56 protein-coding genes, 2 tRNA genes and 1 riboswitch (2 of these 59 cut by a window edge) are annotated in these 55,620 nt (G+C 69.9%); of the genes, 20 read left to right on the top strand and 38 right to left on the bottom strand.

Annotated elements, in window-relative coordinates:
• From ACWCPY_RS10115 to ACWCPY_RS10125, 3 genes are all read right to left on the bottom strand, one after another.
• On the bottom strand, positions 1–128 hold the beginning of the coding sequence (locus ACWCPY_RS10115) for a DMT family transporter (RefSeq protein WP_124723313.1). Its footprint begins 193 nt before the window's first position; only the first 128 of its 321 coding nucleotides appear in the window; it begins with the start codon at positions 126–128; its stop codon lies beyond the left edge, outside the window.
• A 38-nt stretch (positions 129–166) separates the two neighbouring features.
• Positions 167–230, bottom strand: a riboswitch (guanidine-III (ykkC-III) riboswitch).
• A gap of 142 nt (positions 231–372) precedes the next feature.
• A complete protein-coding gene (locus ACWCPY_RS10120) occupies positions 373–711 on the bottom strand; it encodes a GroES family chaperonin (protein WP_030923137.1) in 339 nt (112 codons plus the stop codon).
• A gap of 61 nt (positions 712–772) precedes the next feature.
• Positions 773–1,093, bottom strand: a complete 321-nt coding sequence (locus tag ACWCPY_RS10125) for a DUF3618 domain-containing protein (protein WP_451263865.1) — start codon at positions 1,091–1,093, stop codon at positions 773–775.
• A 128-nt stretch (positions 1,094–1,221) separates the two neighbouring features.
• Here ACWCPY_RS10125 and bcp point away from each other — a divergent pair, with 128 nt between their 5' ends.
• Positions 1,222–1,689, top strand: a complete 468-nt coding sequence (gene bcp, locus ACWCPY_RS10130; protein WP_376270455.1) for a thioredoxin-dependent thiol peroxidase — start codon at positions 1,222–1,224, stop codon at positions 1,687–1,689.
• Between the two features lie 805 nt (positions 1,690–2,494).
• Positions 2,495–2,578: transfer RNA gene (locus tag ACWCPY_RS10135), tRNA-Leu, on the top strand.
• A gap of 64 nt (positions 2,579–2,642) precedes the next feature.
• Here ACWCPY_RS10135 and rdgB read toward each other — a convergent pair.
• The 4 genes from rdgB to ACWCPY_RS10155 form a co-directional block, all read right to left on the bottom strand.
• The gene (gene rdgB, locus ACWCPY_RS10140; protein ID WP_451263866.1) at positions 2,643–3,245 is read right to left on the bottom strand and encodes an RdgB/HAM1 family non-canonical purine NTP pyrophosphatase; all 603 of its coding nucleotides are present in this window, start codon (positions 3,243–3,245) and stop codon (positions 2,643–2,645) included.
• A 21-nt stretch (positions 3,246–3,266) separates the two neighbouring features.
• Positions 3,267–3,659, bottom strand: a complete 393-nt coding sequence (locus tag ACWCPY_RS10145) for a hypothetical protein (protein WP_451263867.1) — start codon at positions 3,657–3,659, stop codon at positions 3,267–3,269.
• Between the two features lie 102 nt (positions 3,660–3,761).
• Positions 3,762–4,499, bottom strand: a complete 738-nt coding sequence (gene rph / locus ACWCPY_RS10150) for a ribonuclease PH (protein ID WP_072484102.1) — start codon at positions 4,497–4,499, stop codon at positions 3,762–3,764.
• 119 nt (positions 4,500–4,618) lie between these two features.
• Positions 4,619–4,852, bottom strand: a complete 234-nt coding sequence (locus ACWCPY_RS10155; RefSeq protein ID WP_014156020.1) for a glucose PTS transporter subunit EIIB — start codon at positions 4,850–4,852, stop codon at positions 4,619–4,621.
• Between the two features lie 223 nt (positions 4,853–5,075).
• Between ACWCPY_RS10155 and ACWCPY_RS10160 the strand changes: the two genes are divergently transcribed.
• Entirely contained in the window at positions 5,076–6,386 is a 1,311-nt protein-coding gene (locus ACWCPY_RS10160) for a PTS transporter subunit EIIC (protein ID WP_451263868.1), read from the top strand.
• Between the two features lie 271 nt (positions 6,387–6,657).
• Positions 6,658–7,923 (top strand): PTS transporter subunit EIIC, encoded by a 1,266-nt coding sequence (locus tag ACWCPY_RS10165; protein WP_451263869.1) that lies wholly within the window; start codon positions 6,658–6,660, stop codon positions 7,921–7,923.
• A gap of 251 nt (positions 7,924–8,174) precedes the next feature.
• On the opposite strand, the gene ACWCPY_RS10170 is transcribed toward ACWCPY_RS10165, so the two are convergent.
• On the bottom strand, positions 8,175–8,927 hold the full coding sequence (locus ACWCPY_RS10170; protein ID WP_451263870.1) for an MBL fold metallo-hydrolase: 753 nt from the start codon (positions 8,925–8,927) through the stop codon (positions 8,175–8,177).
• Between the two features lie 177 nt (positions 8,928–9,104).
• On the opposite strand from ACWCPY_RS10170, the gene ACWCPY_RS10175 reads away from it, so the two are divergent.
• Positions 9,105–9,611: a type II toxin-antitoxin system PemK/MazF family toxin gene (locus ACWCPY_RS10175; RefSeq protein ID WP_451263871.1), complete on the top strand. Its 507-nt coding sequence runs from the start codon at positions 9,105–9,107 to the stop codon at positions 9,609–9,611.
• Positions 9,612–9,682: 71 nt separating this feature from the next.
• On the opposite strand, the gene ACWCPY_RS10180 is transcribed toward ACWCPY_RS10175, so the two are convergent.
• The 7 genes from ACWCPY_RS10180 to clpS all read right to left on the bottom strand — a co-directional run bounded on the left by ACWCPY_RS10180 (position 9,683) and on the right by clpS (position 14,541).
• Entirely contained in the window at positions 9,683–10,633 is a 951-nt protein-coding gene (locus ACWCPY_RS10180) for a PLP-dependent cysteine synthase family protein (RefSeq protein WP_451263872.1), read from the bottom strand.
• Complete coding sequence (locus ACWCPY_RS10185) at positions 10,633–10,911, bottom strand: MoaD/ThiS family protein (RefSeq protein WP_329818245.1); 279 nt, start codon at positions 10,909–10,911, stop codon at positions 10,633–10,635. Before ACWCPY_RS10185 ends, ACWCPY_RS10180 begins: the two co-directional genes overlap by 1 nt.
• 103 nt (positions 10,912–11,014) lie before the next feature.
• Positions 11,015–11,140 (bottom strand): putative leader peptide, encoded by a 126-nt coding sequence (locus tag ACWCPY_RS10190; RefSeq protein WP_256088703.1) that lies wholly within the window; start codon positions 11,138–11,140, stop codon positions 11,015–11,017.
• A 147-nt stretch (positions 11,141–11,287) separates the two neighbouring features.
• Positions 11,288–11,719 (bottom strand): Mov34/MPN/PAD-1 family protein, encoded by a 432-nt coding sequence (locus tag ACWCPY_RS10195; RefSeq protein WP_451263873.1) that lies wholly within the window; start codon positions 11,717–11,719, stop codon positions 11,288–11,290.
• 95 nt (positions 11,720–11,814) lie between these two features.
• A complete protein-coding gene (locus tag ACWCPY_RS10200) occupies positions 11,815–13,254 on the bottom strand; it encodes an amino acid permease (protein ID WP_451263874.1) in 1,440 nt (479 codons plus the stop codon).
• 342 nt (positions 13,255–13,596) lie between these two features.
• Positions 13,597–14,184, bottom strand: coding sequence for a DUF2017 domain-containing protein (locus ACWCPY_RS10205; protein ID WP_451263875.1), 588 nt, complete (start codon positions 14,182–14,184; stop codon positions 13,597–13,599).
• A 42-nt stretch (positions 14,185–14,226) separates the two neighbouring features.
• Positions 14,227–14,541, bottom strand: coding sequence for an ATP-dependent Clp protease adapter ClpS (gene clpS / locus ACWCPY_RS10210; RefSeq protein ID WP_266732620.1), 315 nt, complete (start codon positions 14,539–14,541; stop codon positions 14,227–14,229).
• 78 nt (positions 14,542–14,619) lie between these two features.
• Between clpS and ACWCPY_RS10215 the strand changes: the two genes are divergently transcribed.
• On the top strand, positions 14,620–15,948 hold the full coding sequence (locus tag ACWCPY_RS10215; protein WP_451263876.1) for a nicotinate phosphoribosyltransferase: 1,329 nt from the start codon (positions 14,620–14,622) through the stop codon (positions 15,946–15,948).
• A gap of 159 nt (positions 15,949–16,107) precedes the next feature.
• Complete coding sequence (locus ACWCPY_RS10220) at positions 16,108–16,692, top strand: isochorismatase family protein (RefSeq protein WP_403767950.1); 585 nt, start codon at positions 16,108–16,110, stop codon at positions 16,690–16,692.
• A 66-nt stretch (positions 16,693–16,758) separates the two neighbouring features.
• On the opposite strand, the gene ACWCPY_RS10225 is transcribed toward ACWCPY_RS10220, so the two are convergent.
• Together ACWCPY_RS10225 and ACWCPY_RS10230 are read right to left on the bottom strand one after the other, a co-directional pair.
• Positions 16,759–17,094 (bottom strand): hypothetical protein, encoded by a 336-nt coding sequence (locus ACWCPY_RS10225; RefSeq protein ID WP_177328034.1) that lies wholly within the window; start codon positions 17,092–17,094, stop codon positions 16,759–16,761.
• A 124-nt stretch (positions 17,095–17,218) separates the two neighbouring features.
• Positions 17,219–19,618: an immune inhibitor A domain-containing protein gene (locus ACWCPY_RS10230; protein ID WP_451263877.1), complete on the bottom strand. Its 2,400-nt coding sequence runs from the start codon at positions 19,616–19,618 to the stop codon at positions 17,219–17,221.
• A 368-nt stretch (positions 19,619–19,986) separates the two neighbouring features.
• Here ACWCPY_RS10230 and ACWCPY_RS10235 point away from each other — a divergent pair, with 368 nt between their 5' ends.
• Positions 19,987–20,352 carry a hypothetical protein gene (locus ACWCPY_RS10235; protein WP_451263878.1) on the top strand — a complete coding sequence of 122 codons (366 nt, stop codon included), beginning with the start codon at positions 19,987–19,989 and terminating at the stop codon, positions 20,350–20,352.
• Between the two features lie 44 nt (positions 20,353–20,396).
• Here the strand turns inward: ACWCPY_RS10235 and ACWCPY_RS10240 are convergent, their stop codons facing one another.
• Positions 20,397–21,053, bottom strand: a complete 657-nt coding sequence (locus tag ACWCPY_RS10240) for an RDD family protein (protein ID WP_451263879.1) — start codon at positions 21,051–21,053, stop codon at positions 20,397–20,399.
• 111 nt (positions 21,054–21,164) lie between these two features.
• A complete protein-coding gene (locus ACWCPY_RS10245) occupies positions 21,165–22,730 on the bottom strand; it encodes an RDD family protein (RefSeq protein WP_451263880.1) in 1,566 nt (521 codons plus the stop codon).
• A 212-nt stretch (positions 22,731–22,942) separates the two neighbouring features.
• On the opposite strand from ACWCPY_RS10245, the gene ACWCPY_RS10250 reads away from it, so the two are divergent.
• Entirely contained in the window at positions 22,943–23,419 is a 477-nt protein-coding gene (locus ACWCPY_RS10250; protein WP_451263881.1) for an SsgA family sporulation/cell division regulator, read from the top strand.
• Positions 23,420–23,454: 35 nt separating this feature from the next.
• Here the strand turns inward: ACWCPY_RS10250 and ACWCPY_RS10255 are convergent, their stop codons facing one another.
• Positions 23,455–24,822, bottom strand: coding sequence for an FAD-binding oxidoreductase (locus ACWCPY_RS10255; protein WP_451263882.1), 1,368 nt, complete (start codon positions 24,820–24,822; stop codon positions 23,455–23,457).
• Positions 24,823–24,919: 97 nt separating this feature from the next.
• On the opposite strand from ACWCPY_RS10255, the gene ACWCPY_RS10260 reads away from it, so the two are divergent.
• The gene (locus tag ACWCPY_RS10260; protein WP_451263883.1) at positions 24,920–26,662 is read left to right on the top strand and encodes a tetratricopeptide repeat protein; all 1,743 of its coding nucleotides are present in this window, start codon (positions 24,920–24,922) and stop codon (positions 26,660–26,662) included.
• Positions 26,663–26,696: 34 nt separating this feature from the next.
• Here the strand turns inward: ACWCPY_RS10260 and hppD are convergent, their stop codons facing one another.
• On the bottom strand, positions 26,697–27,842 hold the full coding sequence (gene hppD / locus ACWCPY_RS10265) for a 4-hydroxyphenylpyruvate dioxygenase (RefSeq protein WP_329818260.1): 1,146 nt from the start codon (positions 27,840–27,842) through the stop codon (positions 26,697–26,699).
• Positions 27,843–27,976: 134 nt separating this feature from the next.
• Here hppD and ACWCPY_RS10270 point away from each other — a divergent pair, with 134 nt between their 5' ends.
• The 8 genes from ACWCPY_RS10270 (at position 27,977) to ACWCPY_RS10305 (ending at position 34,605) form a co-directional block, all read left to right on the top strand.
• The gene (locus tag ACWCPY_RS10270; RefSeq protein ID WP_329818261.1) at positions 27,977–28,450 is read left to right on the top strand and encodes an Lrp/AsnC family transcriptional regulator; all 474 of its coding nucleotides are present in this window, start codon (positions 27,977–27,979) and stop codon (positions 28,448–28,450) included.
• A gap of 15 nt (positions 28,451–28,465) precedes the next feature.
• Positions 28,466–29,113 carry an ABC transporter permease gene (locus ACWCPY_RS10275; RefSeq protein ID WP_451263884.1) on the top strand — a complete coding sequence of 216 codons (648 nt, stop codon included), beginning with the start codon at positions 28,466–28,468 and terminating at the stop codon, positions 29,111–29,113.
• A complete protein-coding gene (locus tag ACWCPY_RS10280; protein WP_451263885.1) occupies positions 29,106–30,377 on the top strand; it encodes an ABC transporter ATP-binding protein in 1,272 nt (423 codons plus the stop codon). The genes ACWCPY_RS10275 and ACWCPY_RS10280 overlap by 8 nt, the downstream gene beginning before the upstream one ends.
• On the top strand, positions 30,374–31,273 hold the full coding sequence (locus ACWCPY_RS10285; RefSeq protein ID WP_451263886.1) for an ABC transporter permease: 900 nt from the start codon (positions 30,374–30,376) through the stop codon (positions 31,271–31,273). The genes ACWCPY_RS10280 and ACWCPY_RS10285 overlap by 4 nt, the downstream gene beginning before the upstream one ends.
• Positions 31,273–32,253, top strand: coding sequence for a glycine betaine ABC transporter substrate-binding protein (locus ACWCPY_RS10290; protein ID WP_451263887.1), 981 nt, complete (start codon positions 31,273–31,275; stop codon positions 32,251–32,253). The genes ACWCPY_RS10285 and ACWCPY_RS10290 overlap by 1 nt, the downstream gene beginning before the upstream one ends.
• 119 nt (positions 32,254–32,372) lie before the next feature.
• Positions 32,373–32,981 (top strand): winged helix-turn-helix domain-containing protein, encoded by a 609-nt coding sequence (locus ACWCPY_RS10295; protein WP_451263888.1) that lies wholly within the window; start codon positions 32,373–32,375, stop codon positions 32,979–32,981.
• Positions 32,982–33,058: 77 nt separating this feature from the next.
• Complete coding sequence (locus ACWCPY_RS10300; RefSeq protein ID WP_451263889.1) at positions 33,059–33,253, top strand: hypothetical protein; 195 nt, start codon at positions 33,059–33,061, stop codon at positions 33,251–33,253.
• Positions 33,250–34,605 carry an MFS transporter gene (locus tag ACWCPY_RS10305; protein WP_451263890.1) on the top strand — a complete coding sequence of 452 codons (1,356 nt, stop codon included), beginning with the start codon at positions 33,250–33,252 and terminating at the stop codon, positions 34,603–34,605. Before ACWCPY_RS10300 ends, ACWCPY_RS10305 begins: the two co-directional genes overlap by 4 nt.
• Here ACWCPY_RS10305 and ACWCPY_RS10310 read toward each other — a convergent pair.
• The 5 genes from ACWCPY_RS10310 to ACWCPY_RS10330 all read right to left on the bottom strand — a co-directional run bounded on the left by ACWCPY_RS10310 (position 34,535) and on the right by ACWCPY_RS10330 (position 40,539).
• Positions 34,535–35,323: a S16 family serine protease gene (locus ACWCPY_RS10310; RefSeq protein WP_451263891.1), complete on the bottom strand. Its 789-nt coding sequence runs from the start codon at positions 35,321–35,323 to the stop codon at positions 34,535–34,537. The two genes, ACWCPY_RS10305 and ACWCPY_RS10310, sit on opposite strands and share 71 nt — an antisense overlap.
• Before the next feature lie 96 nt (positions 35,324–35,419).
• Positions 35,420–35,608, bottom strand: a complete 189-nt coding sequence (locus ACWCPY_RS10315) for a superinfection immunity protein (RefSeq protein ID WP_451263892.1) — start codon at positions 35,606–35,608, stop codon at positions 35,420–35,422.
• Between the two features lie 194 nt (positions 35,609–35,802).
• Entirely contained in the window at positions 35,803–36,444 is a 642-nt protein-coding gene (locus tag ACWCPY_RS10320) for an IclR family transcriptional regulator (protein WP_124723277.1), read from the bottom strand.
• 335 nt (positions 36,445–36,779) lie between these two features.
• Complete coding sequence (locus tag ACWCPY_RS10325) at positions 36,780–38,750, bottom strand: hypothetical protein (RefSeq protein ID WP_451263893.1); 1,971 nt, start codon at positions 38,748–38,750, stop codon at positions 36,780–36,782.
• A gap of 175 nt (positions 38,751–38,925) precedes the next feature.
• Positions 38,926–40,539 (bottom strand): hypothetical protein, encoded by a 1,614-nt coding sequence (locus ACWCPY_RS10330; protein ID WP_451263894.1) that lies wholly within the window; start codon positions 40,537–40,539, stop codon positions 38,926–38,928.
• A gap of 285 nt (positions 40,540–40,824) precedes the next feature.
• Here ACWCPY_RS10330 and ACWCPY_RS10335 point away from each other — a divergent pair, with 285 nt between their 5' ends.
• Entirely contained in the window at positions 40,825–41,355 is a 531-nt protein-coding gene (locus ACWCPY_RS10335) for a hypothetical protein (RefSeq protein ID WP_451263895.1), read from the top strand.
• A 171-nt stretch (positions 41,356–41,526) separates the two neighbouring features.
• Here the strand turns inward: ACWCPY_RS10335 and ACWCPY_RS10340 are convergent, their stop codons facing one another.
• The 4 genes from ACWCPY_RS10340 to ACWCPY_RS10355 form a co-directional block, all read right to left on the bottom strand.
• Complete coding sequence (locus ACWCPY_RS10340; RefSeq protein ID WP_451263896.1) at positions 41,527–43,308, bottom strand: DEAD/DEAH box helicase; 1,782 nt, start codon at positions 43,306–43,308, stop codon at positions 41,527–41,529.
• Between the two features lie 150 nt (positions 43,309–43,458).
• On the bottom strand, positions 43,459–43,848 hold the full coding sequence (locus ACWCPY_RS10345) for a type II toxin-antitoxin system death-on-curing family toxin (RefSeq protein ID WP_451263897.1): 390 nt from the start codon (positions 43,846–43,848) through the stop codon (positions 43,459–43,461).
• On the bottom strand, positions 43,845–44,045 hold the full coding sequence (locus tag ACWCPY_RS10350) for a ribbon-helix-helix protein, CopG family (protein ID WP_073738190.1): 201 nt from the start codon (positions 44,043–44,045) through the stop codon (positions 43,845–43,847). The genes ACWCPY_RS10345 and ACWCPY_RS10350 overlap by 4 nt, the downstream gene beginning before the upstream one ends.
• A 40-nt stretch (positions 44,046–44,085) precedes the next feature.
• Positions 44,086–45,567: an MFS transporter gene (locus ACWCPY_RS10355; RefSeq protein ID WP_451263898.1), complete on the bottom strand. Its 1,482-nt coding sequence runs from the start codon at positions 45,565–45,567 to the stop codon at positions 44,086–44,088.
• 186 nt (positions 45,568–45,753) lie between these two features.
• On the opposite strand from ACWCPY_RS10355, the gene ACWCPY_RS10360 reads away from it, so the two are divergent.
• Positions 45,754–45,825, top strand: a tRNA-Cys gene (locus ACWCPY_RS10360).
• A 90-nt stretch (positions 45,826–45,915) separates the two neighbouring features.
• Here ACWCPY_RS10360 and ACWCPY_RS10365 read toward each other — a convergent pair.
• From ACWCPY_RS10365 to ACWCPY_RS10400, 8 genes are all read right to left on the bottom strand, one after another.
• A complete protein-coding gene (locus ACWCPY_RS10365) occupies positions 45,916–46,428 on the bottom strand; it encodes a DUF1269 domain-containing protein (protein ID WP_451263899.1) in 513 nt (170 codons plus the stop codon).
• A gap of 113 nt (positions 46,429–46,541) precedes the next feature.
• Entirely contained in the window at positions 46,542–47,099 is a 558-nt protein-coding gene (locus ACWCPY_RS10370; RefSeq protein ID WP_451263900.1) for an AAA family ATPase, read from the bottom strand.
• Between the two features lie 212 nt (positions 47,100–47,311).
• Positions 47,312–48,709, bottom strand: a complete 1,398-nt coding sequence (gene mycP, locus ACWCPY_RS10375; RefSeq protein ID WP_451263901.1) for a type VII secretion-associated serine protease mycosin — start codon at positions 48,707–48,709, stop codon at positions 47,312–47,314.
• 29 nt (positions 48,710–48,738) lie between these two features.
• Positions 48,739–50,145 (bottom strand): WXG100 family type VII secretion target, encoded by a 1,407-nt coding sequence (locus tag ACWCPY_RS10380; protein WP_451263902.1) that lies wholly within the window; start codon positions 50,143–50,145, stop codon positions 48,739–48,741.
• A 48-nt stretch (positions 50,146–50,193) separates the two neighbouring features.
• On the bottom strand, positions 50,194–50,730 hold the full coding sequence (locus ACWCPY_RS10385) for a hypothetical protein (protein WP_451263903.1): 537 nt from the start codon (positions 50,728–50,730) through the stop codon (positions 50,194–50,196).
• A 122-nt stretch (positions 50,731–50,852) separates the two neighbouring features.
• Entirely contained in the window at positions 50,853–53,189 is a 2,337-nt protein-coding gene (locus ACWCPY_RS10390) for a xanthine dehydrogenase family protein molybdopterin-binding subunit (protein ID WP_451263904.1), read from the bottom strand.
• Complete coding sequence (locus tag ACWCPY_RS10395; protein ID WP_451263905.1) at positions 53,186–55,045, bottom strand: (2Fe-2S)-binding protein; 1,860 nt, start codon at positions 55,043–55,045, stop codon at positions 53,186–53,188. Before ACWCPY_RS10395 ends, ACWCPY_RS10390 begins: the two co-directional genes overlap by 4 nt.
• Positions 55,042–55,620 carry the 3' portion of an FAD binding domain-containing protein gene (locus tag ACWCPY_RS10400; RefSeq protein ID WP_451263906.1) on the bottom strand. The gene runs 318 nt beyond the window's last position, so only the last 579 of its 897 coding nucleotides appear in the window; its start codon lies beyond the right edge, outside the window; the stop codon is at positions 55,042–55,044. Before ACWCPY_RS10400 ends, ACWCPY_RS10395 begins: the two co-directional genes overlap by 4 nt.

Below are 55,620 nucleotides of genomic sequence, written 5' to 3' on the forward strand. Positions count from 1 at the left end.
ATGCTCGCCACGATCCCGAGGCCCGTGAACACGCTCGGCCACAGCCGGGTGAACCCCTCGGTGTACTTCATCCCGATCGACCAGGCCACTTCCAGCAGACCGGCGACAACAAGCAGAACCCACGCCATGACGGCACCTCCGACGAGACAGAACACGCGGACAACACGGTGCGTCGTCTTGTCGAAGCCCGGTACGGCGCGTCTCGTCGGGTGCCCCCACCGTAGCAAAGAACATGCAAAAGGCCTGGTGACACCGGTCACCAGGCCAAGCACCCACAGCTGGGGCAGGGACAGCGGATCGGGAAGAACTACAGGTCAGCACTACAGATCAGGGCCACCGATCAGGACCACGGATCAGCGCTACGGATCCGGACTACAGATACAGCCCGGTCGAATCCACCGAGCCCTCGAACCGGTCCGCCGCCACCGCGTGCAGATCCCGCTCGCGCATCAGCACATACGCCACACCGCGCACCTCGACCTCCGCACGGTCCTCGGGGTCGTACAGCACCCGGTCGCCCGGCTCCACCGTCCGCACGTTCTGGCCGACCGCCACCACCACGGCCCAGGCCAGCCGCCGGCCGACCGCGGCCGTCGCCGGAATCAGAATGCCGCCCCCGGAACGCCGCTCGCCCTCGGGCGTATCGGACCGGACCAGCACGCGGTCGTGCAGCATGCGGATGGGCAGCTTGTCGTCGGTGTTCTCGCTCACGCCCCGCAACCTACCTGCCCGCCGCGCCCGCACGCCCCTCCGGGGTGCGCAGGCCGCGACATCAGCCCTTCCGGCGCCGCTTCGACGCCACGACCAGACCCACGACACCCACCGCGAGCAGCGCCGCCGGAATCACCCGCTCCAGCCGCGGGGCCCCGTCCTCGGACACGAACTGTGCCTTCACGTCCGACACGGTCCGGTTCACCGCGACGAAAGCCCGCCCGGCCGTCCGGTCCATGGCCTCGACGGCCTTGGCCTTCACATCACCCATGATCGTATCCGGGTGCACCCGCACCCCGATCTCATCGAGCACCACCGCAAGCTGCTCACGCCTGCTGATGATGTCCGCCTCGATCTGCGCAGGGGTCCTGGCATCCGACACTGCGCCGCCTCCGTGGTCCTCGTCCGGTAAACCTTCATCGACAGTCTGTCAGCTCGACCGCCCGCGCACCCGGCGGCACCCCTATTACGCTCGGTCCCGTACACCCCACGTGCCACCCGAGGAGAACCATGAGCGAGCGACTCCAGCCCGGCGACACCGCCCCCGCCTTCACCCTGCCCGACGCCGACGGCAACGAGATCTCGCTCGCCGACCACAAGGGCCGCAAGGTCATCGTCTACTTCTACCCGGCCGCCCTCACCCCCGGCTGCACCAAGCAGGCCTGCGACTTCACGGACAACCTGGAGCTGCTCGCCGGGGCCGGCTACGACGTGATCGGCGTCTCCCCCGACAAGCCCGAGAAGCTCGCCAAGTTCCGCGAGAAGGAGAACCTCGAGGTCACCCTGGTCGGCGACCCGTCCAAGGAGACCCTTGAGGCATACGGCGCATTCGGCGAGAAGAAGCTCTACGGCAAAACGGTGACGGGCGTCATCCGCTCCACGATCGTCGTGGACGAGGAGGGCAAGGTCGAGCGCGCCCTCTACAACGTCAAGGCCACCGGCCACGTCGCCAAGATCATCAAGGACCTCGGCATCTGAGCCGGGGCACCGCCCGCCTCTGGAATGCCCCGCACCGCTTCAGCCCTGACCGAAGCGGTGCGGGGCATTCCGCATCTTTTCGGATATCGGACGTGACCCTCCGATAATCGACTCATTGATCCGTACGAGGCCGCGAACACGCGGCCGGATGCGGAGGGGAACATGGCGGCTCGGTACACCCGCGAGTTACTCGAAGAGGCAGCGCGGGAAACCATGAACGCAAGCGATGCGGTCCGCTGGTGCGGGGGAACGCCGACACCGGGGAGCCGGAGCCATCTGCGCATTTCGCAGACACAAGGGTGCGCCACACCGAAGAGACCCTGCCTGAACTCGTCGCCTGCTCCAAGAGCATGGCCGAGGTGGTGCGCAAGTTGGGCGTAAGTCCTGTCGGGGGCAATCAGGCGTACATCGGCCGCCGCGTAGCCAAGCTCCGCATCGATACGTCACATTCCCTGCGCACGCCTCCACACAGACCCAAAGGAGCCATGGGAAACCCACTGGTTCTCGGTTCCCCGTCGGACGGCAGGATTCCGGGCGAACGGCTACATCGCGAACTGATCCGCAATGGGGTCGAGGACTCCTGTGCCGCCTGCGGCAACGGCGGAGAGTGGCTGGGCCAACCACTCCGGCTCGAAGGACCACATCAACGGCGACTGGTGGGACAACCGTCCGGGGAACATCCGGCTCCTCTGTCCCAACTGCCATACGCTCACTGGGACGTGGTGCCGGAACCGGAGCCGAACCAAATCGGCCGCCATATAAGTCTTCGAGTCCGCGCAGCCTCTCCTTGTAGACTGCCGGAGACGCGCGAGTGCTGGAATTGGTGAGACAGGCTGGTTTTAGGTACCAGTGCCCTAGCGGCGTGAGGGTTCGAGTCCCTCCTCGCGCACCCCGGCGACAGGTCCGGCCCGCTTCCGCAGCGGGCCGGACCTGTTGCATTCACGGAGCTGCCGTCACCCCACCAACTCCCGCACCACCGGCACCAACGCCCGGAACGCCTTGCCCCGGTGGCTGATCGCGTTCTTCTCCGCCGGGGTCAGCTCCGCGCAGGTGCGGGTCTCGCCCTCGGGCTGGAGGATCGGGTCGTAGCCGAAGCCGTTGGTGCCGGACGGGGTGTGGCGCAGGGTGCCCGTCAGACGGCCCTCGACCACGCGTTCCGTGCCGTCGGGGAGGGCGAGGGCGGCGGCGCAGGCGAAGTGGGCGCCGCGGTGGGGTGCGTCGATGTCGGAGAGCTGGGCCAGGAGGAGGTCCAGGTTGGCCTTGTCGTCGCCGTGGGTGCCGGCCCAGCGGGCGGAGAAGATGCCGGGGGCGCCGCAGAGGACGTCGACGCAGAGGCCGGAGTCGTCGGCGACGGCGGGGAGGCCGGTGGCCTCGGCCAGGGCGTGGGCCTTGAGCAGGGCGTTCTCGGCGAAGGTGACGCCGGTTTCCTTGACGTCGGGGATGTGCGGGTACGCGTCCGCGCCGACGAGCTCATGGGTGAGGCCGGCGTCGGCGAGGATCGCGTGGAGTTCGGTGATCTTCCCGGCGTTGCGGGTGGCGAGGATGAGGCGGGTCATGTCACCCAGTATCGGGGGTGGTCAGGGGGTGCAGACCTTGCCGATCTCCGCGGCCGCGTCGGTGACCGGGGTGATGTCGGGGGTGGCGTCGCCCTTGTCGATGGAGTCGCGGACGTTGCCGACGCCGGCCTGGAGGTCATCGACGGCCTTGCCGAGGTCGGCGTTGTCGGTCTTGTCGCCGAGTTCGCCGAGTGACTTCTGGATGTCGTCGAGGGCTTCGGATGCCTGGGTGGGGTCGCTGGTGGCGTTGGAGACGGCCTGTTGGAGGTTGTCGACGCTGGTGGCGATGGCGTCGGCGGTGCGGACGCAGTCCAGTGCCTTGTCGACGGCGCCGCAGCCGGACGCGGCGGTGAGGGCGAGGGCGGTCAGGGTCAGCGCGACGGTGATGCGGCGGTGGCGGGCGGCCTTGGCCATGGTGCGGTTCCTCCCCGGGTGCGGATACGCGGACGGGCGCACGGTTCGACCCGTGCGCCCGTGTTCGTAACGACGCGCTGTGGTGCGTACTTGGTTGCTTCTTTACTCGCCCAGGGTGCGGGCGAGGGCCTCGTGCTGGATGACGGTGAGGTCCGCGCAGCCGGCCGTGGCGAGGTCGAGGAGGGCGCCGAGTTCCTTGCGGTCGAAGGGGGTGGCCTCGGCGGTGCCCTGGACCTCGACGAAGCGGCCGTCGCCGGTGCAGACGACGTTCATGTCGGTCTCGGCGCGGACGTCCTCCTCGTAGCAGAGGTCGAGGAGGGGGGTGCCGTCGACGATGCCGACGCTGATCGCGGAGACGGTGTCGGTCAGCGGCTTGCGGCCGTGCTTGACGATCTTCTTGTGCTGGGCCCAGGTGACGGCGTCGGCGAGGGCGACGTAGGCGCCGGTGATGGCGGCGGTGCGGGTGCCGCCGTCGGCCTGGAGGACGTCGCAGTCGAGGACGATGGTGTTCTCGCCGAGGGCCTTGTAGTCGATGACCGCGCGCAGGGAGCGGCCGATGAGGCGGCTGATCTCGTGGGTGCGGCCGCCGATCTTGCCGCGTACGGATTCGCGGTCGCCGCGGGTGTTGGTGGAGCGGGGGAGCATGGAGTATTCGGCGGTGACCCAGCCTTCGCCGCTGCCCTTGCGCCAGCGCGGGACGCCTTCGGTGACGGAGGCGGTGCAGAAGACCTTGGTGTCGCCGAAGGAGATGAGTACGGAGCCTTCGGCGTGCTTGCTCCATCCGCGTTCGATGGTGACGGGGCGGAGCTGTTCGGGAGTGCGGCCGTCGATACGAGACATGGCGTCGACCCTATCGGGTGCCGGGGTGGCGTCCGTTCGGGTGCGGCGCAGGCCCCGTCCGGCTGGGCGGGGCCTGTGCGGTGCCGAGCGGTCGGCTCAGCGGGGGGTTCGGTGGCCGGTCACATCATGTCTTCGATGTCGGCGGCGATGGGGTCGGCGTCGGTGCCGATGACGACCTGGATCGCGGTGCCCATCTTCACGACGCCGTGGGCACCGGCGGCCTTGAGCGCGGCTTCGTCGACCTTGCTCGGGTCGTGGACCTCGGTGCGGAGGCGAGTGATGCAGCCTTCGATCTCGTCGATGTTCTCGATACCGCCGAGCCCGGCGACGATCTTCTCAGCCTTGCTGGCCATGGCCTTCTCCCTGGTTCTTCACATGCGTGCGACGGCCCACCCTGGGTCCGTTTCGTCACCGTAACGCACGTTTGGCCCAGCTTCGCGAGCGGGTGGCCGGGCGGTCCCCAATGATGACGATCACCGGTACCCCTGTCTTCCAGGCGGGTTACGCACCGTACCTCAACTGGTCTACACCATTCTGCAACGACCGCCGAACGCGCCTTGCTCCGGGAGGATGCCGATGAGCTCAAGCAGCGCCGCAGTGCCACGGAAGACACGGTGGAACGGCTTCTTCCAGGGCCTCCAGAAGATGGGCCGCAGCCTCCAGCTCCCGATCGCCGTACTTCCGGCGGCCGGCATTCTCAACCGGTTGGGCCAGCCGGACGTATTCGGCGACGAGGGACTGGGCTGGACCAACATCGCCAAGGTGTTCGCGGCCGCGGGCGGCGCGCTGCTCGACTCGGGGCTCGGCCTTCCGCTGCTGTTCTGCGTCGGTGTCGCGATCGGCATGGCGAAGAAGTCGGACGGCTCGACCGCGCTCGCCGCGGTGGCCGGCTTCCTCGTCTACTACGCGGTGCTGCACGCCTTCCCGGTGGACTGCGCCCCGGGTTCGACGTTCACCTCCGGCGGTACCTGGTTCGGCACCTGCGTGACCAAGGACGCCAAGGTCACGGCGGCCGCCTACCAGAACCCCGGCGTGTTCGGCGGCATCGTAATGGGTCTGCTGTCCGCCTGGTTCTGGCAGCGGTACCACCGGGTCAAGCTGGTGGACTGGCTGGGCTTCTTCAACGGCCGCCGGCTCGTCCCGATCATCATGGCGTTCGTCGGTCTGCTCTTCGCCGGGCTGTGCGCCTGGCTGTGGCAGCCGATCGGTGACGGTCTGACCAGCTTCTCCAAGTGGCTGGTGGACCTGGACTGGGTGGGCTCCGGCATCTTCGGTCTCGCCAACCGCGCGCTGCTGGTCATCGGCCTCCATCAGTTCCTGAACACGTTCGTCTGGTTCCAGTTCGGCGACTTCACCAAGCCGGACGGCACGGTCGTGCACGGTGACATCAACCGGTTCCTGGCGGGCGACCCGACGGCCGGCCAGTTCACCTCGGGCTTCTTCCCGATCATGATGTTCGCCCTCCCCGCGGCGGCCCTGGCGATCTACCACTGCGCCAAGCCGCATCGCCGCAAGGCGGTCGGCGGCATGATGCTCTCGGTCGCCCTGACGTCGTTCGTGACGGGCATCACCGAGCCGATCGAGTACTCGTTCCTCTTCGTCGCACCGCTGCTGTACGGGATCCACGCGGTGCTCACCGGTGTCTCGATGGCGGTGACGTGGGCGCTCGGGGTCAAGGACGGCTTCAGTTTCTCTGCGGGTCTGATCGACTACGTCATCAACTGGAGCCTGGCGACCAAACCCTGGCTGATCATCCCGATCGGGCTGGTCTTCGCTGCCGTGTACTACGCGATCTTCCGGTTCGCGATCACCAGATTCAACCTCCAGACGCCGGGGCGCGAGCCCGACGAGCTGGAGGAGGAGATCGAGAGGAACCTCACGAAATAGCAGGTCGGGCGGGCCTTTGGTCCCGCCGGGAGTACAGCTTCGAAGGCCCTTGGACCCTTGCGGTCCGGGGGTCTTCGACATGTCACCGAGCGTGGGTGATAACTCATGCGAAGTAATCGGGATTTGCAGGTTCCTTATCCCGCACTCACCGTGCTACAACTGGTCTACACCACTGAGTGGTCCAGACCACGTGGCGCTCTGCCGCGTTTCTCGAGTCGCCGCCTCCCCCCGTCATCGACCTGGGCGGCGCCTTGTCCAATGGAGGAAGTTGATGTCCACGGCAGACACCGCACCCGCGGTCACCAAGAAGAAGGGTGCAGGCGTGATGTCGGTCATGCAGCGCATCGGCCGCAGCCTCATGCTGCCGGTCGCGGTGTTGCCTGCGGCCGCCCTCCTGGTGCGTCTCGGCAACGACGACATGCTCGGCAGGGACTCGTTCCCGGACTTCGTCACCAAGATCGCGAGCTTCATGGCCGCGGGCGGCAACGCGATCCTCGACAACATGGCGCTGCTCTTCGCCGTCGGCATCGCGATCGGCTTCGCCAAGAAGTCGGACGGTTCGACCGCGCTCGCGGCCGTCACCGGCTACCTGGTCTTCCAGAAGGTGCTCGCCACCTTCACCGACAGCAACCTTCCCCAGGTCGCCAAGGTGGTCGACGGCAAGATCGTCATGACGGACGCCCCCGTGGACGCCAAGGTCCTCGGCGGTGTGGTGATGGGCATCGTCGTCGCACTGCTCTACCAGAAGTTCTACCGGACGAAGCTGCCCGCCTGGGCGGGCTTCTTCGGCGGCCGCCGTCTGGTCCCGATCCTCTCGGCCTTCGCGGGTCTGGTCATCGGCATCGTCTTCGGTTACATCTGGCCCGTGCTCGGCACCGGGCTGCACAACTTCGGTGAGTGGCTGGTCGGCTCCGGCGCGGTCGGCGCGGGCATCTTCGGTGTCGCCAACCGTGCGCTGATCCCCGTCGGCATGCACCACCTGCTGAACTCGTTCCCGTGGTTCCAGGCCGGTGAGTACCACGGCAAGAGCGGCGACATCAACCGCTTCCTGGCCGGTGACCCGACGGCCGGACAGTTCATGACCGGCTTCTTCCCGATCATGATGTTCGCCCTCCCGGCCGCGTGCCTCGCGATCGTGCACTGCGCCCGTCCGGAGCGCCGCAAGGTCGTCGGCGGCATGATGTTCTCGCTCGCGCTGACCGCCTTCGTGACCGGTGTCACCGAGCCCATCGAGTTCACGTTCATGTTCATCGCCCCGGTGCTGTACGCGATCCACGCGGTGCTCACCGGTGTCTCCATGGCCCTCACCTGGGGACTCGGCATGAAGGACGGCTTCGGCTTCTCCGCGGGCGCCGTGGACTTCTTCCTGAACCTCGGCATCGCGAGCAAGCCGTGGATGCTGGTGCTGGTCGGCCTCTGCTTCGCGGTGGTCTACTACGCGGTCTTCCGCTTCGCGATCACCAGGTTCAACCTGCCCACTCCGGGCCGCGAGTCCGACGAGGAGCTCGCCGAGCTCCTCAAGGCCGAGGCGAAGTAGACCTCGCCCGTCGCACGACGAAGCCCTCATCTCCCACGGCGGGAGGTGAGGGCTTCGTCGTGTCCGCGACGCCACACGCGCGAGGGCGCCTAGGGTCTTTCGTTTGGATCAGGCCGGATCGGGGAGCGGGACCTGGTGCGTGCGATCGCAAGGCGGAGGAGGGAGCCAGGGCGGAGCCCTGGCGAGTGACGACAACGCGGCGAGTGTGCGTGCCAGGCCCCGCGAGCCCGGCATGATCCAAACGAAAGACCCTAGACCTCGTACACCGCCCCCGGCGCCGCGACCTCCGCCGGTCCGTCGAAGACCACGCGGGCGTCGGCCAGGTTGCGGTCGGCGTCGGTCCACGGCGGGATGTGGGTGAGGACGAGGCGGCCCACACCGGCGCGGGCCGCGACCTCGCCGGCCTCGCGCCCGTTGAGGTGGAGGTCCGGGATGTCCTCCTTGCCGTGGACGAACGACGCTTCGCAGAGGAACAGGTCGACGCCCTCTGCGAGTTCGTCCAGGGCATCGCAGATTCCCGTGTCACCGGAGTACGCCAGCGAGCGGCCGCCGTGCTCGATCCGGATCCCGAAGGTGTCGACGGGGTGGCAGAGCTTCTCCGTACGGACCGAGAAGGGGCCGATCTCGAACGATCCCGGCTTCAGCGTGTGGAAGTCGAAGACCTCGCTCATCGCGTGCTCGGACGGGGTGTCGGCGTGGGCGGTGGTCAGCCGCTGCTCGGTGCCCTCGGGTCCGTAGACCGGGATGGCGGCGGGGCGCCCCCCGTCGTGCCGGTAGTAGCGGACGACGAAGTACGCGCACATGTCGATGCAGTGATCGGCATGGAGGTGACTGAGAAAAATGGCGTCGAGGTCGTAGAGACCGACATGGCGCTGCAGCTCGCCGAGGGCGCCGTTGCCCATGTCGAGGAGCAGCCTGAAGCCGTCGGCCTCTACGAGGTAGCTCGAACACGCTGATCCCGCGGACGGGAACGAGCCGGAGCAGCCGACGACGGTGAGCTTCATGGAGCGTGAACCTCCGAGACGTGGGAACGGGGAGGGTTCGTGCGGTCTGTTGAGCGGTTTGTCGAGCGTAAGGCGCGAAACAGCCGGTCGCTCCTCCGTGGCCGTCCGTTGTGGGGGAACTCACCTGCTCTGTCACCGGTTCGATGGAAGCGGTGGGGACGCCGGTACGGTCGGAGCATGGACATGTCCTGGTGGTGGATCGCGCTCGCTCTTGTCGTGCTGCTCGCGCTCGTCGCGGCGGTCGCCGACGGGCGGGGGCGGGGCGGGCGCGGGCCGCGTGGACGTTCCCGCGGGCCGGCGGGGTCGCGCTCCGGTGGGCGTCCGGGCGGGCGGACCCGTCCGCCGGCGGGGCCCGGGCGCGGTGCGGGGCCGGAGCGCGGGCCGCGGCCGGGGGAGATCTGGTGGGCCGAGGTGCCGTACGAGGACGGGCCGGGGGCGAAGGACCGGCCGTGTCTGGTGCTGTCGGTACGGGGTGGCTCGGCGCTCGTCGCGAAGATCACCAGCAAGCGTCACGAGGGCCGGCCCGGAGTGATCGCGCTGCCCGCCGGGACGGTGGGGGACGCGCAGGGCCGGGCGAGCTTCCTGGAGACGGACGAGCTGCGGGAGGTGGCCGTGCGGGGGTTCCGGCGGCGGGTGGGGGTCGTGGACGCGCAGGTGTGGGAGCGGGTGCGGGGGCTGGGGTGAGTGGCGGTGGGGTGCGCCCTGTGCCGGGCGCACCCCTGCCGGGCCTGCGGCGACGGTCCGCCGGGCGGGCCCTACGCCCAGAGCTGGCCGTGCAGCGTCTCGATGGCCGCTTCCGTGGTCGGGGCCGTGTAGACGCCCGTCGACAGGTACTTCCAGCCGCCGTCCGCGACGACGAAGACGATGTCGGCGCTCTCCCCCGCCTTGACGGCCTTCTTCCCCACTCCGATCGCCGCGTGGAGTGCGGCGCCGGTGGAGACGCCCGCGAAGATGCCCTCCTGCTGGAGGAGTTCGCGGGTGCGGGTGACCGCGTCCGCCGAGCCGACGGAGAAGCGGGTGGTGAGGACGGATGCGTCGTAGAGCTCGGGGACGAAGCCCTCGTCGAGGTTGCGGAGCCCGTAGACCAGGTCGTCGTAGCGCGGCTCGGCGGCGACGATCTTGACGTCCGGCTTGTGTTCGCGCAGGTAGCGGCCGACGCCCATGAGTGTGCCGGTGGTGCCGAGGCCGGCCACGAAGTGGGTGACGGAGGGGAGGTCGGTGAGGATCTCGGGGCCGGTGGTGGCGTAGTGGGCGCCCGCGTTGTCCGGGTTTCCGTACTGGTAGAGCATGACCCAGTCGGGGTGTTCGGCGGCCAGTTCCTTGGCGACGCGGACCGCCGTGTTGGAGCCGCCGGCCGCCGGGGAGGAGATGATCTCGGCGCCCCACATGGTGAGCAGGTCCCGGCGTTCCTGGGAGGTGTTCTCGGGCATGACGCACACGATGCGGTAGCCCTTGAGTTTGGCCGCCATGGCGAGCGAGATGCCGGTGTTGCCGCTGGTGGGCTCCAGGATGGTGCAGCCGGGGGTCAACCGGCCGTCCTTCTCCGCCTGTTCGACCATGTGGAGCGCGGGGCGGTCCTTGATCGAGCCGGTGGGGTTGCGGTCCTCCAGCTTGGCCCAGATGCGGACCTCGTCCGAGGGTGACAGCCGCGGCAGGCGGACGAGCGGGGTGTTGCCCACCGCGGCGAGCGGGCTGTCGTACCGCATCAGTTCATGCCGCCGGCGACGGCCGGGAGGATGGTGACGTTGTCGCCGTCGCTGAGCTTGGTCGAGATGCCGTCGAGGAAGCGGACGTCCTCGTCGTTGAGGTAGACGTTCACGAAGCGGCGGAGCTCGTCGCCGTCGACGATGCGCTCGCGGATGCCGTTGTGACGGCTCTCCAGGTCCGTGAAGAGGTCGGCGAGGGTCGCTCCGTTGCCCTCGACGGCCTTGGCGCCGTCGGTGTAGGTGCGGAGGATGGTCGGGATGCGGACCTCGATGGCCATGGCGTGGGCTCCTGTCGGAAGCGGAGAGGTGGCGTGGGGCGCGCGGCTCTGCCCCCGCGCGGGGGTGGTGCGTACGGTGCTGTGTGTGGGCCGCGGGCCCGGCTCAGGCCTTGCGGCCGGCGGGCAGGCGGCAGGTACAGATCGCGCTGGAGAGCCTGCACAGGTCGACGTGCAGCCGCGCGACGAGCAGCATGCCCGGCGTCTTGTCGCTCACGTCATGGGGAACCATGCGCTCATCGTATCGATTCCCGGTCCGTAATCCCGAGTGTGATCTCACCTGATGGATGCCTGGTGTTCGGCAGGTGGACGGGACCGTGGTGGGTCCGGTCCCGTCCGGCCGGCGGGCGGTCTGCCGGGGTGCGGTGGTACGGCGTGGTCAGGCGGGTTCGTACGCCTCGACGACCTCGACGTCCTCCTCCGTGATCTCGCCGTCCACGATGCGGTACGAGCGGAACTGGAAGGGGCCCGCGTCGTCGGTGTCCGCCGTGGAGACGAGGACGTAGTGGGCGCCGGGCTCGTTGGCGTAGGTGACGTCGGTGCGGGAGGGGTAGGCCTCGGTGGCGGTGTGGGAGTGGTAGATGATCACCGGCTCCTCGTCGCGGTCGTCCATCTCGCGGTAGAGCTTGAGGAGGTCGGCGGAGTCGAACTCGTAGAACGTGGGTGAGCGGGCGGCGTTGAGCATCGGGATGAACCGCTCGGCCCGCCCGGTCCCGGCCGGGCCCGCGACCACGCCGCACGCCTCGTCGGGGTGGTCGGCGCGGGAGTGGGCGACGATCTGGTCGTGGAGCGTCTGGGTGATGGTCAGCATTTCGCCAGGATAGGCATGCGGGCCCCTGCGTACCGAAGTGTGGTACGCAGGGGCCCGCATCGTGGACGCGGCCGCTGAAGCCGCAGGTCGGCGGCTCAGTTCTTGGCGAAGGCCTTGTTCTCGGGGTTGCGGGCCTTGAGGACCACGTACGAGATGCCCAGGAGGGCGGCCCAGAGCGGGGCGCAGTACAGCGAGATCCTGGTGTCCTTGTCGATGCCCATCATCACGACGACCACGGCGATGAAGACCAGCGCGAAGACGCTGGTGTACGGGGCGCCGGGGGCCCGGAAGGAGGACTGCGGGAGCATTCCGCGGTCGGCGAGGCGCCGGTAGCGGATCTGGCAGATCAGGATCATGATCCAGGCCCACATGCCGGAGATGGTGGCGAACGAGACGACGTAGGTGAAGGCGTCACCGGGCCACCGGTAGTTGACCCAGACGCCGACGAGCATCAGCGCGGCGGAGAAGGTGGTGCCGACCAGCGGGGTGCCGCTCCTGGTGAGCCGGGTGAAGAACGTCGGCCCCTGTCCGTTGAGAGCGAGGTCGCGCAGCATGCGGCCGGTGGAGTACATGCCGGAGTTGCAGGAGGAGAGTGCCGCGGTCAGCACGACGAAGTTGACGATTCCGGCGCCGAGGCCGAGGCCCATCCTGTGGAAGGCTTCGACGAACGGGGAGACGCCCGGAGAGAACTCGGTCCACGGGACCACGGAGAGGATCATGACGAGGGCGCCGACGTAGAAGACGGCGATGCGCCAGGGCACGGTGTTGATGGCCTTGGGCAGGACGGTCTTCGGGTCCTTGGACTCGCCCGCGGTGACGCCGACGAGCTCCACGGCGAGGAAGGCGAACATCACGATCTGCAGGGTCATCAGGGTGCCCTTGATGCCGTGCGGGAAGAATCCGCCGTCCGACCAGAGATGGGTGACGGACGCGGTGTCCCCGGCGTCGGAGAAGCCGAGGGTGAGAATCCCGGCGCAGATGAGGATCATGCCGACGATGGCGGTCACCTTGACCATGGAGAACCAGAATTCGAGTTCTCCGAAGAGTTTCACGGAGATCAGGTTCACGCCGTACAGAATGATGGTGAAGATCAGCGCCGAAACCCATGGGGGAATGCTGAACCAGAACGTCATGTACTGGGCGGCCGCGGTGACTTCGGTGATTCCGGTGACGACCCAGAACAGCCAGTAGGTCCAGCCGGTGACGAATCCCGCGAAGGGGCCGATGAATTCGCGGGCGTACTCGGAGAAGGAGCCCGAGACCGGGCGGTACATGAGGAGTTCGCCCAGTGCCCGCATGATGAAGAAGATCACCAGGCCCGCGACGGCGTAGGCCAGGATCAGACTGGGTCCGGCCTTGGATATCGCCTTTCCCGCACCGAGGAAGAGCCCGGTACCGATGGCTCCGCCGATGGCGATCATCTGGATCTGACGGGCGCCGAGGGCCCGCTGGTACCCCTCGCCCGCCGGGCCGGCATCCGCGACTTCCACGGCCCGCCGGCCGCCCTGCCCATTGTCGACCTGTGCCGATGTCATGTGCTGCGCCTTTCTCCACGCCGATCCGCGCCGTCGGGGCCGCGCATCGGGTCCTGATCCCCCCGGATATGGATGGAGTGCCGCCGGTGGTGGCCGGCTCGTGGCGTCCTCGGGAACAGGTGTGGCGTCCCCCGAGTGGTCGTGAAGATTTATCACGGACACCCGGGCGAGCCACCGGACGTTATGTGGTGCACACCACAGTAAAAAGCGGACAAGAGTTTCCTGCCGCAGCAAAAAGGCCATTCGGGTGACGGGATCGTTATTCGGATTTGAGCGTCCGTTGAGCGAACGCCCGACGCCCGCGAGGAGCGCGCCGCCCCGTCACCGGCCACGGGACGGCCCTTACGGCATCAGCGTTTCCACGAGCGTTTCCTGGAGCGCGCCGAGCCAGAGATAGGCCATGACCATCGGCTTGCGCGGGTCGCTGTCGGGGAGCCGGTAGAGCGAGGAGCCGGACTCGCCCTCGTCCTGGTCGGAGACCTCCAGCCGGGTACCGATGGTGAGCCTGAGGTCATTGAGGGCGCCGAGCCAGTTGCGGCATTCGTCGCCGGTCAGTTCGAGCACGGCGGAGCCGTCCCCGGCGACCGTGAGGGCGTCCAGGGTGCGTACGACGGCGAGGGCGTCGTCGCGCTTGCGGGTGCGCAGATCCTTCTCGGTGAAGCGGCGGAATTCGGCGGAGGCTGCCCGCAGTTCGCTGTCCTCGTCGCCGTACGCCTCGGGGAAGAGGCGGGCCAGGGCGGGGTCGGTGGGCGGTTCGCTGGGCCCTTCCGCGAAGAGGGCGGCGAGCGGGTCCGCGCCCTCGGCGGGTTCGTCGCCGGGACCGATCAGTTCCAGCAGCTGGACGGCGAGGGAGCGCAGGATCGCGATCTCCACCTCGTCGAGCGCGACGGCCGCGCCGCCGCCGGGGGTGGCCTCGAAGTGGCCGGCCATGGGTTTTCTCCGATGGTGGGTCGGGCGAACGGGCGGGGAGGTCTAGTTGCGGTCCTGTGTGAGGGTGGCCCACAGTCCGTAGCCGTGCATGGCCTGGACGTCGCGCTCCATCTCCTCGCGGCTGCCGCTGGAGACGACGGCGCGCCCCTTCTGGTGGACGTCCAGCATCAGCTTGTGCGCCTTGTCCTTGGGGTAGCCGAAGTAGGCCTGGAAGACATAGGTCACGTAGCTCATGAGATTGACCGGGTCGTTGTGGACCAGCGTCACCCAGGGGACGTCCGGCTCGGGGACGACGACACTCTCCTCGGCCGATTCGGGACGCTCGATCTCTGTGGGTGCGACGCTCACCCACCCCATGCTGCCACTCGGGAGGGCCCATCGCACAAACGACCCGAGATCTCGTCACTCTGACGAAATAGGGGTAGCATCCGGAACATGAACTCTGCGGACCTTGGGCGACGGGTCGGTGTGCCGTCGACCGCCCTCTTCACCGACCAGTACGAGCTCACCATGGTGCAGGCCGCGCTGAAGGCCGGCACGGCCGACCGGCGCTCGGTCTTCGAGGCCTTCACGCGCCGGCTGCCCGAGGGGCGGCGCTACGGCGTCGTCGCGGGCATCGGACGGGTACTGGACGCGGTGGAGAACTTCCACTTCGACGACGAGATGCTCACCTTCCTGCGCGAACAGAACGTCGTGGACGGGCCCACGCTCGCCTGGCTGGCCGACTACCGCTTCAGCGGTGACATCTGGGGCTATCCGGAGGGCGAGGTGTACTTCCCGGGCTCGCCGATCCTGCGGGTGGAGGGCTCCTTCGCCGAGTGCGTGCTGCTGGAGACGGTGATCCTCTCGATCCTCAACCACGACTCGGCGATCGCCGCCGCGGCCTCGCGGATGTCCGCCGCGGCCGGCGGGCGTGGCCTGATCGAGATGGGTGCACGACGCACCCATGAACTGTCGGCGGTGGCGTCGGCCCGCGCCGCGTACATCGGCGGCTTCAACACCACGTCCGACCTGGCGGCGGGCTTCCGCTACAACATCCCGACCGTCGGGACGAGCGCCCACGCCTTCACGCTGCTCCACGACACCGAGCGCGACGCCTTCCGGGCCCAGGTCGACTCGCTGGGCCGGGGCACGACGCTGCTGGTCGACACGTACGACGTCGCCGAGGCGGTCCGTACGGCGGTCGAGGTCGCCGGGACCGAGCTGGGCGCGGTGCGGATCGACTCCGGCGACCTGCTGCTGGTCGCGCACCGGGTGCGGCAGCAGCTGGACGAGCTGGGCGCCACGAAGACGAAGATCGTGGTGACGTCGGACCTGGACGAGTACGCCATCGCCTCGCTGGCCGCGGCCCCGGTCGACGCGTACGGGGTGGGCACGCAGCTGGTGACCGGCAGCGGACAGCCCACCTGCTCGATGGTCTACAAGCTCGTCGCCCGTGCCGGGTCGGCCGACCCGGCGGAGCCGCTGTGTCCGGTGGCCAAGAAGTCGCTCGGCGCGAAGTCGTCGGTGGGCGGTCGCAAGTGGGCCGCGCGCCGGCTGGACGAGAACGGGGTGGCCGAGGCCGAGGTGGTCGGCACTGGCGCCGTTCCGCCGGAGCTGGCCGGCCGGCAGCTGCTGGTCGAGCTGGTCCGGGGCGGTGAGGTGATCGCCCGCGAGCCGCTGGACGCGGCGCGTGAGCGGCACATCGCGGCACGGGCGGGGCTGCCGATGTCGGCGGTGCAGCTGTCGCGCGGAGAGCCGGTGATTCCCACGGAGTACATGTGACGGTGGAGCGCGGTGGCGGGCGGGCGTGCTCGCTCACCATCGTGCTCTCCGGGCGCCGCAGGGCTCCGTTCCGTCCCCTCCCTATCCGGGGCCGGAGTCCCTAGGCTCGAAACACACCCCCCACGACCGCCGACCGTCCCCCACCGAAGGACACCCGCCATGCACCGCGCGTTGATCGTCGTCGATGTTCAGAACGACTTCTGCGAGGGCGGCAGCCTCGCCGTGGCGGGGGGAGCCGACGTCGCCGCCGCCATCACCGATCTGATCGGGGAGGCCCAGGCCGGGTACCACCACGTGGTGGCCACCCGTGACCACCACATCGACCCGGGCAGTCACTTCTCCGCCGAGCCGGACTTCGAGGACTCCTGGCCTGCGCACTGCGTGGCCGGCACCGAGGGCGTCGGCTTCCACCCGAACTTCGCGCCCGCGGTCGCCTCGGGGGCGATCGACGCGGTGTTCGACAAGGGCGCCTACGCCGCGGCGTACAGCGGCTTCGAGGGCCTGGACGAGAACGGCGTGGGGCTGGCCGACTGGCTGCGGGACCACCGGATCGCCGAGGTCGACGTGGTCGGCATCGCGACCGACCACTGTGTGCGGGCGACGGCGCTGGACGCGGTCCGGGCGGGCTTCACGACGCATGTGCTGCTCGACCTGACCGCCGGGGTCGCCGAGACGACCACGGAGCGGGCCCTGGAGGAGCTCCGCAGGGCCGGCGTGAAGCTGTCCGGCAAGCCGGTGGTGTAGGCGCGCCACGCCCCCGCGGCCCGCGCAAGGCCCCGGGCGTGCCGCGGGCCGGACGCCCCGCGTGCCTCAGGCCGGACGCCGTACGGGGACGGCGGGGCGGAGCAGGGCCCGGATCGGGTGCCAGAGCTCCTGCGCCTGCTGCGGTCTCGCCCGCCACAGCAGCCCGTCGGGGTGGTGCAGCACGGCGGTGATCTCGTCGGGCGTGGGCGGTTCGGCGTTGCCGCGGAGGTAGACGGCGCGCAGGCCCGCGTTGCGCAGCCGGGTCAGGGCGCGGGCCCGGTTGGCCGCGTGCACCAGGACCCGGACCGGGGTGCCGGGACCCGCTCCGTCCGTCGGACTGGGCAGAGTGATCGCCACCACCACACTGCCGTTCGGCAACTTGCAGAATCCTCCGCCTGCCATGCTCCGCGCTCCCCCGTGAGACGTCGTGTCAATAAGCTCCTGAACAAGACGCACCTAAACACGATCGGCCGCCGCCCGCTAGAGGGCGACGGCCGATCATGCGTTGACCTGCGGTTATACGGAACTACTTGTGCGAAGGACCGACCTTGACGGTGATCGTCTGGCCGCTGCGCGGCTCCTTGACGATCGAGATCCGGGTGTTCGTGTCAGGGACCTGAACACTTCCGGTCGGGTTCTCCTTGTACCAGTAGGTGCCCTTGTGGTCGTCGAAGGCCGGGATGCCGGGCTGCGACTTGACCCGGACCGGCGCGTCCGCGTTGTGCAGCGTGAAGGCGTCGGTCGCGTACCAGCTGAAGGGGGCGTCGAACGGCTGGATCTTGTTGCGCATGATCGTGCCGTCGGCCCACTTCAGGGGCTTGGCGTGCGCGTCGACCGGCAGGATCAGGCCCTGGCCCGGGTGCTGCGACACGTTGTTGTCCTTCTGGGACTTGTCCCAGAGCCAGACGAGCAGACCGTTCTGGTACGGGTAGTGCTCCACCCAGTCCGGACGGGTCTTGGAGAAGCCGAAGTTGTACGGGCCGACCTCAAGGGTCTTGTCGTAGCTGACGTACTGGCGGTTCTCCGCGATGTAGTACTGCGGGTAGTCCTTGGTGAAGGACTCGCCGACGCGGGAGAAGCCCTTGGCGGTCCAGCCGTTGTCGTCGCCCTCGGCGTTGTCCGTGAAGAGCACGGCACCGTCGGCGGTCACCGAGATGGTGTCCGCGGCGAAGCCGACGCCGCCCGCGCCGCCGTCGGTGGCGTAGCGGAAGCGGATGTCGATCTTCTTGCCCGCGTAGGCGTCCAGCGGGAAGGAGAGCTTCTGGTACGCGCCGGAGACGTCGGTCAGGGCCGGCTTGTCACTGGCGTCGCGCGGGATCGCCTTGCCGTCGGCCGTGCCGTCGATCGCGGTCCAGCTGGTGCCGCCGTTGTCCGACACCTCGGTGTAGAGGTAGTCGTAGTCCTTCTCGATGTCCCACCAGCCCGAAAGGTCCAGCGAGGCCTTGGACTTGCCGGTCAGGTCCACCGAACGGGACAGGGTGTTGCTGAGGTTGTCGCCCATGTCGCTCCACCACTGCTTGGAGCCCTCCGCCGGCTTGGTGACGGCGGTGGTGACGGGCTTCTCGGGCAGCGTGACGACGAGCGCCTGCTTGTTCTTGGTGTTGTACTCGGAGACGCCCAGCTTGTGGGTGGACTTCGTCGCGGCATTGGCCTCGGCGTAGTCGAGCCAGCCCAGCTGGAGCTTGTCCCAGGCGGTCATGTCGCCGGGCAGGTCACCGATCGAGTTCTTGCCGGTGCCGAGCCAGGAACCGGCCGACATCAGGGACCAGAAACCGACCGAGTTCTCGGCGGTGTTGGTGGTGTCGTAGAGGTCCGGCAGGCCCAGGTCGTGGCCGTACTCGTGGGCGAAGACGCCCAGGCCGCCGTTCTCGGGCTGCGCGGTGTAGTCGCCGACCCAGATGCCGGTGTCACCGATCTCGGTGCCGCCGGCCTTGTTGTCGGCCGGGCCGGTCGCGCCGGCGTTGGTGCCGTAGGCGTACCAGCGGTGGGCCCAGATGGCGTTCTTGCCCTCGGCGCCGCCACCCGCGGACTCGTCCTCACCGGCGTGGACGATCTGGAAGTGGTCGATGTAGCCGTCGGGCTCGTTGAAGTTGCCGTCGTTGTCGTAGTCGTAACGGTCCCACTGGTCGTACTGGGAGAGATCGGCCTTGATCTGCTCGGGCGTACGGCCCTTGGCCTTCTGGTCGGCGGCCCAGGCGTTCACGCCGTCCTTGATCATGTCCCAGGCGTTGGCGCAGTTGGTGGATCCGCAGTAGTTGGAGCCGTAACGGGCCTCGTTGTACGGGACCTTGACCCAGTCGGAGACCTCGCCGTCGACCGAGTAGCGCCCGGAGGACGTCTTCTCGTAGTACGTCTTCAGCGAGTCCTTGCCAGCACCCTTGCCGAAGTAGAGGTCCTGGAAGTGGGCCTGGTTGTAATCGGCCTGCCAGGCGGTGCTGTTGTCCTTCTTGGGGTCCGGCTTGGCTATCTTGTTGTGCAGCGGGCCGGGCGTGCCCCCGTACTTCGGGACGGGCGGCTTCGGGCCGTCGCCGTCCGGGTCGAACATGGTGGTGTTGTCGACCTGGTCGCCGAACTCCACCAGGACCGTGAAGATCTTGTCGGTCTTCTCGCGGCCGAGCTCGACGTACTTCTTGTCGTCGAGCTTGACGACCTGCGAGCCGCCACGCTTCGTGATCTTCTTCTCGCCCGATATGACCTGTTCCAGGGCGGCCTGACGCTGTGCGTCCTGCTTCTCGGTGAACGGGCCCTTCAGGTCGTGCTCGTTGCCCTTCGCCGAACCCGGGTCACGGCGTTCGACGGCGGCGCTCTTGGCCCCCGATGTCGTGTCATCTGCCTGGGCCGTGGCAAAAGCCGACGCCGTGGCGGCAGTGGCGGCCATGGCCACGACAACCGCTGCGGCGCGAAGCGCCCGTCTGTTTGTGGTCACTTGATGCAGTCCTCCCCGGCACTCGCCGCTGCGGCCAGGAGTGGTGTGGGGCCGCGCGCGAATACGCGTCACAAGTGACGACATTCGACCGGAGTTACGCGCGAAAAGACAGATCTTGACTTGAACAGGCCAAGTGCACTATGTAGGAGCACGCTTCCGTTATCCGGACGTTCACCAAGCAGGCAACCGGCGCGTCACGGGCCATGGTTGGGGTACGGAATGACTCCGTGCGCCCCCTGTGCACCGGTACCGTGGGTTAGGTCACGCTTACCAGTGGTCCCTCTCGGGCATCCACCGTCGTAGAGTCGATTGACAGTCCGACCGTGTCGAGAGACTGCCCATCCGATGCCCCGAGGACGGATACCGCCATGCCGCATCCCACTGCCGCACAGCTCTCCTACGGTTCGGTCACCGTCGTCTTCTCGACCCTCGCGATGCTGCTGCTCTCCCGTACGGAATCGGGCGTCGGAATCGCCGTCATCGGAACCGCGGCGCTCGTGCTCGGTCTGCTGGTGGCCGTGACCGTACCCCAGCCGTCACACACGAAAACCGCGAAGCGGGCAAGGGCCCGCTCCGCGGTCCGGGTGAACCAGGACGCGGTCTCCGCGGCCGTCGAGGCCGAGGGCCTCGCCCGCGACGGGGACCGGACCCCGCTCACCGCCCCCCGCGAGGCCGCGCAGCGCTCCGCGACCCCCGCGGACGAGCGCGTGGGCCAGCACTCGCTGCGGCCCTAGGGTCTTTCGGTCCGGCTCGGTCGGTCCGGCTCGGTCGGTCCAACTCAGTTGGTCTGTACGACCACCGTCTTCGCCGCCTTGTCCTGCAGGCCCTGCCGGTACGGCTTGTCCGTGAACATGAGCACGATGTTGATCAGCCACCACAGGCACGGGCAGCACAGCAGTGCCGGCAGCCACAGCACCACGGCCCGCAGGAACGCCGCGCCGGTGTCCGGCACCCGGCCGTCGTTGAGCATCGCGACCCGCAGCTTCAGCAGCCGCTTGCCGAGGGTCCGGCCGTCCTTGTGCGTGAAGTACGTGTCGTACGCGACGTAGACGACCAGGCCGATCAGCGACCACACCAACTGGTGCCCGCTGTACGTCTGGCTGAAGACATCGCCGACGCTGTTGCCGTTGCCGTTGTTCTCCGACACCTCGACCGCGCCGCCCCACGGCAGCGAGATCAGATAGAGCGGGATCGAGATGATCAGGAAGTCGATCAGCCGGGCCAGGATGCGCTTGCCCGGCTCCCCGAGCGGCGGCATGCCGGCCAGCGGATCCGCACCACCGTACGGTCCGCCGCCGTAGGGCCCCGGATCGTACGGCGGCGGGGGCGGAGCACTGTCGTACGGCGAACCCGATGACGGCGGCGGCTCGTGCGGCTTCTTGCGGAACGGGTCGTCCTCGGGCGGCTGACCGGACGTCGGCTGATCGTTGCTCATGGGGGCAGTGCACCCCGGCGCGGGGGCGCCCGCAACGGCTCAGGTGCGTTCGGGGGAACGGGCGGAGCCGACCGCCCCTCACCCGATGGGCCGTCAGCCGGACGGGTGCGCTCAGCTCGCGACGAAGGTGTGTGCCACCTTGTCGTGCCAGCACTGGCGCCACGGCCGGTCGATCAGGCACCACAGCACGTTGACCACGCCGATCACGAGGATGCCGAGCACGCCGTAGACCAGCCACCGGCGCAGCGCGGCGCCGAAGGACGGGGCGTCGTGGGACTCGATGTCCCGCACTTCGAGCCCGCAGACCTTCTTGCCGAGCGTGCGCCCCCACTTCGCCGTCGGCAGCGCCTCCAGCAGGACACCGAGCACGAGGAACGCGCCGAGCACCCCGCCGAACAGACCGGCCGTGGTGGCGTCGACCAGCCAGACGGTGACCGTCTCACCGGACAGCTTCGCCGCCTCGATCTTCTCGTCGATGTGGTCCAGCGCCTGCGAGACGAGCGGGAAGCCGATGGCTCCGACGAGCGCCATGAGTACGACGGTGTCGATCAGCCGGGCGGCGAACCGCTTGGCGAGCCCGGCGGGCCGGGCCGCCGCCTGGGCCTGCGCGAGCTGCTGGAAGGGGTCGTCGACCGGCGGCTTCCAGGGCACGACGGGCTGATCCGGCTGAGCACCCTGCGCACCGAGCTGGGGTCGCTGGGGCTGGAGTTGGTGCTGCTGAGGCTGAGGCCGGGGCTGTTGCTGCTGGGCCGGGAGCTGCGGCTGCTGCTGCTGTTGCGGCTGTTGCTGCTGGGCCGGGAGCTGCGCCCAGGGGGCGGGGTTCTGTACGGGGGCCGGGGCCGGGGCGGAGTTCTGCGCCGGGGCGGGGGCCTGGTTCCGCGCAGGGGCCGGGGAGGGGCTCTGGGCACCCGTGCCGGGGGCGATCGCGCGGATCGCCATCGTCCCCTCCGAGGCCGCCGGTTCCGGCGTCCGGCGAGCGGGCGGGCCGCCGCCCTGACCCACGGCCCGGATCGTGACCGTCCCGTCGACCGGCGGCCGTGCCGCGTCACCCGTTCCATCACCGCCGCTACCGCTGCCGGGACGGCCCTGCCGGCCGAGCCGGATCGCCACCGTGTTCTCGGGGGGAGCTGCCGCGGGCTGTCGCGGGTCCGCCGGTGCCCGGTCGGCGGGGGCAACGGCAGGCGTACGGGGATCGGGGCCCGGCTCCGTACCCGAAGGCCGGTCCTGATCACCCCGGCCGCCCTGACCGCTCCGGCCGCCCTGGTCGTCGGACCGGCCGGCGCCGCCCCAGGAGACCCGTCGGTCGCGTTCCCCGCCGAATCCGGTCTGCCGGGAGGCGTCGGCCTGCCAGGCGGTGGCCGGTTCGGGGCGGTTGCCCGCGTTCGGCTCCTCGTCCAGGAAGACCGGACCGGTCTCGTCCACCGGCGCCGGGGCGGCGGGCTGCGGCGTCGGGTGCACCGGCGGACGCGGCTCCGGCCGCGGCTCGGCCGCCGGTGCGGAGGGCTCTTCTCCGGAAGGCTCCGCCGGCATCGGCTCGCCCTGCCGAGGGGCGGGGCGGCTCGTGCCTGGCACCCACGAAGCGCCGTTCCAGTACCGGACGTATCCGGGAATGGACGGGTCGGGGTAGTACCCCTCGCGGGGGCTTTCGTCACCGGGTGCCGGGGTTGGGGCGCTCATCACCGTGGTCCCGTATCTCTTCGAGGCCTGAATGCAACGGGTCCACATCTACCAGACGCCCGCCTGCCCCTGGGCCACTCCAGGGGTTTGGGCCGCTTTCCCGTCGCCCGGAAATTTTTTTCGGAAGTCGCGTAATGGATGGCGGGGAGGGCGCTCTCTCCTTGTGCGGGCCGGTCATGGGACCGGTCCACAGGCACCGGAAGGACGCACTCATGCACACCGTCGTGGAACGCGAGCTGGAACTCAAGCTGGTCCTGTCGCCCGAGCGCAGCATCCCCGTACCCGCCCGTCTGACGTACCGCACGGCGGACCCGTACGCCGTGCACGTCGCCTTTCACATCGGCTCCGACTTCCCCGTCCACTGGACGTTCGCCCGCGATCTGCTGGTCGAGGGCGTGTTCCGGCCGTGCGGTCACGGGGACGTCCGGATCTGGCCGACCAAGGTCGAGCAGCGCAACGTCATCTTCGTCGCGCTGACCTCTCCCGACGGGAACGCGCTCCTGGAGGTGCCGTCCGCCGCGGTGGCCGCCTGGGTCGAGCGGACGCTGCGGGTGGTCCCGCCCGGCACGGAGGCCGAGCTGCTCGGGATCGACGAGGGGCTCGCCGAACTGCTCGCGCCGCTGCCGGCCGACGACCTGTGGATGCGCGACCCGTGGCTGTCGGACGAGTCGCAGGACGGCGAGGCATGAGCGGGCACCGCTCGCCCCGGCCGTCGTGCCCGCGGTCAGAACACCTTGCCGGGATTGAGGAGCCCCAGCGGGTCGAAGGCCTGCTTGATGCCCCGGTGCAGTTCGACGCTCACCTCGCCGAGTTCGCGTGCGAGCCACTCCTTCTTCAGTACGCCCACGCCGTGTTCACCGGTGATCGTGCCGCCGAGTTCCAGGCCGAGCGCCATGATCTCGTCGAAGGACTCGCGGGCCCGCCGGGACTCGTCGGCGTCGGTGTGGTCGAAGCAGACGACGGGGTGGGTGTTGCCGTCGCCGGCGTGCGCGCAGACGCCGATGGTGAGGTCGTACTTCTCGGCGACGGCCGCGGTGCCCTCCAGCATGGCGCCGAGCTTCGAGCGGGGTACGCAGACGTCGTCGATCATCGTGGCCGACTTGACGGTCTCCAGCGCGGTGAGCGACATCCGCCGTGCCTGGAGCAGCATTTCGGACTCGGCGGCGTCCTCCGCGGGGACCACGTCGGTGGCACCGGCCGCGGTGCACAGCTCGGCGACGGCGGCCAGGTCGGCCGACGGGTCCGGGGTGTCGAAGGCGGCGAGCAGGAGCGCCTCGGTGGTGTCGGGGAGGCCCATGTTGGCCATCTTGTTGACGGCCTGGACCGTTGTACGGTCCATCAGTTCGAGGAGTGACGGAGTGTGACCACGCTCCATGATCCGGCAGATCGCGTCGCAGGCGGTCGCCGCGCTCGGGAACTCCGCGGCCAGGACCAGTTGCTGCGGCGGCCGGGGTTTCAGCGCGAGCACGGCCTTCACGACGATGCCGAGACTGCCCTCCGACCCGACGAAGAGCCGGGTGAGGTCGTATCCGGCGACGCCCTTCGCGGTGCGGCGGCCGGTGCTGAGCAGGCGCCCGTCGGCGAGGACGACCTCCAGGCCGAGTACGTATTCGGCGGTGACCCCGTACTTCACGCAGCACAGACCGCCGGACGCGGTGCCGATGTTGCCGCCGATGGTGCACATCTCCCAGCTGGAGGGGTCCGGCGGGTAACAGAGGCCGTGCTCGTCGACCGCCCGGGACAGCACCGCGTTGACGACGCCCGGCTCGACGACGGCGATCCGGTCGACCGGGCTGATCTCCAGGATCCGGTCCATCTTCACCAGGGACAGCACGATGCAGCCGTCGGAGGCGTTGGCCGCGCCCGACAGGCCGGTACGTGCGCCCTGCGGGACGACCGGCACGCGCAGCGCGGTGGCCGTGCGCATGACGTGCTGGACCTGCTCGACCGTGCGCGGGAGCACGACGACGGCGGGCGTGCCCGCGTCGCAGAAGCTCGCCATGTCGTGAGCGTACGAGGCGGTGACGTCGGGATCCGTGATCAGGGCCTCGGCGGGCAGGCCCGCACGCAGTTGTTCGAGAAGACCGTTCATGATCCAAGCGTGACACCCGGGCCCATTGGTGTGAACCCGTCTGCCGCGGCCTTCGTAAGGCGCGGTGTGCTCTTATTACTGACGCAGAGTGATCGGCATGGATGTCATGCCGCAGCAGCCTCCGCAGTCCCCCGGTCCGAGCCGCCGCGCTCCCCTTGACGCCTCCGACTTCTCCGGCGCCACCGCGCTGTCCGCGCTCCTCGACCCGGCTTCGGAGGACGGGCTCCCGCCGCTCTCGCTGCGGACGACGCTGCGCCGGGCGGCCCTGGGGGCGGTGGCGGGTGCGGTGCTGGTGACGGGTGCGGTGGTGTCCGTTCCGGACGACGGGGAGAAGGCCGCGCCGCCCGTACCCGGTCCGGTCTCGCGTGCGCTGACGGCGACGGCGGCCGGGTCCCCCGCCTCGCTCCCCGATCTGACGGCGCTCATCGGGGACCGGCAGCGGTGGGTGGGCACCCATCCGTCCGACGCGCGGTCCTGGGCGGTGCTCGGTACGGCCTATGTGGAGTGGGGACGCCGTTCCGCGGACGTGGCGTACTACGGGCGGGCCGAGCAGGCGCTGAAGCGCTCGCTGGACGTGCGGCCGGGTGGGAGCGGGAACACCGCGGCCTGGGTGGGGCTCGCGGCGCTGGCCGATGCCCGGCACGACTTCGGCACGGCGAAGAAGTGGGGCGAGTCGGTACGGGCGCGGCAGCCGAAGCAGTGGGCCGTCTATCCGGCGCTGATCGAGGCGTACGCCGGTCTCGGGGACTACAAGTCCGTGAAGACGGCGGTGGAGCGGTTCACGGCGCTGCGTGCGGGGGTTCCGGCGCTCGTGCAGACGGCCAGGATGTATCTGGACCGCGGCTGGCGCGAGGACGCGCAGGCCAACGCGCAGGACGCGGCGGACCGGGCGGCCACCCCCGTGCAGAAGGCGGAGTGCCTGGCCCTGCTGGGCGAGCTGGCCTGGGCGCGGGGCGAGCCGGAGGAGGCGGTCGCGCAGTACGGCGCGGCGCTGCGGACCGACCGGGCGCACCATCCGTCGCTCGCCGGCCGGGCCAGGGCGCTGGTGGCGCTCGGCCGTACGGATGAGGCGCGGCGCGACTACCGGGCGGCGCTGGCGCGCCTCCCCCGGCCCGAATACATGCTGGAACTGGGCGAGTTGTACGAGTCGATGGGGCTGGACGAAGACGCCGGCGGCCAGTACGCCGCGCTCCGCGAGGCGCTCGACCGGGACGATGTCCAGGGCGTGGACAACGCGCTCCTGCGCGGCCGTTTCGAGGCCGATCACGGGGATCCGGACGCGGCGGTCGGCCTGCTGGAAGCCGAGTGGGCGCGCGGCCACCGCAGCGCGGCGGTCGCGGACGCGCTGGGCTGGGCCCTGTACCGCTCGGACAAACCGTCCGCCGCGCTGACGTACGCGGCCCGCGCGGTGGACACGGGCGGGCAGAACGCCTCGTACGCGTACCACCTGGGCGTGGTCCAGAAGGCCTTGCGGGACTACGGTCCGGCGCGCCGGAATCTGGAGAAGGCCCTGCGCTCCAATCCGCGGTTCTCGCCGCTGGACGGTCCGGCCGCCCAGGAGGCGCTGGACGCTCTGGTATCTCCCCGGCCCGGCGTGCGTCCCGCCCCGGAGCCGGAGACGCCCGCGCCTGCGCCTGCGTCATCGCAGGCACCGCAGGCACCGCAGGCACCGGCGTCCCCGAAGGCACCGGCTCCGGCGTCCCCGGAGGCACGGACCGCCGCGCCGGAACCGCAGCCGGAGCAGCAGCCCGTACCGCAGCAATCGCAGCCGAGGCAGCCGGCGGCGGAACCCGGGCCGCAGCGGCCCGTACCGACGCCACAGGCCCCGGGCGGCCGTTGAGGAGCCCGGAGCCTGTGGTGTGCCGACCCTCGGGTCAGAGGTTGCCGCGCTTCTCCTGCTCGCGCTCGATCGCCTCGAACAGGGCCTTGAAGTTGCCCTTGCCGAAGCCCATCGAGCCGTGGCGCTCGATCATCTCGAAGAAGACGGTCGGGCGGTCCTGGACCGGCTTGGTGAAGATCTGCAGCAGGTAGCCGTCCTCGTCGCGGTCGACCAGGATCTTCTCCTCGCGGAGGATCTCGACGGGTACGCGGGTCTCGCCCGCCCACTCGCCGAGGGTGTCGTAGTACGAGTCCGGGGTGTCGAGGAACTGGACGCCGGCAGCCCGCATCGCGCGCACCGAGGCGACGATGTCGTTCGTGGCGAGCGCGATGTGCTGGACGCCGGCGCCGCCGTAGAACTCCAGGTACTCGTCGATCTGGGACTTCTTCTTGGCGATCGCCGGTTCGTTGATCGGAAACTTGACCTTGAGGGTGCCGTCGGCGACGACCTTCGACATGAGCGCGGAGTACTCGGTGGCGATGTCGTCGCCCACGAACTCCTTCATGTTGGTGAAGCCCATGACCTTGTTGTAGAAGCCGACCCACTCGTTCATCCGGCCGAGTTCCACGTTGCCGACGCAGTGGTCGATGGCCTGGAAGGTGCGCTTGGCCGGGGGCTCGACGATCGGGTCGGCCGCGGTGTAGCCGGGGAGGTAGGGACCGTCGTAACCGGAGCGCTCGACGAGGGTGTGCCGGGTCTTGCCGTACGTGGCGATCGCGGCGAGCACGACGGTGCCGTGCTCGTCCTTGACCTCGTGCGGCTCGTCGAGGCCGAGGGCGCCGTGCTCGACCGCGTACGCGTAGGCCGCGCGGGCGTCCGGGACCTCGATGGCCAGGTCGACGACGCCGTCGCCGTGCTCGGCCACATGGGCGGTGAGGAAACGGCCGTGGTCGGTGGCCGCCTTGATGACGGAGGTGAAGACGAAACGCGCCGATCCGTTGGTCAGTACGTAACTCGCCGTCTCGCGGCTGCCGTTCTCCGGTCCGGAGTAGGCGACCAGCTTCATGCCGAAGGCCGTCGAGTAGTAGTGCGCGGCCTGCTTGGCGTTGCCGACGGCGAAGACGACCGCGTCCATTCCCTTGACCGGGAAGGGGTCGGCCTGCCGGGCTGTTTCGGGGGTGGTGTGCAGAGTCTCAGTCATGTCCGAAGGCTCTCTCTGCTTCGCAAGGTGCGCAATAGTTCGTGAATCCGCTGGGCAATCTGTACAGCGGGTCGGGATGATGTACGGGCTATCTGTACATGATGACCATCAAGCCCACCCCTTCGGAGAAGACCATGGCGATCGATCGACTGGACGGGCGGCTCATCGTGCTGCTGGCCCATGAGCCCCGCATCGGCGTGCTCGAAGCATCGCGCAGGCTCGGCGTGGCCCGGGGCACGGTGCAGGCCCGGCTCGACCGGCTTCAGTCGAATGGAGTCATCCGCGGATTCGGCCCGACGGTCGATCCGGCGGCGCTCGGCTATCCCGTCACCGCGTTCGCCACGCTGGAGATCAAGCAGGGTCAAGGAGCCGACGTACGGGCCCACTTGGCCGGCGTACCGGAAGTGCTGGAGCTGCACACCACCACCGGGCACGGCGACATGCTCTGCCGTCTCGTCGCGCGTTCCAACGCCGATCTCCAACGGGTGATCGACCGGGTTGTCGGTTTTGATGGCATCGTCCGGGCCTCCACGGCCATCGTCATGGAGAACCCGGTCCCACTGCGGATCATCCCGCTCGTCGAGCAGGCCGCAGAGGACAACGACTGAGCCGAGGAGTGACGCGTGAGCTTCTGGGAGTACCTGGGCAACCGGCACCAACAGCTGCTCACCGATGCGTACCAGCACGTCAGCGCCGTGTTCCAGTGCATGGTCATCGCCACCGCGCTGGGCATCCTGATCGGGGTCGTCACCTACCGCAGCGGCTGGGCGGGGTCCCTGGCCATCACCTCGACGGCGACGATCCTCACCATCCCCTCCCTCGCCGCGATCGGTCTGCTCATCCCGCTCGTCGGCCTCGGCGTCGCGCCCACGGTGATCACCCTGACCCTGTACGGGCTGCTGCCCGTCGTCCGCAACTCCATCGTGGGGCTGCGCGGGGTCGATCCGGCGCTGGTCGACGCCGCGAAGGGCATCGGGATGTCGCGGCTGGCCCGGCTGTGCCGGGTGGAACTCCCGCTCGCCTGGCCGCCGATCCTCACCGGCATCCGGGTCTCCACACAGATGCTGATGGGCATCGCCGCCATCGCCGCGTACGCCTCGGGCCCCGGTCTGGGCAACGAGATCTTCCGCGGCATCGCCTCGCTGGGCAGCGCCAACGCGCTCAATCAGGTGCTCGCGGGCACGATCGGCATCGTCATCCTCGCCCTGCTCTTCGACGCCGCGTACGTACTGCTCGGGCGCCTCACCATTCCAAGGGGGATTCGTGTCTGAGACCGCCACCGGGAGCACGGACGCCGGGAGTGCCGGGCCGAAGAGGACCACGTCCGGTGCGACCATCCAGCTGGAGGACCTGACCAAGCGCTATCCGGGCAGTCCCAACCCGGCGGTGGACAGCGTCTCGATGGAGATCAAGGCCGGCGAGACGGTGATCTTCGTCGGCCCGTCCGGCTGCGGGAAGTCCACCACCCTGAAGATGATCAACCGGCTGATCGAGCCGTCGTCCGGGCGGATCAGGATCGACGACGAGGACGTCACCGACATCGACCCGGTGAAGCTGCGCCGCAAGATCGGCTACGCGATCCAGTCGTCCGGGCTCTTCCCGCACATGACGGTCGCCGAGAACATCGCCCTCGTACCGAAGATGACCGGCTGGTCGAAGTCGAAGGTGAAGGACCGCGTCGAGGAGATGCTCGATCTGGTGGGGCTCGACCCCCGCGAGTTCCACGGGCGCTATCCCCGCGCGCTCTCCGGCGGCCAGCAGCAACGGGTGGGCGTGGCACGGGCGCTGGCGGCGGATCCGCCGGTGCTGCTGATGGACGAACCGTTCGGCGCGGTCGACCCGATCACCCGCGACCACCTCCAGGACGAGCTGATCCGGCTCCAGCACGAACTGCACAAGACGATCGTCTTCGTCACCCACGACTTCGACGAGGCGATCAAGCTGGGTGACCGGATCGCCGTGCTGCGGGAGCGTTCGCACATCGCGCAGTTCGACACCCCGGAGGCGATCCTCACCAATCCGACGGACGACTTCGTCTCCGGCTTCGTCGGGGCCGGGGCGGCGCTGAAGCGGCTCAACCTCACCCGCGTACGGGATGTGGAGATGGCCGCGTTCCCGACCGTGACGGTCGACGACCCGCTCCAGTCGATCTTCAACAAGCTGCGCAGCGGCCCGCACAACGAGCTGTTGATGCTGGACCGCAGGAACCGCCCGTACAAGTGGCTGCGGCGCGGCGACCTGATGCGGGCCCGGGGTTCGCTGGCGCGGGCCGGACAGCTGGTCCATGACACGGTGACGCGTGACGCGACGCTGCACGACGCGCTGGAGGCGGTGCTGACCGACAGCGGCGGCCGGGTCGCGGTGACCGGGCGGCGCGGCGAGTTCATCGGGGTCGTCGACATGCAGACCCTGATGAACTCCGTCCATGAGCTGCTGGAGGCCGACCGGCTCGCCGCCATCGAGCACCAGCACGACCTGGAGGAGATGCGCAGCCACCAGACCGAGGCGGAGCTGGAGGGCGGTGCGGGCGCATGACCCCCAACTCGCCGCTGAACCACGAGTCCTCCCGCCGGGCGCGCCCGGAGCGCCCCGTCCCCTCCTCCGACAAGGACCGCCCGCCCGGCGAGCACGACGTCAAGGGCCATGCGTTCCGGGACGAGGAGGAGGAGCCCGCCCCGCCACCGGCCGGTCCGCCGCGCCGGATCACCTGGCGCAAGCTGGTGGTGATGCCGCTCGCGCTGGTGATCGTGCTGGTCATCACGTATCTGTGGATCACCCATGTCCACCTCGACTCGATCGCGCGGAACTCGCTGACCGGCGGCAATGTGCAGCTGCGCTGGTGGCAGCATGTGCGGCTGACCGCGATCTCGACGTTCTGGGTGCTGATCATCGCCATTCCGCTGGGGATCGCGCTGACCCGGCGCAGGCTGCGCAGGGGCGCCCCGGTGGTCACGGCGATCGCCAACATCGGGCAGGCGACACCGGCGATCGGTCTGCTGGCGCTGCTGGTGATCTGGCTGGGCATCGGTCCTTCGACGGCGATCATCGGCATGGTGATCTACGCGGTGCTGCCGGTCTTCTCCAATACGGTGGCCGGTCTCAAGGCGATCGAGCCGAACCTGATCGAGGCCTCGCGCGGCATCGGCATGTCGGCGACGGGGACACTCACCAAGGTCGAACTGCCGCTCGCCGTCCCGCTGATCCTGGCCGGGGTGCGTACGGCGCTGGTGCTCAATGTGGGGACGGCGACGCTGGCCACCTTCGTCGGCGGCGGCGGTCTCGGCGACCTGATCACCTCGGGCATCCAGACCCAGCGGATGCCGGTGCTGGTGCTCGGTTCCGTGCTGACGGTGGTGCTGGCACTGCTGGTGGACTGGCTGGCCTCGCTGGTCGAGGTGGCGCTGACGCCGCGCGGACTGGAGGTGGGGTGATGGCTCCGCGGAAGGTACGGGCCGGCCTGGTGGGGGCGGTGGTGCTGGCGCTGGTGCTCTCCGGATGCGGGCTGAAGAGCGGCTCGCCGATGGCGGACGACGTCCAGCCGGGCTCGGTCGGCCGGGGCAAGCCGCTGGACGGTGCCTCGCTGACCGTCACCTCGAAGAACTTCAGCGAGAACATCATCCTGGGCCAGATGATCGGCCTGGTCTTCAAGGCCGCGGGCGCGGAGGTCCTGGACCGGACGAACCTGCCCGGCTCGATCAGCGCGCGCGAGGCGATCGTCAAGGGCGACGCGGACGCGATGTACGAGTACACGGGCACCGGCTGGATCACCTACCTGGGCCACGCGAAGCCGATCCCCGACCCGGTGAAGCAGTGGGAGGCAGTCCGCGACGAGGACCGCAGGAAGGGGGTGACCTGGCTGACGCCGTCCACGCTCAACAACACCTACGCGCTCGCCATCAGCCGGAAGAACAACGCGAAGTACCACCTCAGGACGCTCTCCGACGTCGCGGCGCTGGCGAAGAAGGACCCGTCGGCGGTGACGATCTGCGTGGAGAACGAGTTCGCCTCGCGCGACGACGGACTGCCGGGCATGGAGAAGGCCTACGGGATGTCGCTCCCCGCCGCCAACATCAAGAAGATGGACGCCGGGATCATCTACACCCAGGTCTCGAAGTCCGACTCCTGCCTGCTGGGCGAGGTGTTCACCACGGACGGCCGGATCAAGGCGATGGACCTCGAAGTCCTCATCGACAACAAGCACTTCTTCCCCAACTACAACGCGGCGCCGGTGATCCACACCAAGACCTTCGAGAAGTATCCGCAGATCGCCGCGTTGCTCGACCCGGTCAGCAAGAAGCTGACCACCGAGGTCGCCCAGGTGCTCAACGCCAAGGTGGACGTGGATGGGCAGGACCCGCACGAGGTGGCGAAGGACTGGCTGATCCAGGAGGGGTTCATCAAGCAGGGCTGAGCCGGGAGCCCCGTCGCCGCCCTCCCCCGGCCACCCCCTCAGTCGCAAAGATTCCGTTGCAAAGAATCCCATGCAAAAAACCTGTTGCAAAGAAGGTTTTGCAAGCCTACGGTTACCCCATGCCCGCACCAGAGGACGGCCCCAAGCACCCCGCCGAAACCGAGAACATCCACAAGGTCGATGCCCGCACCCTGCGCGGGCTGGCCCACCCCCTGCGACTGCGCCTGCTGACCGCCCTGCGGGAGTACGGCCCCGCCACCGCCTCCGGTCTCGCCGGCCGGCTCGGCGAGTCCAGCGGCGCCACCAGCTACCACCTCAGGCAGCTGGCGGCGTACGGCTTCGTCGAGGACGACCCGGGGCGCGGCAAGGGCCGCGAGCGCTGGTGGCGGGCCGCGCACCGGGGCACCATCTTCGACAGCGGCAGATTCCTGACCCACCCGGACCCCGAGGTCCGCGGCGCGGTCGACGTCGTACTCCACGAGATCGCCAACTCGCACGCCCAGGAGCTGAACACCTGGGTCGGCACCATGCGCGAATGGCCCGAGGAATGGCGCGACGGCTGGGACATCAGCGATTTCGCGGTGCGCCTCACCCCGGATCTCACCGAGGAGCTGATCCTCAAGGTCCACGACCTCATCGAGAGCTACCGGGGCCGGGTCCCGGAAGGCACCGAGGGATCGGCCAACGTCCGCAGCCATGTGCACTTCTTCCCGCGCCCCACGGAGTAACCGGCCCGCGGGGCAGCGAGCCCGCAGCACGACGCCCCGGCGGGCAACGAGCCCCTCCTGACCCGAAGGACACCGCCATGCACCCCGACAACCATCTGCGGCTGCACCACCTGCGCTCCACCGAACTGCAAGAGCAGGCACAGGAATTCGGCCTCGTCCCCACCCCCTCGCACACCGGGCTGCGCACCCGGCTGGGCTGGGCCCTCGTCGACCTGGGGCTGCGCGTCCTGCCCCGCCACCCCGTCCGCACCTCCGCCGTCGGTACGGCGTGAACGTCCGGGGGGACCGCAGCCGTATCCCGCTGATCGCCGTACTGTCCGCCAACTCCATATCCACGGCCGGTACTTCACTCACCCTCATCGGCGTCCCGTGGTTCGTCCTGGAGACCACGGGAAGCGCCGGCCGGGCCGGTGTCGTCGCCTTCTGCGCGACCCTGCCGATCGTCGTCTCCGCCCTGATCGGCGGTCCCGTCATCGACCGGATCGGGCGGCGCCGGGTCTCCGTCGCCTCCGACCTGGTGTGCGGCCTCGCCGTCGCCGCCATTCCGCTGCTGCACCACGCGGACGCCCTCGCCTTCTGGATGCTGTGCGCGCTGATGGCGGTCGGCGGACTCTTCCACACCCCGGGCAACACCGCGCGCTACGTCCTGGTGCCGGATCTCGCCGGGCACGCCGGCACCACCCTGGCCCGCGCCGCCAGCCTCTTCGACGCCGTCTCGCGCGGCGCCCGGATGGTCGGGGCGGCACTGGCCGGCGTGCTGATCGCGCTCGTCGGCGCGCAGACCGTACTGCTGCTGGACGCGGCGACGTTCCTGACCTCCGCGCTGCTGATCGCGGCGGGCATCCGGGGGGTGCGCGCGGCCGAGCCCCGCAAGGCCGCGGCGCCGGTCTCGCTGCGCGCCTACCGCACCGAAATGCGCGAGGGCTTCACCTACTTGCTCGGCAACCGGCTGCTGCTGGCGGTCGTGGTGATGGTTCTGTTCATGAACGGCACCGACCAGGGCTGGAACGCCGTCCTGCTGCCGGTGCACGCCGCCGCCGAACTGGGCGGGGCCGGGGACATCGGCCTGCTCACCGCCCTGTTCGGCGCGGGCGGGCTGACCGGGGCGCTGCTGTACGGGGCGGTCGGGCACCGCTTCTCGCGACGGGCCGTGTTCACGGTGTGCGTGGTGCTGTGCGGCGCGCCCCGGTACGTGGTCGCGGCGCTGACCGGGACGACCCTGCCGCTCGCCGTGACCATGGCGTTGAGCGGGCTCGCGGGCGGGGTGCTGAACCCGATCCTGACGACGGTGATCTACGGAACGGTCCCCGACGAGCTGCGCAGCCGGGTCTCCGGAGTCCTCACGGCGGGCGGCGAACTGGCCATGCCGGTGGGCGGTCTCGCGGCAGGCCTGCTGGTGGAGAGCGCGGGCGTGCGGGGGGCGCTGCTGTCGATGGGCGGGGTGTACCTGCTGGCGACGCTGAGCCCGCTGGTCTTCCCGGCGTGGCGCACGATGGACGGGGCGGGGGCAGCTGCCGACCGTGCGTCCGGGCCGTCGCAGGCGCCCGAGGAGATCAGCAGCTCGGGACCTTGTGGCCCTGCTCCAGCGCCTTCAGCGAGGACACCGCGCTCTTCAGCGTCGTGACCGGGATCAGCCGCAGCCCCTTGGGGAGCTCGGCACGCGCCTCCCTGCACTCCGCCTTCGGCACCAGGAAGACGGTCGCCCCGTCGCGGCGTGCGGCCTGGGTCTTCAGCGACACCCCGCCGACCGCACCGACCTCGCCGTCCGCCTGGATCGTGCCCGTGCCCGCGACGGTGCGGCCGCCGGTGAGATCGCCGCCGGAGCCGTCGCCGTCGAGCTTGTCGACGATGCCGAGCGCGAAGAACAGGCCGGCGCTGGGGCCGCCCACATCGGCGAGGTGCAGGGTCACATCGACCGAGCCGGGCTTCTTCCCCAGGTAGTTCAGGGCGGCGTCGACCGCGGAGTCCTGCGACTTCCGCATGTCGTCGAGGTTGTGCTTCTCGATCTCCTTCTCGGAGCCGCCGCTCGGGTAGACGGACTCACGGGGCAGGACCGCCCGGTCCGTACGGAACCAGCTGTCGATCACATCACCGATACCGACGTCCGCGGTCGGCCCGGTCGCGACGATCGTCGTCATCCGCAGCTCGCCCTCGGTGGTCCGGGTCGGTGTGCCCTTGATGCTGATCACGGGCGTGCCGTGATCGCTCCCGAGCACATTCGCCGTCGAGCCGGGCTGCGCCAGGGTGAACGGCAGCGGCGCGAACGCGGCCACACCGAACAGGGCGAGGACGGGCAGGGCGCACAGAACGAGGGCACGGGGGCGCGAGAGACGAGTGAGCACCCGCCCAATCTAACCGCCCGGCCCGGACGCACGGGCCGGGCGCCCCGTACGCCGCGACCCCGGCCGTGATCCGCCGGACAGGCCCCGAGGGCGTCCCTACGGCGTCCGCCGGTTTCCCATCGACATGGCCAGGGCGACCACCCAGCCGATGAACGTCCAGCCCAGGAACAGATTGATCACGAACACCGAGCCGGTGTTCACCCCGCGCCCCGCGGCGATCATGAAGGGCAGGAAGTACACGACGATGCCCACGATGACGAGAAGCAGGAGAACAGAACCATCCATCGGAACCCCCCGGGAAGTCACGCGCTTCGGTCAAGGCGTGAGCCCCGAAAACATACGGTCCCACCGGGCGCCCGCGAAGACATGAACCGGCCAGAATCCGCCCCGGGTACCGGCCCACGACCGGCCCGCGGGCCCGTTGGGCCATCGGCGCTGCGGGCCCGATCGGTCCTCCGGCCTGATCCAAACGAGAGGCCCTAGCGGAGCGCGTCCGCCACTTCGCGGGCCGCGTCCACCACGCGGGGCCCGACGCGCTCGGGTACGGAGTCCGCGAGCATCACCACGCCCACGCTGCCCTCGACCCCGGTCACCCCCACCAGCGCCGCCGCGGCCCCGCTCGCCCCGGCCTCCAGCTCGCCGTGGGTGAGGGTGAAGGCGGTCTCGCCGACCGGTTTCTGGCGGGCGGCGAGGATCGCCCGGCCCGCGGCGCCCCGGTCCAGCGGGTGGCGGAAACCGGCCCGGTAGGCCACGTGGTAATCGGTCCAGGTCGGCTCGACGACCGCGACGGCCAGCGCGTCGCTGCCGTCGACCAGCGTGAGGTGGGCAGTGGCCCCGATGTCCTCGGCGAGCGACCGCAGCGCGGGCAGCGCGGCCTCGCGCACGAGCGGATGCACCTGGCGGCCCAGGCGCAGCACGCCCAGGCCCACCCTGGCCCGGCCACCCAAGTCACGGCGCACCAGGGCGTGTTGCTCCAGGGTGGCGAGCAGGCGGTAGACCACGGTCCGGTTGACCCCGAGTTTGTTGGACAACTCGGTGACGGTCAGACCGTGGTCGGTGTCGGCAAGCAGTTTGAGGACCCTCAGGCCCCGGTCGAGCGTCTGGGAGGTTTCCGCGGTCACGACGCCCTCTCCTCTTTGATGAGCGGCAGCGGCTGGTTCCCACGGAATGTGCGCCGCCGGTCCCAGCGGCGACGCACGGAGAGGCCGCCGGCCTAACCAGGCACCGGCTGCGCCCCGGAGCGGCTCTGCCACGGGGCGTTCATTTTTTGGGACAGTAGCGAGCGAGTCCGCTCAGCGGAAGGCCTCGTCCAGAATCCGGGCGTCGCCGGAACGGGAGTTGGCTTGAAGCAGCATAAGTGCCGGTCAGCGCGGCGTCGGCCGGATCCCGGAGGTCTACGCGCGTCCAGGTCGGCCGACGCCTTCACGGCACTTCACGCACCGGAAGTGAACTGCCGTTAACTCACGGTGAATGTCTGCTGCACAATTTTTCCGTTCACGAGCACCTCGCAGGCCCGGATCGACTTCGTCGCCGGGTCACGGACGGTGAAGTCGAGGGCGAAAGTGCCGTCGAGTCCGACGACCCGGGTGACGTACGGGTCGGCGGTCTGCTTCCCGTCGGCGGTGCGGCCCGTCACCGAGACCGTGGCGACGGGGGCGAATCCCCGTCCGGTCACCTGGACCGCCGTGCCGACGGGCCCCTCGGGCGGTGAGAGCGCGAAGGACGGTCCGGCGGGTGCGGTGCCGTCCTGGACGGTGAACGCCGCTGTCTCGGTGCGCGGGTTGACGAGTACCTCCCGGACCCGGATGGCGACGGTGTCGGCGGCGTTGACCGTGAAGGTCTGCGAGAACGCCCCGTCCAGCCCCACCACCTTGGTCTTCGCCGGGTCGGACGTCTGCGAGCCGTCGGCCCGCAGCCCGACGATGGACACGGTCGCGACCTTCGCGAAGCCCTGCCCGACGACGGTGACCGCCGTGCCCTTCGGTCCGGCCGAGGGGGTGAGCACGATGAAGGACGGGGCGACGGTCAGCGGCGTGAGGGCCTGCGCTCCCCCGGCGGTGACCCGGAGCGCGTACACGGCACGCGGGGTGGATCCGGCCACGGTGACCGTGCCGGCGAGCATCCCGTCGGCGCCGATCCGGAGGGTGGAGCCGCTGATCCGGGCACTGTCGCAGGAGCCGCCGTCGGCGGAGCAGAGCGCGGCGGTGGGCGTGGTGCCGGACGGCCAGTCACCGCCGGAGAGGGCGATCGTCCCGCCCGGCTTGACCTTCGCCGCACCCGCGGAGAGCGTCGCGGAGGCGTCGGTCACGGTGAACGGCGTGGTGAGCACAGTGGCCGGATCGTTGCCCTCGTCGACCTGGATGGCGGCGATGGCCGGGTCGGAGACGGTGAACTCGGCGCTGAACGTGCCGTCGGAGGTGCTCTTCACATAGACGGCGGTGTCGTCGAGCGTCGCCCCGCTCGCGTCCAGGCCGACGGTGTTGATCCACCGGTCCTGGAAGTAGTTGCTGCCGGTGACGGAGATGACGCTGCCGACCGGCGCACCGGAGCGGGAGAGCGCGATGGCCCGCGGCCCGGTGGGGACGAAGGCCTTGACCGTCAGGGGCGCGGTCGCCTCCTTCGTACCGTCACCGACCTTCACCAGGTACGAGCCGTCGGGCACGGCGCCGGCGGCGGCGAGCACCGCGTTGCCGCTCAATTCCCCGGAGCCGCTGATGGAGAGGGTGCTGGAGACGAACTTCGCGGGATCGCAGCCGCCGCCGTCCGCCGCGCACAGCGACGGTACGGGGGTGGCGCCCGCGGTCCACAGGCTGCCGGAGAGGGTGACGGCGGTGGACGGCCGGACGGCGCCGGCGGGCGCGGTCAGGGTGGCCGGGTGGCCCGCGGTGCCCTCGGCGGTCACCGTGCCGATGGAGCCGCCGCCGCTCACCACGTCGCACGGGGTCTCGTAGGTGGAGCCGAGCACCTTCGTACGCGTCAGATTGCGCACCGGGGTGAAGGAGATCGGGCCGCTCGCGGAGGCCGGGATGATGAAGTCGCCCTCGTACGGCGGGATTTCGATGGGCTTGCCGGACGGGATGTCGAGGTTGACCTGGGGTCCGGTGACGGTGACCGTGCCGGTGGCACCGCCGGACATGGCGAGGTCGATGCTGGGAGTGGTGGGTACGTCGCTCAGGCTGAGGCCGCTGGTGGCGGGGGACGGGCCGAGGGTGACCTTGGCGTGGACCTTGCCGCCCGGGTCGACGATCGACGGCGACAGGTCGACGCTCATCTGCTGCGGCCCGGTCGCCTCGCCCTGACCGGCGGGCAGGGTGCAGTGGACGGTCGGGGTGACGGTGCCGGCCTGGGCGGCGGGTGCGAGTACGAAGGTGCCGCCGGTCCAGACGAGCACGGCCCCGGCGGTGAGGGCCACGGCACGGCGTAACACCGCACCCGGTCTTCCGGTTCTTCTCGATTGCCGAGCGGGCATGTCGCTCCTCCATGGGTGTCGTCCGCGGCCGGGACACGGCTGCGGGAATTCTCCGAATTCGGAATGGCGACGCCCGCCCGCTCCGATGCGAAATGGAGCGGGCGGGCGCCTCCGGAATTATTCGTTTCCGTGCTCAGAGAAGGGTCAGGGTGAGAGTCGCGCTGTAATCTCCGGGCCGGGTGGATCCGGGAACGGTGAGGGTGAGATCGGCATCGGCGTCGAACCGGCCGCCGGTGAACGGACGGGAGCCGTCCGGATCCATCCGGCAGAGGCTCGCCGCTCCGCTCCCGAGCGCCGCGGGCGATCCGGCCACCGGCACCCCCACGCTGCCGTTCTGCGCGGTGCACTTCGGCGTCCAGCGGACGGCGTCGGCCGGGATGGTGCCGCCGTCGGCGCTGGTGAAGCCGGTGAGGGTGGCGGTCAGGGACCAGCCGCTGTCGACGCCGCGGGCGTCCTCCACCTCGACCCGGTTGAGCCGGGAGCGCTGCACACCGCTGCCGGTGCCCAGGACCGTCGTGCCGAAGTCGACGGTGTCGCCGTCCTGGACCATGGACAGTGTCCCGGCCCTGACCGAGGTGTTCAGTGTCTGGTCGGCGCTGCCGCCTCCTCCCCCGCCGGTGGAGACGGTGAACGGGGCGGTCCGTACGGTCGCCGGGTCGTTGCCCTCGTCGGCCTGGACGGCGACGACGGCCTCGGAGACCACGGTGAACTCGACGGAGAAGGTGCCGTCCGAACCGCTCTTGACGTAGACCGCGCTGTCGTCGAGCCCGGTGCCCGAGGCATCGAGACCGATGACATTGATCCAGCGGTCCGGGTTGTAGTTCTTGCCGCTGACCGTGATCACACTGCCGACCGGCCCGCTGCTCTGCGACAGCGAGATCTCGCGGTCGCCGGCCGCGACGGCCCTGACGCTGAGCGGGGCCGTGGCCTCCTTCGTGCCGTCGTTGACCTTCACCTCGTACGTGCCGTCCGGCACCGCGCCGGCCTCCGCGAGGGTGGCCGTGCCGTTCAGCGTCCCGTCACCGCCGATGGTGAGCGTGTTGCTGCTGAACTTCAGCGGATCGCAGCCCCCTCCGCCCGCCGCGCAGAGCGAGGGCACCGGCGTACCGCCCGGAGTCCAGCCCGAACCCCCCAGCGTCACAGCGGTGTTGGGGCGCACGGGGTCGGCGGGCGCGCTCAGGGTGGCGGGCTCGGAGCCGGTGCCCTCCACCGTGACGGTGCCGATACCGGCGCCGCCGTCGACGACGTCGCAGGGCGTCTCGAAGACCGAGCCGAGCACCTTGGTCTGCGTCAGCGTACGGACCGGGGTGAAGGAGATGTCTCCGGAGGCGTTCGCGGGGACCAGGAAGTCGCCCTCGTACGGCGGGAGTTCGATGGGGGTGCCGGACGGGATGTCCATGGTGAACTCGGCGCCGCGCACGGTGACGGTTCCGGTCGCGCCGCCGGACATGGCGAAGTCGATGCTGGGGATGGTCGGCACGTCCTCCAGGGCGAGGCCGCTGGTGGCGGGGGACGGGCCCAGGGTGACCTCGGCGTGGACCTTGCCGCCCGGGGCGACGACCGCGGGCGACAGCTCGACGGTCATCTCCTGCGGCCCGGTCGCCTCGCCCTGGCCCGCGGGCAGGATGCAGTGGACGGTCGGGGTGACCGTACCGGCGACCCGCCCGCCGGCCGACGGTGCGGCCTGGGCGCTCGCCCCGGCGCAGCTCAGCGACATCACGAAGCAGGCAGCGAGCAACCCGGTCACACCGGGTCTTCGTCGTCGTATCACCAGACACCCCTCCATGGCCCATTGATTGCGCACATTGAGGAGGCCGGGTGCCAAGAAGTCAAGAGAGAACCGATTGATCCTTATCTGAAATGCCCGAAAAGCATTTCCATGGGAATTTCAAGTGCCTCTGCGGACATCTCTTGACTTCTCTGAAGATCACCGTTTCACTGCTGCCGACATGCCGGGCCCGGCACGCAGATCCACTTCTCCAGTTCTTCGGTGAATCTGCGGAATTCAGAACCGGAAGGAGTTCCCCCCGTCATGTCGTCGAATCGAAGACACATCCCCCTGGTGCTGGTCGCGGCCTGTTCCGTGGCCGGCGCACTCGCCCTGGCTCCGACGGCCCAGGCCGTGACTCCGCTCACCGCGACGGCCACGTACAACTGCGGCGCCTGGGGCAGCGGTCTCGCCACCCTGACCGCCGCCGACTCGGGCACGTCCAAGACCATCAAGATCACGTCCACCGCGATCACCATGCCGGCCGGTACCAGCGCCGACCCGAACAGCATCACGACGACGCTCAAGCTCACCAAGACCTCGGGCGGCGTCACCAGTCAGGTGCAGTTCTCCGGGAAGACCAACCCCGGCATGAGCGGCGGCAGCCCGATCACCCTGGGCCCGCTGAAGCTCACCTCCGGCACCCTGGCGGCGGGTGACAGCACGAACTCCGTGGTGCTGCCCGCTCCCCCGAGCGCCACCAACTGGTCACTGCAGATCGTGGCCTCGTCCCCGACCTCGGCCACGGTTCCGTGTGTGGCCACGACGAACCAGTCCGCGCCGTTCGTCTGGTAGCCGCGCGGATCGTCCGGTAGCCGCACGGATCCTCCAGCAGTCCGCACCGTTCGTCCGGCGGCCGCGTCGTTCCTCCGACAGTCGCGCCACCCTCATCCGCACGTACGACACCGGCCCGGGGCAAGGACCGCAGTCCCCGCCCCGGGCCGGCACCCGCATGCCCCCGTCGGCTCACGTCATACGGGTGGCCCACTCCTGGACCTTCTTGATCCGCTGCTGGATCTGCCCGGCCGTGGCCTCCGCGCTCGGCGGCCCGCCGCACACCCGCCGCAGCTCGGTGTGGATCACCCCGTGCGGCTTGCCGCTCTGGTGCGTGTAGGCCGAAACCATCGTGTTGAGCTGCTTGCGCAGCCCGAGCAGCTGCTTGTGCGTGACCACCGGCCGCGCCTCGGCCGGCTTCTCCAGCAGGTCGGCCTCTCCGGCCGGCTTCTGGCGGCTGTGCGCGATCTGCCGGGACTGCCGCTTCTGGAGCAGCAGCTGCACCTGGTCGGGCTCCAGCAGCCCGGGAATCCCCAGGTAGTCCTGCTCCTCCTCGCTGCCGGGATGCGCCTGCATGCCGAACTCGGCACCGTCGTACAGCACCCGGTCGAAGACCGCGTCGGATTCGAGGGCCTCGAAGGGCAGCTGCTCCTCGGTCTCCTCGTCCTCCAGCTTCTCGGCGTCGGCGAGGAGCTTGTCCTCCTCCGCGAACGGGTTCTCCTCGTCGCTGCCCTTCTTGGGCTTGTCGAGGACGTGGTCCCGCTCGACCTCCATCTCGTTGGCGAAGTCGAGCAGCATCGGAATGGTCGGTACGAAGACCGAGGCGGTCTCGCCACGCCTGCGCGAGCGCACGAAACGCCCGACGGCCTGCGCGAAGAACAGCGGCGTGGAGATGGTGGTGGCGTACACGCCGACGGCCAGGCGCGGCACGTCGACGCCCTCCGACACCATGCGCACCGCGACCATCCAGCGCGAGTCGTCCGCGCTGAACTGGTCGATCCTCTTCGATGCGGCCTTCTCGTCGGAGAGGACCACGGTGGCCTTCTCGCCGGTGACCCGCTTGAGGATCTTGGCGTACTCGCGCGCCGATTCCTGGTCGGTGGCGATGACCAGCCCGCCCGCGTCCGGAATGCCCTTGCGGACCTCGGTCAGCCGCTTGTCGGCGGCGCTCAGCACATTGGGGATCCACTCGCCGGTGGGCGACAGGGCGGTGCGCCAGGCCTGCCCGATGGCGTCCTTGGTCATCGGCTCGCCGAGCCGGGCGGCGATCTCGTCACCGGCCTTGGTGCGCCAGCGCATGTTGCCGCTGTAGCTGAGGAAGATCACGGGCCGGACGACGCCGTCGGCGAGCGCGTTGCCGTAGCCGTAGGTGTAGTCGGCCGAGGAGCGCCGGATGCCGTCGTTGCCCTCCTCGTACACGACGAAGGGGATCGGGTTGGTGTCGGACCGGAACGGCGTACCGGTGAGCGCGAGCCGCCGGGTGGCCGGGTCGAACGCCTCCTGGCACGCCTCGCCCCAGGACTTCGAGTCACCGGCGTGGTGGATCTCGTCGAGGATGACGAGGGTCTTGCGCTGCTCGCAGCGGTTGCGGTGCAGCATCGGCCGCACGCCGACGCCCGCGTAGGTGACCGCGACGCCGTCGTACTCCTTGCTGAGCGGGCCCGCGCTGTAGTCGGGGTCGAGCTTGATCCCTATCCGGGCCGCTGCCTCGGCCCACTGCTTCTTCAGGTGCTCGGTCGGCGCGACGACGGTGACCTGCTGCACGACATGGTGGTGCAGCAGCCATGACGCGAGGGTCAGCGCGAAGGTGGTCTTCCCCGCGCCGGGGGTGGCGACCGCGAGGAAGTCGCGCGGCTGCTCCTGGATGTACTTCTCCATGGCGCCCTGCTGCCAGGCTCGCAGCTTGCCGGCCGTGCCCCAGGGGGCGCGGCCGGGGAAGGCGGGTGAGAGGTGGTGGGAGGCGGTAGTAGTCACGGTCTCCGGTTCGGGTCTCTCGGGTACGTGGGGCGCTGTCCGCACGGCCGGGACGGACCCGCACGCGATACGACAACCGGGCCACCCTACCGGGGGGCGGCGCGTGCACCGCCTCGGACTACGCCGCCCCGCACGGAATTGCGATGGCTGTCACACGCCCTCGACGACCAGCTCGCGCAACCCCTGGGAGATGGCCTTCACCTCGTCCGTTTCGCCGGTGGCCACCGCGATGACCAGGCGTTCCGCAGCATCGATGTCCGGACGCAGATCCACCCCGTTCATGGCCAGAAAGGTCACGCACGACAGCCAGGCCGTGCGCTTGTTGCCGTCGAAGAACGGGTGATTGATCGCCAAGGACTGAAGGAGCGCGGCCGCCTTGTCGATCACGTCCGGGTACGCCTCCTCGCCGAACATGGCCGCGGACGGACGGTGCGCCGCCGATTCGAGGAGCCCGGCGTCGCGCACGACGATTTGCATGTCCGAGCAGGCGTGTTCGGCGATGACGAGGACGTCCTCGGAGCTCAGGTAGACGCAGGTCACTTGAGCCGCTCCATGAGCTCGCCCCACTTGGCCGCCTGCTCCTTGGCCGTCTTGCGGACGATGGCCTGCTGAGCGGTCCTGGCCAGGTAGTCGTCCACGGCTTGGAGCAGTATCGCGTGCATGCTGGTCCCCTCCTGCTCTGCACGCTGCTTGAGGGCTTCGGTCTGGTCGTCACGAAGACGCAGGTTCATGGCCATACCAAAACGGTACCACCGGATGGGGCCAGACTGGTACCAGCTACCGGGTCCGCACCCGCGCAGCCACCCACGCCCCCGTCAGCGCCACCCCCGCCATCGGCAGGAAGACCACCGCGAACGCACCCGGATGGGACCCCGCGGCCCCCGCCCCCGCCGCGTCGTGCACGGCCCCCACCGCACCGCCGCCGAGCGCGGCGAAGGCCGCTCCGCCCGCGGCGAGCAGCAGTACGTTCGAGAGCCCGTCGGAGATCTGGAGGGCGGCCGAGTTCGCCCCCGCCTCCTCCGGCGCCGACAGCTTCAGCAGCAGCACGCTCGTCGACGCGATCACCACGCCCATGCCGAAGCACCCGAAGGCCCAGGCCACGGCCACGGTCCAGACCGGAACCGAGTCGATCAGCACGGACGGCGCGGCCGCGATCGCCGCGGCGACCAGCACCATGCCGCCCACCATCATGCGCTCCCGGTACGGCTCCAGGCGCGGCCGGGACTGTACGTACGAACCGAGCGCCCAGGTACCGCCCCCGGCCGCGAGCGAGAACCCGGCCATCGTGGGGCTGAGCCCGCGCTGGGTGACCAGCATCAGCGGTACGAAGGACTCGGCGGCGATGAACGACCCGGCCGCCACCCCGCGCAGCAGCACCACCGAGGGCAGTCCGCGCGCCGCCCGGCCGGTCCCCGGGGGCAGCAGCCCCCGCACGGCGGGCACGAGCAGTGCGACACCCACGGCGGCCGGCAGCAGCGCGAACCAGTCCAGCTCCTGCCCGGCGTACTGGAGCAGCGCCGCACCCAGCGAGATCCCGAGCGCGAGCATGATGCGCCGCCGGTCGTACGGCTCGACGGGCGCCGAGGGATCGGCCGGCCCGGACGCCCGCCGCCGGATCGCGGGCAGCGCGAGCGCCAGCGGGAACACCACGAGGACGGGGATGCCGGTGAAGACCCACCGCCACCCCAGGTGCTCGGTCACGCTCCCGGAGGCGAGCGGCCCGACGACCGACGGGATCACCCAGCTCGCGGCGAAGGCGGCCAGGATCGACGGCTGCAGCCGCTTCGGATAGGCCCGGCTGATCACCACGTACAACGCCACGATCACCAGCCCGCCGCCGAGCCCCTGCACGGCCCTCCCCGCGACGAAGACCCACATGCTCCCGGCGGTCCCGCAGAGCAGCAGCCCCGCGGCGAACGCGCTGATCCCGGTGGCGAGCGGCGCCAGCGGACCGCGCCGGTCCGCCCACTGCCCGGAGAGCACCATGGCGAAGAGGCTGGTCGTGAAGTACGCGGAGAACGCGAACGCGTACAGCGGGATGCCGTGCAGCTCACGCGCGGCGACCGGCATCGCGGTCCCCACGGCGGTCGCCTCGAAGGCGATCAGGAACACGACGGAGACGATGCCGACACTGAGCGCCCGGTAGGTCCGCCCTAGCACCCCTCCGGATTCGACGGACGACTCGGCCCCGTCGGGCACCTCCGCGTCGACGGCGGTGCCGGTCTCGACACCGGCGTCTCGTGGTTCCAGGGCACTCATGAGCCCAAGAGTAAGGGGCAAGATCTCATCTGAGCCCTGTCGCGAGACGGTCCTCCGGTCCTCCGTTGGTCGTAGGACCACGCCACCGATCGTGAACGCGGTATGGCAGTCGCATTGCACCCCGCCCCGCACTCTTGAGCGTCCGGGACACCCGGCCCTACGGTCGGACCACGACGAGGAACACACGGCCGTGTGCCCGAGTGGTTCAGGGGCTCGACTGCAACTCGAGTTACACCGGTTCGAATCCGGTCACGGCCTCCGTGCGACGTACGGAAGCGAGCGCGCCCTCACCTCGGTGAACCGGGGCGACCGCTTCCGTACGTCATGCAAAGGCCCGACGAATCAGAGTCAGCCGGCCACGGCTTCCTCGCTCAGCGCTTCCTTCACCATCTCCCGCACCTGCGCCTCGTCCTCCTTGCTGAGCGAGGTCTGCACGAGCTGCCCGCCGAACTTGGCGATCTCGGGGACGACCCGGTCCCGGGCGGCCGTCTTCACGAGCACGAAGACGGCGGCGGCACCGGGCCGGAGGTTGGCGCTGAGCTCCTTCATGAAGTTGTCGTCGACACCCGTGTCGACGGCGGCCCCGCCGACGGCACCGGCCGCGGCACCCACCGCGGCACCGAGGAACGGCACGAGGAAGAGCAGCCCGATGACGCTCCCCCACAGCGCGCCGCCCACGGCACCGTTCCCGACGTGGTTGACGGCCTGATGCAGCTTGATCTTGCCGTCCTTCTCACGCCGCTCGACGACGACGATGTCCTCCAGCTCGACGAGGTGCTCACGGTTCATGGACAGGAGCTTGTCCCGGACCTGGTCGGCGGTGGCGAGATCGTCGTAGGCGATGACGAACAGATTGCTCATACGGCTGACTCCTCCTAGTTGGGGCGCTACCGCCCCAACTATAGAAATCAATGCGAAATAGGGCATTTCGACGAATGCTTCACCCCGCCGTCTGCCGCCCCGATACCCGTCCGTCAGCCCGAGGCCGCACCGTCCACCACCACTCGCGCCCGATCGAGCCCCGCGAGAACCGCGTCCACCGACTGCTCCACGGTCTGCCCGGTCGTGTCCAGCCAGAGCCCGATCCGCGGCGTCTCCTCCCGCAGCACCCGGTCCAGCGACTCCACGGTCCATCCGGCCCCGTACCCGCTCTTGCCCCGCCCGGCCTCCCGCTCGGCAACGGCACGCGGCCCGGGAGCGAGCACGACGACGTACAACGGCCGCGTCCGTACGAGCTCGACGTACCCGGCCAGTTCCTCCCCCAGCACCACGTCCTGAACGACAGCGGTCCAGCCCTCATCCGCGTAGGTGTCGGCCGTCATCGCGGACAGCCGGTACCGGAGCCGCAGTTGAGCCGCGGCCTCCTCGTACGCCCCCGGCACCATCTCGGCCCGCCCGGACACCACCATCCGCCGGAAGACGTCCCCCCGCACATGAACGGCCCTCGGCAACCGCTCGGCGAGGGCCTGGGCAACGGTGGACTTCCCGGAGGCCATCACCCCGGTGATGAGAACAACGGCAGCCCCGGGCACTCCGCAACCCGAGGCCTGCCCTCCTTCCCCTTCTCCGAACGCATCCACCATCACGTCACCTTCCACTCTTCTCTCCTGGGACACGGCACACCACGCTCCCCGCTCTACTGCCGAAACGGCCCGCCGGAGAACCAGAAATCACAACGCTCCTGCGGTCGCAATTCCTCCGCCCCTTCCCCGTATCGCTACGCCAACTCAAGGAATGGACACGCCTACCGAGTAGGTCCTTCGTAGGGCGGATTGGAACCGGGAGGAGCAACGGGAGGGGGGCCGAAAGACGGAGGCGCGGGTTGGCTCTGAGGCTGAGGAAGTGGTTGCTGGTACGGGTCGGGGTACGGGGGCTGATGCGGATACGCGGGCGGGACAGTTGCGGTACCGGACTCGCGGCGACGGGATCGGACAGCCTGGGCTGCCGTCACTGCGCCGATGAGCACAACCACGCCAGCGCCTAGTCCGACCCAGAGCCCCGTGTTCCCACTGCTGTCATTGGAGGCGGGGGCTGCTGCGGCCGGCTTGCCAGCGTCCGCAGAACCTCCGGCCGCCTTGGAAGGCTTGGAGGAAGGGCTGGGGCTAGGGATCTCGGCTGCCGCGAGGTCGGGGAGCGGGTACACATCGGGCGGGCCGGGGTCGCCGGGAGTTTTCAGGGCGATGCGGGGGCGGATGATCCCGTAGCCGATGTAGTCCGTGCGCTCGTCGCCACTGATCGGGCCGCCGGCCGTGTTGAGCATGACACGCAGAACCTGGTTGTTCGTCCAGTGGGGGTGCTCGGACCAGATCAGGGCGGCGGATGCAGAAACGATGGCGGTGGCATCACTGGTACCACTGGTCTTGCACAGCTGAGTACCCCCACTGCAGGTGTGGACCATGTCCACACCGGGGGCGGCCAGGTCGACCTGCGGACCGTACTGAGAGGACTTGGCCCTCTTGAGGTCCCTCCCTACCGCACCAACACCGACGACACCAGGAGTTCCGGCCGGGTACTCGATCGCGTTTCCCTCATCAGCGCTGTTGCCTGCGGCGGCGAAAACGAGCGACCCTTTGCTCAGGGCATACTTCACGGCGTCCGTGAGACGTTGCGATCCCACATTGTTACCGAGAGAGACATTAATTACCTTGGCGCCGTTGTCAGCCGCAAAACGAATCCCTGTGGACAAGTCGTCGTTGAAATTCTTGTCCGCTGTCGCCCCATTGACTTTTCCGAAGTTGTCCCTCACACGAATGGGGAGAATCTTGCTTGACGGCGCTAGCCCAAAGGAACCTCCCCCGCCACCGGAGTCGCCCGTCCCCGCGATGAGGCCGGCCATCCCGGTCCCGTGATTATCATAATCGGTGTGCTCATTGCCTGGAGAGTCTGCTGCCAGGTCTTCCCCTTCGAGTACACGCCCTCGGAGATCTGGGGTTGACGCATCGACACCTGTATCAATAACGGCGACGGTAACGTTTTCTCCCGTACTCGACGCCCACATCTGGTCGGCCTTCATCACGTCCAGGTGCCACTGCCTCGCACGAACAGAATCCGCGGACACAGGGTTGGCGCCCACCAGCAGCGACGCCGCTACCACGGATACGACGGTTCCACGACGGATGACCGCTGCACTGCTGGTACGCATCCAATTCCCTCTGTCTGTTTTCCTGCTGCTCAGTCGATCACTGGTGGGACAACCCGTCGGCTGCCCTGCTGCCACGTCTCTTCGTCCTCGACGAGATAGTCCAGCCGTTCACGGTCGTCACGGCGCGGCCCCCCGGCACGCTGAGGGGTCGCGGCTACCCCCCGCCCCGCCTGACCGCCCGCGCCCCGCACCAAGCCGGTGCCTCCAGGAGTGAACGGGTGTGCCGATGTCCGCCCTGGCTGCTGTGGACGACCTCCCACCGTGCCCCCGGTCTCCCCGGCAAGTCGGCGACCACCCACGATTCCGCTCTGGCCACCGCTCCCGACTCCGCCCATTCCCGCGCCGTGCCCCATCGCTCCACGGCCGGTCTGTGTGCCTTCGCCACCGATCACGGTGCCACGAGGAAGCCCTCCCCCAGGCCGCCCGGACGTCTGCGCGGCCGGGCGGCCGCCGACGATCTCACCGTTTCGGGACGGGCGATCGATCGGGCCCACCCCCGTATTCCCGTTGCCCGGAAGCATCGGTGGACGGGGGATCCCAGTCGTCCTCCCGCCGGTGTTCGTCGACTGAGGCCCTCCACCAATGACGGGCGGCAGAACGGCAGGCGTGGTGAAGAATGCATCGGGTTTACCCGGCCCGGGAGTTATGGACGGACCCAGCGCAGGATTTGACGGAGCCATCGTTGGCAGCGTCTCAACACTGTCGATCTCCATGTCCACCGGCGACCGCACCACGTCGGCGGCCGGAGCCGTCACGCTCGCATACGTGGACGACGGCGTTGTCACGCTGCTCACCGCTCCGTGACCGTCCACAGACGTCGAGGAGCTCCCGACATAGGCACCGGCAACTCCCGCCACCCCTTCGCCGGAGATGCGTTCGCTGGTGTCGCTCCGCTTGGCCCGTGTGTCCTCCGGCGCGATCACCTGCGGCGGCGGCGGAAACTCGGGCTTCTCCAGCTTGCCAAAGCCCTCGACCGACTGAGAGTACGTCTGGGAAAGCTTTCTCATCTCCGCAGCTGCCGCCTCCCGCTCCTCGGTCAGCTTCCGCACCAGAGCCGTGGCATCCGGATCGCCAGAGGCTTGGAGGGCAGCCTTCATGCTCGCCTCCGGATCCCCCTCGGGGCGAGGCATCGCTGCCTTGGCCAGGGCGATCGCGTCAGCAGCGTCGCTCAGATGCGTCGATGCCCCCCTACTGTAGAGACCGAGACGCAGCGTCGCATTGGCCAGGTCGGCGCTCCAGGTACGGAACGACTCTGCACCCTGTCCCTTCCATTCCACCATCTGTGGACGGATCTTCAGTTCCTCACCGATCTTGTCGATCTCCTTCGCGGCGCTCTCCAAGCGATCAGCCACAGCCTTGACGGCCTCGCTGTTGGCCTGATCCAGCCACGCAACCAACTGCACGTGGGACATGCCCTCGAACGATGTCGTGCTCATCCCGCTCCCCCGTTCATACCAGCGATCGCCAAGTGATCCTCATCGCCGTCATGCAGATCCGGTCTCCTTCGTCGGCGACGGCTGAGGAGTCGTCGTAGGCTGCCCACCGCCCTGCTTGCCCTCGTTCGGAACCGGGTTGTACTCACCGTCGTAGTGCTCCTCCGCACCCCGCTTGATGGCGAGCATGCGGTCACGGATGTCATCGTCCAGGTTCTCGTAGCCTTTGTGCGCCGCCAGAACCGCGATACCCAAACCTTCTATGGAATCCGACAGCAGCTTCGAAAGGGTTTCCAGCTCCGTAATGACGTTCTGGTACGTGCTATACAAACCGGACGCCTCTGCCCACGCAGGATCGCCGAACTGAGTCTCACCGATGGCGACCTCGCCCAGTTTCTTCGCGTCTGCCGGTGAGGTCTTGAGGTCGTGGAGGAGGACGTCGATACGGTCGCGGAACTTCGTGAACGACGAAAGTTCAGTGACCAGTTCACCCGCAACGCCCGGGGAGATCGCCCCGGCTGCTCCTATCGCACCGATGACACCCCATGGGTACGCCGGCGATTCCGCCCCGGGATCGTTCTGTCCCACAGTGCCCCTCCCCCGTTCGGCAACAGCCTTCTGCCGCTTCGAGGTTCACCTTAGTCAGCAGTGGTGACACTGTGCACCTCCGGGTTGCATCTGCAACCCGGATCACGCCATCCGTACCGGGCTCAGGAGTTGGGTGCCGCCACCGCCGCCTGGGGTCTGATGGGGAGGCGGTTTATCGGGCGGCCGGTGGCGGCGCGTACGGCTGCGGCCACTGCTGCCGGGGACGTCACCACGGGGACCGCCGAGGCGGGCTTGGCGCCGAAGGGGGCGACCACGTCACGCTCTTCGATGAGTTTGACGATGCGAATTTCGGGTGCGTCCAGGGCGGTCGGGAGCGCGTAGCCCGTGAGGTCGGGGTGGCGGATCAGGCCGCGGGCGGTGCGGAGGTTCTCGGTGAGGGCGGCGCCGATGCCCTGGGTGATGCCGGCCTCGATACGGGTCGCCAGCTGGGACGGGTTGAGCACCCGGCCGACGTCCTGGGCGACCGCCATCTCCACGACCCGGACCGAGCCGAGTTCGATGTCGACGTCCACCACCGCGCGGACCGCGCAGAAGGCGAGGCCGACGAAGGCGTCGCCCTGGCCGGATTCGTCGAGGGGTTCGGTCGGGTGGGGGCGGCACTGGGCGGTGGCCCAGAGTTCCTTGCCGTCCATCGCTTCCGTGACCGTCGTGGACAGCACACCGTCGTACGAGGTGATCTTGCCGCCGGCGATCTGCAGCAGTTCGGTGGACATGCCGAACTTGTGGGCCAGGGGCTGCAGGAGCTGGGTGCGGACCATTTTGGCGGCGCGTTCCACCGCTCCGGCCGACACCCAGGTGTGGCGGCCGTGTGTCGCCGGACCGGCCGGGGGCTGGTCGGTGTCGACGGCCGCCACGTGGACCTCTTCGATGCCCAGGGTCTCCTGGACGACCTGGCGGGCGAGGGTCGAGAAGCCCTGGCCCGTCTCGACCGCGGCGCAGATGACCGTGGCGATGCCGTCGTGGACCCTGACCGTGGCCGTGGAGACCTCGTCGGCGCCCTCCGCGCCGAGCATGTGGACCATGCCGAGCCCGTAGCCGACCCCCCGGCGCACCGCACCCGGTTCGCCCGCTCCCTCGGGGCCGCCGGGGAGCAGCCAGTCGTCCTCCGGGGCGTCCTTGGGGAGAGCGGGGAGGGGGAAGTCCCGCACGGAGGTGAGGAGTTCGGAGACGGGTGCGGGGCAGGTCACCGTCTGGCCGGTGGGCAGGATGTCGCCGGTGGACAGGGCGTTGCGCAGCCGCAGTTCGACCGGGTCGATGCCGAGCTTGGCGGCCAGCTTGTCCATCTGGCCCTCGTACGCCGCGCAGACCTGCATCGCACCCTCGCCGCGCACATGGCCCGACGGCGGGTTGTTCGTACGGACGGCCCAGCCCTCGATGAACGCGTGCGGGACGACGTACGGGCCGCAGGCGAACGCGACAGCCGCGGCCAGCGACTCGGACGAGGATTCGGCGTAGGCGCCCGCGTCGAGCAGGATCTGCGCCTCGACCTTCACCAGCCGCCCTTCGGCGTCGGCGTGGTGGCGGTAGCGCAGCAGCGTCGGGTGGCGGTGGGAGTGGCCGAGGAAGGACTCCTCGCGGGTGGCGGTCAGCTTGACCGGGCAGCCGGTGCGCAGGGCGAGCAGGCCGAGCGGAAGCTGGAAGCCGGGGTCCTCGCGGTCGCCGGTCGCGCCGGGGACACCCGTGACGACGACCTTCACCCGCTCCGGTTCGAGGCCGAAGCAGGCGGCGGCGAGATCGCGGTCGGTGTGCGGGTCGGTGGAGGCGGTGTAGATCTCCACTCCGCCGTCGGGGCGGGGCACGGCGAGGCCGGCCTCGGCGCCGATCGGTGCCGGGTCCTGACGGCCGATGCGGTACAGACCCTCGACGACGACCTCGCCGGTGACGTCCGGGTCCCCGTAGCGCAGCGGGATGTGGCGGATCAGATTGCCGTCGGGGTGCAGCGGTTCGGCGGCGAAGGCCTTCTCCGGGTCGGTGACCGGTTCCAGGACCTCGTACTCGACGGCGATGGCCGCGGCAGCGAGCCTGGCCGTGTCGGGGTGGTCGGCGGCGACCGCGGCGATCGGCTCGCCGTGGTGGCGGACCAGGTCGGACGCGAAGACCGGGCGGTCGACGATCCTGCGGCCGTACGCGCGCTCCCCGGGGATGTCCTCGTGCGTGATGACGGCCCGTACCCCCGCCATCCCGGCGGCGGCCGAGGTGTCGATGGACAGGATCCTGGCGTGCGGGTGCGGGGAGCGGAGGACCGCTGCCCAGAGCAGGCCCTCGGCCCAGAGATCGGCCGCGTACGGGAAGGTGCCCTCGGTCTTGGCGCGCGCGTCGGCGGGCGGCAGCGAGACGCCGAGGCCGAGTGCGGGCGGCTCGGTGTCGGGGCCCTCCGTCACCGGGGTGGTGATCCGTGTGCTGGTCGCGTTGGCAGCGGTGGCTGCGTCGTTGCTCACGCCATGCCTCCGTCCTGCGGGTGCGACTGGACGCTACCGGCGCCGGGGGCCGCCTGGTGCGGGATGCGGGCCTCGTCGGGCTCCGGGGACGTGGAGTCCGACGAGGCTGGGTCGATGGTGGCCTCGCGGCCCGCGATGACCTCGTTGACGGCGTCGAGGACACCGCGGTAGCCGGAACAGCGGCAGAGGTTCCCGCAGAGCGCCTGACGCGTCTCCAGCTCACTGGGGGCGTGGTTGCCCTCCAGCAGGTCGTGGACGGTCATGGCCATGCCGGGGATGCAGAAGCCGCACTGGACGGCGCCGCACTTGGCGAGGGCACGCTGGACGTCGGACGGTTCGCCGTCCACGGCGAGGCCCTCGACCGTCCGGACCTCGCTGCCGGCCGCGGTCGCCGCGGGAACCAGGCAGGAGGCGACCAGCCGGCCGTCCACCTGGACGTTGCAAGCGCCGCACTCGCCCTGCGAGCAGCCGTCCTTGGCGCCGGCCAGGCCGAGGCGCTCGCGGAGCACGTAGAGGAGCGACTCGCCGATCCAGGCGTCGGTGACGGGGCGGTCGGTGCCGTTCACATGCAGGACGTAGGAGGCGGCGGGGTGCTCGTCCGGGAGGGCGAGCGGCTGGGGATCGGCGTCCGGCTGGGGATCGGTGGGCTGAACGGCGGCGTCCGGCCGGGCGTCGTCCGCCGGTTGGAGGTCGGCGGCCGGTGGGGCGTCCGGCGGCTCGGCGTCGGAAGACCCGGTGTCGGAAGCCTGCGCCTCCGGCGGTGCGGTGTCGGCCGGGGGGGCCGCTGCGGCCTCGTCGGCGACCACGGGCTGCGGGACGTCGGGCTCGGGCGTCCGGTCCGCGGCGTGCGGTTCGGGATCGGCCGCGGGCTCGGGCTCGGGCTCCGTCTGATGCTCGGAAGGTGCTTCGTCCGAAGCCGAGGCGTTGTCGGAGGGTGTCGCCGGTGCTTCCTCGGGAGCCGGCGCCTCCACGGGGGCCGATGCCTCCTCGGCCTCGGAAACGACCTCGGCGACCGGCTCGGGAACGGCCTCGGGTTCGGGCTCCGGAGCGGGCTCGGGCTCCGGAGTCGGCTGCTGCGTCGCCCACGGGGCGGGCGCACCACCCGGCAGCGTGGCCGGAGGGGTCCGGTCCCCGTACCACTGGGCGGCCAGGGCCGAGGCGGCGAATTCGCCGGACTCCTCAGGGAGATCACCGTCGGCGACGGGAATCGTCCACTGACCGGTGTGGCCCCCCTGGGTGGTGTGACTGGCGTGGTCGATGTGAGCGGCGTGGTCGACGTGGTCGACCTGACCCGCGTGCCCGGTCCGACCCGCGTGGTCGACCTGACCCGCGTGCCCGGTCTGACCCGTGTGGTCGACCTGGCCGGTGTGGACGCCGTACTCCGTGGACTCGGTGAAGTTCCACTGCCCCGTGGCCACCCCCTGCGTCTCCCCGTACTGCTGCTGCGGGTACGCGTCGTGAGAGGCCTGCGGGACCTGGGAGGCGTGAGGGGTCTGCGGGTACTCGTACTCGTAGTCGTACGGGCCCTGCTGCTGGTTCGGGTCCGGCCAGTGCACCGCCCCGGGTGCCGGCCGCTCCGCGCCCGTGCCGTGCTCCTGCCCGCCCTGCGTCTGCACGACCCAGCTGCCCGTGGCCGACGGGTCGAGCCCGGCCGCGGGCGTCAGCGGAAGGATCATCGGCGGTACGTAGCCCTGGCCGGGCGCGGCCAGCGGGATGTTCGCCAGGTCCTCCGGCGGCAGGTGGACGAAGGCGGTCGCGTCGGCGTCGTACTCGCCGCCCTGCGGCGTCGGCTGCCAGCTCCCGTGCTGCAGGTGCTCCTGCTGCCCGTGCTGATCGTTGCGGTCCTCGTTGCTCACGACAGTGCCCTCCCCAGCGCGCGTCGGGCCAGCGCGGCGACGGTCCGCCGCAGATGCAGTACGGCGGGGGGCAGCGGTGGTGCCTCTCCCCCGTCGGCGGGCGGTGCCTGGTCCGGGATGCAAGCCGCGGCGACGTACTCGCCGAAGGCGGCCAGCGCGTCGGGGGCCAGGCCGCGTTCGCCGTCCCAGTCGATCAGTGAGGCGATCCAGCGCTCGGCCTCCAGCGGCCGCAGCGGCATCGGCGCGATGGCCCCGACCGCGCAGCGCACCCCGCGCCGGGCCGGGTCGAGGACGATCGCGACGGACGCGGTGGCGCGGCCGGGGCCGGTGCGGCCGGTGGCCTTCAGGAAGACCTGGGGGGCGTGCAGCAGCGGTACCCGGACGAAGCCGATCAGCTCGGCGGGTTCGAGCATGTCGCGGCCGGCCAGCAGGTGCGAGACCGGGATCTCGCGGCGGGCGCCGTCCGGGCCCGCGATGACCAGTTCGGCCTCCAGCGCGGCGAGCACCGGCAGGGCGTCGCCGGTCGGGGCCGCGGTGGCGATGTTGCCGCCGAGCGTTCCGGCGTTGCGGATCTG

Source organism: Streptomyces sp. NPDC002403 (assembly GCF_053593015.1).

Excerpts from the sequence above, each read along its gene's own strand:
- bcp (WP_376270455.1), top strand. The coding sequence starts at position 1,222 with ATGAGCGAGCGACTCCAGCCCGGCGACACCGCCCCCGCCTTCACCCTG.
- rdgB (WP_451263866.1), bottom strand. The coding sequence starts at position 3,245 with ATGACCCGCCTCATCCTCGCCACCCGCAACGCCGGGAAGATCACCGAA.
- ACWCPY_RS10145 (WP_451263867.1), bottom strand. The coding sequence starts at position 3,659 with ATGGCCAAGGCCGCCCGCCACCGCCGCATCACCGTCGCGCTGACCCTG.
- rph (WP_072484102.1), bottom strand. The coding sequence starts at position 4,499 with ATGTCTCGTATCGACGGCCGCACTCCCGAACAGCTCCGCCCCGTCACC.
- ACWCPY_RS10155 (WP_014156020.1), bottom strand. The coding sequence starts at position 4,852 with ATGGCCAGCAAGGCTGAGAAGATCGTCGCCGGGCTCGGCGGTATCGAG.
- ACWCPY_RS10160 (WP_451263868.1), top strand. The coding sequence starts at position 5,076 with ATGAGCTCAAGCAGCGCCGCAGTGCCACGGAAGACACGGTGGAACGGC.
- ACWCPY_RS10165 (WP_451263869.1), top strand. The coding sequence starts at position 6,658 with ATGTCCACGGCAGACACCGCACCCGCGGTCACCAAGAAGAAGGGTGCA.
- ACWCPY_RS10170 (WP_451263870.1), bottom strand. The coding sequence starts at position 8,927 with ATGAAGCTCACCGTCGTCGGCTGCTCCGGCTCGTTCCCGTCCGCGGGA.
- ACWCPY_RS10175 (WP_451263871.1), top strand. The coding sequence starts at position 9,105 with ATGGACATGTCCTGGTGGTGGATCGCGCTCGCTCTTGTCGTGCTGCTC.
- ACWCPY_RS10180 (WP_451263872.1), bottom strand. The coding sequence starts at position 10,633 with ATGCGGTACGACAGCCCGCTCGCCGCGGTGGGCAACACCCCGCTCGTC.
- ACWCPY_RS10185 (WP_329818245.1), bottom strand. The coding sequence starts at position 10,911 with ATGGCCATCGAGGTCCGCATCCCGACCATCCTCCGCACCTACACCGAC.
- ACWCPY_RS10190 (WP_256088703.1), bottom strand. The coding sequence starts at position 11,140 with ATGGTTCCCCATGACGTGAGCGACAAGACGCCGGGCATGCTGCTCGTC.
- ACWCPY_RS10195 (WP_451263873.1), bottom strand. The coding sequence starts at position 11,719 with ATGCTGACCATCACCCAGACGCTCCACGACCAGATCGTCGCCCACTCC.
- ACWCPY_RS10200 (WP_451263874.1), bottom strand. The coding sequence starts at position 13,254 with ATGACATCGGCACAGGTCGACAATGGGCAGGGCGGCCGGCGGGCCGTG.
- ACWCPY_RS10205 (WP_451263875.1), bottom strand. The coding sequence starts at position 14,184 with ATGGCCGGCCACTTCGAGGCCACCCCCGGCGGCGGCGCGGCCGTCGCG.
- clpS (WP_266732620.1), bottom strand. The coding sequence starts at position 14,541 with ATGGGGTGGGTGAGCGTCGCACCCACAGAGATCGAGCGTCCCGAATCG.
- ACWCPY_RS10215 (WP_451263876.1), top strand. The coding sequence starts at position 14,620 with ATGAACTCTGCGGACCTTGGGCGACGGGTCGGTGTGCCGTCGACCGCC.
- ACWCPY_RS10220 (WP_403767950.1), top strand. The coding sequence starts at position 16,108 with ATGCACCGCGCGTTGATCGTCGTCGATGTTCAGAACGACTTCTGCGAG.
- ACWCPY_RS10225 (WP_177328034.1), bottom strand. The coding sequence starts at position 17,094 with ATGGCAGGCGGAGGATTCTGCAAGTTGCCGAACGGCAGTGTGGTGGTG.
- ACWCPY_RS10235 (WP_451263878.1), top strand. The coding sequence starts at position 19,987 with ATGCCGCATCCCACTGCCGCACAGCTCTCCTACGGTTCGGTCACCGTC.
- ACWCPY_RS10240 (WP_451263879.1), bottom strand. The coding sequence starts at position 21,053 with ATGAGCAACGATCAGCCGACGTCCGGTCAGCCGCCCGAGGACGACCCG.
- ACWCPY_RS10245 (WP_451263880.1), bottom strand. The coding sequence starts at position 22,730 with ATGAGCGCCCCAACCCCGGCACCCGGTGACGAAAGCCCCCGCGAGGGG.
- ACWCPY_RS10250 (WP_451263881.1), top strand. The coding sequence starts at position 22,943 with ATGCACACCGTCGTGGAACGCGAGCTGGAACTCAAGCTGGTCCTGTCG.
- ACWCPY_RS10255 (WP_451263882.1), bottom strand. The coding sequence starts at position 24,822 with ATGAACGGTCTTCTCGAACAACTGCGTGCGGGCCTGCCCGCCGAGGCC.
- ACWCPY_RS10260 (WP_451263883.1), top strand. The coding sequence starts at position 24,920 with ATGGATGTCATGCCGCAGCAGCCTCCGCAGTCCCCCGGTCCGAGCCGC.
- hppD (WP_329818260.1), bottom strand. The coding sequence starts at position 27,842 with ATGACTGAGACTCTGCACACCACCCCCGAAACAGCCCGGCAGGCCGAC.
- ACWCPY_RS10270 (WP_329818261.1), top strand. The coding sequence starts at position 27,977 with ATGGCGATCGATCGACTGGACGGGCGGCTCATCGTGCTGCTGGCCCAT.
- ACWCPY_RS10285 (WP_451263886.1), top strand. The coding sequence starts at position 30,374 with ATGACCCCCAACTCGCCGCTGAACCACGAGTCCTCCCGCCGGGCGCGC.
- ACWCPY_RS10290 (WP_451263887.1), top strand. The coding sequence starts at position 31,273 with ATGGCTCCGCGGAAGGTACGGGCCGGCCTGGTGGGGGCGGTGGTGCTG.
- ACWCPY_RS10295 (WP_451263888.1), top strand. The coding sequence starts at position 32,373 with ATGCCCGCACCAGAGGACGGCCCCAAGCACCCCGCCGAAACCGAGAAC.
- ACWCPY_RS10300 (WP_451263889.1), top strand. The coding sequence starts at position 33,059 with ATGCACCCCGACAACCATCTGCGGCTGCACCACCTGCGCTCCACCGAA.
- ACWCPY_RS10315 (WP_451263892.1), bottom strand. The coding sequence starts at position 35,608 with ATGGATGGTTCTGTTCTCCTGCTTCTCGTCATCGTGGGCATCGTCGTG.
- ACWCPY_RS10335 (WP_451263895.1), top strand. The coding sequence starts at position 40,825 with ATGTCGTCGAATCGAAGACACATCCCCCTGGTGCTGGTCGCGGCCTGT.
- ACWCPY_RS10350 (WP_073738190.1), bottom strand. The coding sequence starts at position 44,045 with ATGGCCATGAACCTGCGTCTTCGTGACGACCAGACCGAAGCCCTCAAG.
- ACWCPY_RS10355 (WP_451263898.1), bottom strand. The coding sequence starts at position 45,567 with ATGAGTGCCCTGGAACCACGAGACGCCGGTGTCGAGACCGGCACCGCC.
- ACWCPY_RS10365 (WP_451263899.1), bottom strand. The coding sequence starts at position 46,428 with ATGAGCAATCTGTTCGTCATCGCCTACGACGATCTCGCCACCGCCGAC.
- mycP (WP_451263901.1), bottom strand. The coding sequence starts at position 48,709 with ATGCGTACCAGCAGTGCAGCGGTCATCCGTCGTGGAACCGTCGTATCC.
- ACWCPY_RS10380 (WP_451263902.1), bottom strand. The coding sequence starts at position 50,145 with ATGAGCACGACATCGTTCGAGGGCATGTCCCACGTGCAGTTGGTTGCG.